Origin of the sequence: Streptomyces sp. NPDC058274 (assembly GCF_042881375.1) — a bacterium.
Classification (GTDB): domain Bacteria; phylum Actinomycetota; class Actinomycetes; order Streptomycetales; family Streptomycetaceae; genus Streptomyces.
This window is the reverse complement of the sequence record NZ_JBHVXW010000007.1, coordinates 174,896-230,023: the sequence shown is the minus strand read 5'-3', so window position 1 is coordinate 230,023 and position 55,128 is coordinate 174,896. Positions and strand designations below refer to the sequence as shown.

General features: G+C 69.5%; 53 protein-coding genes and 5 pseudogenes (2 of these 58 only partly in view). 28 read left to right on the top strand and 30 right to left on the bottom strand.

The annotated features are described in order from the left end of the window. Positions 1-44: pseudogene (locus ACFVYF_RS17130) on the top strand (low temperature requirement protein A); it begins 1,175 nt to the left of the window's first position. A gap of 209 nt (positions 45-253) precedes the next feature. On the opposite strand, the gene ACFVYF_RS17125 reads toward ACFVYF_RS17130, so the two are convergent. The 6 genes from ACFVYF_RS17125 to ACFVYF_RS17100 form a co-directional block, all read right to left on the bottom strand. After that, positions 254-979 (bottom strand): FAD binding domain-containing protein, encoded by a 726-nt coding sequence (locus ACFVYF_RS17125; RefSeq protein WP_389456029.1) that lies wholly within the window; start codon positions 977-979, stop codon positions 254-256. 271 nt (positions 980-1,250) lie between these two features. Beyond that, complete coding sequence (gene meaB / locus ACFVYF_RS17120; protein WP_389456027.1) at positions 1,251-2,237, bottom strand: methylmalonyl Co-A mutase-associated GTPase MeaB; 987 nt, start codon at positions 2,235-2,237, stop codon at positions 1,251-1,253. A 5-nt stretch (positions 2,238-2,242) separates the two neighbouring features. After that, positions 2,243-4,426, bottom strand: a complete 2,184-nt coding sequence (gene scpA, locus ACFVYF_RS17115) for a methylmalonyl-CoA mutase (protein ID WP_389456025.1) — start codon at positions 4,424-4,426, stop codon at positions 2,243-2,245. Next, the gene (locus ACFVYF_RS17110; protein ID WP_389456023.1) at positions 4,426-6,231 is read right to left on the bottom strand and encodes a methylmalonyl-CoA mutase family protein; all 1,806 of its coding nucleotides are present in this window, start codon (positions 6,229-6,231) and stop codon (positions 4,426-4,428) included. Before ACFVYF_RS17110 ends, scpA begins: the two co-directional genes overlap by 1 nt. Positions 6,232-6,382: 151 nt before the next feature. Continuing rightward, on the bottom strand, positions 6,383-6,808 hold the full coding sequence (locus ACFVYF_RS17105) for an SRPBCC family protein (RefSeq protein ID WP_389456021.1): 426 nt from the start codon (positions 6,806-6,808) through the stop codon (positions 6,383-6,385). Positions 6,809-7,093: 285 nt separating this feature from the next. Next, on the bottom strand, positions 7,094-7,588 hold the full coding sequence (locus ACFVYF_RS17100; protein ID WP_389456020.1) for a flavin reductase family protein: 495 nt from the start codon (positions 7,586-7,588) through the stop codon (positions 7,094-7,096). A gap of 366 nt (positions 7,589-7,954) precedes the next feature. On the opposite strand from ACFVYF_RS17100, the gene ACFVYF_RS17095 reads away from it, so the two are divergent. From ACFVYF_RS17095 to ACFVYF_RS17080, 4 genes are all read left to right on the top strand, one after another. Next, on the top strand, positions 7,955-8,971 hold the full coding sequence (locus ACFVYF_RS17095) for a carbon-nitrogen hydrolase family protein (protein ID WP_389456018.1): 1,017 nt from the start codon (positions 7,955-7,957) through the stop codon (positions 8,969-8,971). Positions 8,972-9,261: 290 nt separating this feature from the next. Next, positions 9,262-9,501 carry a hypothetical protein gene (locus tag ACFVYF_RS17090; RefSeq protein ID WP_389456016.1) on the top strand — a complete coding sequence of 80 codons (240 nt, stop codon included), beginning with the start codon at positions 9,262-9,264 and terminating at the stop codon, positions 9,499-9,501. Then, a complete protein-coding gene (locus tag ACFVYF_RS17085; protein ID WP_389456014.1) occupies positions 9,498-10,784 on the top strand; it encodes a zeta toxin family protein in 1,287 nt (428 codons plus the stop codon). Before ACFVYF_RS17090 ends, ACFVYF_RS17085 begins: the two co-directional genes overlap by 4 nt. Before the next feature lie 184 nt (positions 10,785-10,968). Continuing rightward, the gene (locus tag ACFVYF_RS17080; RefSeq protein ID WP_389456012.1) at positions 10,969-11,508 is read left to right on the top strand and encodes an FABP family protein; all 540 of its coding nucleotides are present in this window, start codon (positions 10,969-10,971) and stop codon (positions 11,506-11,508) included. 139 nt (positions 11,509-11,647) lie between these two features. On the opposite strand, the gene ACFVYF_RS17075 is transcribed toward ACFVYF_RS17080, so the two are convergent. The 4 genes from ACFVYF_RS17075 to ACFVYF_RS17060 all read right to left on the bottom strand — a co-directional run bounded on the left by ACFVYF_RS17075 (position 11,648) and on the right by ACFVYF_RS17060 (position 15,190). Next, entirely contained in the window at positions 11,648-12,145 is a 498-nt protein-coding gene (locus ACFVYF_RS17075) for a hypothetical protein (RefSeq protein WP_389456010.1), read from the bottom strand. Between the two features lie 119 nt (positions 12,146-12,264). Then, on the bottom strand, positions 12,265-12,975 hold the full coding sequence (locus ACFVYF_RS17070) for an ArsR/SmtB family transcription factor (RefSeq protein WP_389456009.1): 711 nt from the start codon (positions 12,973-12,975) through the stop codon (positions 12,265-12,267). 134 nt (positions 12,976-13,109) lie between these two features. Continuing rightward, positions 13,110-13,820, bottom strand: a complete 711-nt coding sequence (locus ACFVYF_RS17065) for a hypothetical protein (RefSeq protein ID WP_389456007.1) — start codon at positions 13,818-13,820, stop codon at positions 13,110-13,112. 242 nt (positions 13,821-14,062) lie between these two features. Further along, positions 14,063-15,190: an amidase domain-containing protein gene (locus tag ACFVYF_RS17060; protein WP_389456251.1), complete on the bottom strand. Its 1,128-nt coding sequence runs from the start codon at positions 15,188-15,190 to the stop codon at positions 14,063-14,065. 336 nt (positions 15,191-15,526) lie between these two features. Here ACFVYF_RS17060 and ACFVYF_RS17055 point away from each other — a divergent pair, with 336 nt between their 5' ends. Next, on the top strand, positions 15,527-16,450 hold the full coding sequence (locus ACFVYF_RS17055; protein ID WP_389456006.1) for an LLM class F420-dependent oxidoreductase: 924 nt from the start codon (positions 15,527-15,529) through the stop codon (positions 16,448-16,450). Between the two features lie 306 nt (positions 16,451-16,756). Here the strand turns inward: ACFVYF_RS17055 and ACFVYF_RS17050 are convergent, their stop codons facing one another. After that, positions 16,757-17,581 (bottom strand): SDR family oxidoreductase, encoded by an 825-nt coding sequence (locus ACFVYF_RS17050; protein WP_389456004.1) that lies wholly within the window; start codon positions 17,579-17,581, stop codon positions 16,757-16,759. A 943-nt stretch (positions 17,582-18,524) separates the two neighbouring features. On the opposite strand from ACFVYF_RS17050, the gene ACFVYF_RS17045 reads away from it, so the two are divergent. The 3 genes from ACFVYF_RS17045 (at position 18,525) to ACFVYF_RS17035 (ending at position 20,079) form a co-directional block, all read left to right on the top strand. Further along, entirely contained in the window at positions 18,525-18,776 is a 252-nt protein-coding gene (locus ACFVYF_RS17045; RefSeq protein WP_389456249.1) for a DUF5133 domain-containing protein, read from the top strand. Between the two features lie 77 nt (positions 18,777-18,853). After that, positions 18,854-19,147, top strand: coding sequence for a YciI family protein (locus ACFVYF_RS17040; protein WP_389456002.1), 294 nt, complete (start codon positions 18,854-18,856; stop codon positions 19,145-19,147). Positions 19,148-19,263: 116 nt separating this feature from the next. Then, complete coding sequence (locus ACFVYF_RS17035) at positions 19,264-20,079, top strand: alpha/beta hydrolase family protein (protein ID WP_389456000.1); 816 nt, start codon at positions 19,264-19,266, stop codon at positions 20,077-20,079. Between the two features lie 154 nt (positions 20,080-20,233). On the opposite strand, the gene ACFVYF_RS17030 is transcribed toward ACFVYF_RS17035, so the two are convergent. Further along, positions 20,234-23,650 (bottom strand): CARDB domain-containing protein, encoded by a 3,417-nt coding sequence (locus tag ACFVYF_RS17030; protein ID WP_389455998.1) that lies wholly within the window; start codon positions 23,648-23,650, stop codon positions 20,234-20,236. 1,127 nt (positions 23,651-24,777) lie between these two features. On the opposite strand from ACFVYF_RS17030, the pseudogene ACFVYF_RS17025 reads away from it, so the two are divergent. The 3 genes and pseudogenes from ACFVYF_RS17025 to ACFVYF_RS17015 form a co-directional block, all read left to right on the top strand. After that, positions 24,778-24,882, top strand: a pseudogene (locus ACFVYF_RS17025) (carbonic anhydrase); the annotation flags it as partial. Positions 24,883-24,961: 79 nt separating this feature from the next. Continuing rightward, entirely contained in the window at positions 24,962-25,408 is a 447-nt protein-coding gene (locus ACFVYF_RS17020; RefSeq protein WP_389455996.1) for a MarR family winged helix-turn-helix transcriptional regulator, read from the top strand. Positions 25,409-25,472: 64 nt separating this feature from the next. Beyond that, positions 25,473-26,834, top strand: coding sequence for an MFS transporter (locus ACFVYF_RS17015; RefSeq protein ID WP_389456247.1), 1,362 nt, complete (start codon positions 25,473-25,475; stop codon positions 26,832-26,834). Between the two features lie 70 nt (positions 26,835-26,904). Here ACFVYF_RS17015 and ACFVYF_RS17010 read toward each other — a convergent pair whose 3' ends face one another. After that, positions 26,905-27,258 carry a VOC family protein gene (locus tag ACFVYF_RS17010; protein ID WP_389455995.1) on the bottom strand — a complete coding sequence of 118 codons (354 nt, stop codon included), beginning with the start codon at positions 27,256-27,258 and terminating at the stop codon, positions 26,905-26,907. 271 nt (positions 27,259-27,529) lie between these two features. Then, a complete protein-coding gene (locus ACFVYF_RS17005) occupies positions 27,530-27,991 on the bottom strand; it encodes a MarR family winged helix-turn-helix transcriptional regulator (protein WP_389455993.1) in 462 nt (153 codons plus the stop codon). Between the two features lie 103 nt (positions 27,992-28,094). On the opposite strand from ACFVYF_RS17005, the gene ACFVYF_RS17000 reads away from it, so the two are divergent. Continuing rightward, complete coding sequence (locus ACFVYF_RS17000) at positions 28,095-29,045, top strand: LLM class flavin-dependent oxidoreductase (protein ID WP_389455992.1); 951 nt, start codon at positions 28,095-28,097, stop codon at positions 29,043-29,045. A 26-nt stretch (positions 29,046-29,071) separates the two neighbouring features. Here ACFVYF_RS17000 and ACFVYF_RS16995 read toward each other — a convergent pair whose 3' ends face one another. The 4 genes from ACFVYF_RS16995 to ACFVYF_RS16980 all read right to left on the bottom strand — a co-directional run bounded on the left by ACFVYF_RS16995 (position 29,072) and on the right by ACFVYF_RS16980 (position 31,520). Next, on the bottom strand, positions 29,072-29,554 hold the full coding sequence (locus tag ACFVYF_RS16995; protein WP_389455990.1) for a hypothetical protein: 483 nt from the start codon (positions 29,552-29,554) through the stop codon (positions 29,072-29,074). A gap of 13 nt (positions 29,555-29,567) precedes the next feature. Next, complete coding sequence (locus tag ACFVYF_RS16990; RefSeq protein ID WP_389455988.1) at positions 29,568-29,936, bottom strand: ArsR/SmtB family transcription factor; 369 nt, start codon at positions 29,934-29,936, stop codon at positions 29,568-29,570. Beyond that, positions 29,933-30,379: an SRPBCC domain-containing protein gene (locus tag ACFVYF_RS16985; protein WP_389455987.1), complete on the bottom strand. Its 447-nt coding sequence runs from the start codon at positions 30,377-30,379 to the stop codon at positions 29,933-29,935. The genes ACFVYF_RS16990 and ACFVYF_RS16985 overlap by 4 nt, the downstream gene beginning before the upstream one ends. A gap of 199 nt (positions 30,380-30,578) precedes the next feature. Further along, positions 30,579-31,520, bottom strand: a complete 942-nt coding sequence (locus ACFVYF_RS16980; protein ID WP_389455986.1) for an RNA polymerase sigma-70 factor — start codon at positions 31,518-31,520, stop codon at positions 30,579-30,581. 172 nt (positions 31,521-31,692) lie between these two features. Between ACFVYF_RS16980 and ACFVYF_RS16975 the strand changes: the two genes are divergently transcribed. Both ACFVYF_RS16975 and ACFVYF_RS16970 read left to right on the top strand, forming a co-directional pair. Continuing rightward, on the top strand, positions 31,693-32,178 hold the full coding sequence (locus ACFVYF_RS16975; RefSeq protein WP_389455985.1) for a carboxymuconolactone decarboxylase family protein: 486 nt from the start codon (positions 31,693-31,695) through the stop codon (positions 32,176-32,178). A 281-nt stretch (positions 32,179-32,459) separates the two neighbouring features. Further along, the gene (locus ACFVYF_RS16970) at positions 32,460-32,867 is read left to right on the top strand and encodes a YciI family protein (protein WP_389455984.1); all 408 of its coding nucleotides are present in this window, start codon (positions 32,460-32,462) and stop codon (positions 32,865-32,867) included. Between the two features lie 51 nt (positions 32,868-32,918). Here the strand turns inward: ACFVYF_RS16970 and ACFVYF_RS16965 are convergent, their stop codons facing one another. Then, complete coding sequence (locus ACFVYF_RS16965) at positions 32,919-33,629, bottom strand: TetR/AcrR family transcriptional regulator (protein WP_389455983.1); 711 nt, start codon at positions 33,627-33,629, stop codon at positions 32,919-32,921. Between the two features lie 110 nt (positions 33,630-33,739). Here ACFVYF_RS16965 and ACFVYF_RS16960 point away from each other — a divergent pair, with 110 nt between their 5' ends. Next, positions 33,740-34,441 (top strand): NAD(P)-dependent oxidoreductase, encoded by a 702-nt coding sequence (locus tag ACFVYF_RS16960; RefSeq protein WP_389455982.1) that lies wholly within the window; start codon positions 33,740-33,742, stop codon positions 34,439-34,441. 35 nt (positions 34,442-34,476) lie between these two features. Here ACFVYF_RS16960 and ACFVYF_RS16955 read toward each other — a convergent pair whose 3' ends face one another. From ACFVYF_RS16955 to ACFVYF_RS16945, 3 genes are all read right to left on the bottom strand, one after another. Beyond that, positions 34,477-35,934 (bottom strand): benzaldehyde dehydrogenase, encoded by a 1,458-nt coding sequence (locus ACFVYF_RS16955; protein ID WP_389455981.1) that lies wholly within the window; start codon positions 35,932-35,934, stop codon positions 34,477-34,479. Positions 35,935-36,005: 71 nt separating this feature from the next. Next, a complete protein-coding gene (locus tag ACFVYF_RS16950; RefSeq protein ID WP_389455980.1) occupies positions 36,006-37,619 on the bottom strand; it encodes a thiamine pyrophosphate-dependent enzyme in 1,614 nt (537 codons plus the stop codon). Then, the gene (locus ACFVYF_RS16945) at positions 37,616-38,452 is read right to left on the bottom strand and encodes a FadR/GntR family transcriptional regulator (RefSeq protein ID WP_389455979.1); all 837 of its coding nucleotides are present in this window, start codon (positions 38,450-38,452) and stop codon (positions 37,616-37,618) included. The genes ACFVYF_RS16950 and ACFVYF_RS16945 overlap by 4 nt, the downstream gene beginning before the upstream one ends. 413 nt (positions 38,453-38,865) lie before the next feature. Here ACFVYF_RS16945 and ACFVYF_RS16940 point away from each other — a divergent pair, with 413 nt between their 5' ends. The 8 genes from ACFVYF_RS16940 to ACFVYF_RS16905 all read left to right on the top strand — a co-directional run bounded on the left by ACFVYF_RS16940 (position 38,866) and on the right by ACFVYF_RS16905 (position 46,604). Further along, complete coding sequence (locus ACFVYF_RS16940) at positions 38,866-39,717, top strand: hypothetical protein (protein ID WP_389455978.1); 852 nt, start codon at positions 38,866-38,868, stop codon at positions 39,715-39,717. A gap of 227 nt (positions 39,718-39,944) precedes the next feature. Continuing rightward, positions 39,945-40,892 carry a fumarylacetoacetate hydrolase family protein gene (locus ACFVYF_RS16935; protein ID WP_389455977.1) on the top strand — a complete coding sequence of 316 codons (948 nt, stop codon included), beginning with the start codon at positions 39,945-39,947 and terminating at the stop codon, positions 40,890-40,892. A 17-nt stretch (positions 40,893-40,909) separates the two neighbouring features. Further along, positions 40,910-41,494, top strand: a complete 585-nt coding sequence (locus ACFVYF_RS16930; protein WP_389455976.1) for an NADPH-dependent FMN reductase — start codon at positions 40,910-40,912, stop codon at positions 41,492-41,494. Beyond that, positions 41,491-42,954: a DHA2 family efflux MFS transporter permease subunit gene (locus ACFVYF_RS16925; protein ID WP_389455975.1), complete on the top strand. Its 1,464-nt coding sequence runs from the start codon at positions 41,491-41,493 to the stop codon at positions 42,952-42,954. The genes ACFVYF_RS16930 and ACFVYF_RS16925 overlap by 4 nt, the downstream gene beginning before the upstream one ends. After that, on the top strand, positions 42,951-43,382 hold the full coding sequence (locus ACFVYF_RS16920; RefSeq protein ID WP_389455974.1) for a heme-binding protein: 432 nt from the start codon (positions 42,951-42,953) through the stop codon (positions 43,380-43,382). The genes ACFVYF_RS16925 and ACFVYF_RS16920 overlap by 4 nt, the downstream gene beginning before the upstream one ends. After that, positions 43,297-45,045 (top strand): MFS transporter, encoded by a 1,749-nt coding sequence (locus ACFVYF_RS16915; protein WP_389455973.1) that lies wholly within the window; start codon positions 43,297-43,299, stop codon positions 45,043-45,045. Before ACFVYF_RS16920 ends, ACFVYF_RS16915 begins: the two co-directional genes overlap by 86 nt. A gap of 338 nt (positions 45,046-45,383) precedes the next feature. Beyond that, a complete protein-coding gene (locus tag ACFVYF_RS16910) occupies positions 45,384-45,866 on the top strand; it encodes a GNAT family N-acetyltransferase (RefSeq protein ID WP_389455972.1) in 483 nt (160 codons plus the stop codon). A 279-nt stretch (positions 45,867-46,145) separates the two neighbouring features. Beyond that, the gene (locus tag ACFVYF_RS16905) at positions 46,146-46,604 is read left to right on the top strand and encodes an ASCH domain-containing protein (protein WP_389455971.1); all 459 of its coding nucleotides are present in this window, start codon (positions 46,146-46,148) and stop codon (positions 46,602-46,604) included. Between the two features lie 392 nt (positions 46,605-46,996). Here the strand turns inward: ACFVYF_RS16905 and ACFVYF_RS16900 are convergent, their stop codons facing one another. The 8 genes and pseudogenes from ACFVYF_RS16900 to ACFVYF_RS16865 form a co-directional block, all read right to left on the bottom strand. Further along, positions 46,997-47,491 (bottom strand): peptidylprolyl isomerase, encoded by a 495-nt coding sequence (locus ACFVYF_RS16900; protein ID WP_389455970.1) that lies wholly within the window; start codon positions 47,489-47,491, stop codon positions 46,997-46,999. A 242-nt stretch (positions 47,492-47,733) separates the two neighbouring features. Next, positions 47,734-47,952, bottom strand: coding sequence for a hypothetical protein (locus ACFVYF_RS16895; protein ID WP_389455969.1), 219 nt, complete (start codon positions 47,950-47,952; stop codon positions 47,734-47,736). Between the two features lie 30 nt (positions 47,953-47,982). Continuing rightward, on the bottom strand, positions 47,983-48,366 hold the full coding sequence (locus tag ACFVYF_RS16890) for a hypothetical protein (protein WP_389455968.1): 384 nt from the start codon (positions 48,364-48,366) through the stop codon (positions 47,983-47,985). After that, a complete protein-coding gene (locus ACFVYF_RS16885) occupies positions 48,363-48,569 on the bottom strand; it encodes a hypothetical protein (protein WP_389455967.1) in 207 nt (68 codons plus the stop codon). Before ACFVYF_RS16885 ends, ACFVYF_RS16890 begins: the two co-directional genes overlap by 4 nt. Before the next feature lie 111 nt (positions 48,570-48,680). Continuing rightward, entirely contained in the window at positions 48,681-49,511 is an 831-nt protein-coding gene (locus ACFVYF_RS16880; RefSeq protein WP_389455966.1) for an alpha/beta fold hydrolase, read from the bottom strand. 320 nt (positions 49,512-49,831) lie between these two features. Then, positions 49,832-50,218: a VOC family protein gene (locus ACFVYF_RS16875; RefSeq protein WP_389455965.1), complete on the bottom strand. Its 387-nt coding sequence runs from the start codon at positions 50,216-50,218 to the stop codon at positions 49,832-49,834. Between the two features lie 128 nt (positions 50,219-50,346). Further along, on the bottom strand, positions 50,347-51,156 hold the full coding sequence (locus tag ACFVYF_RS16870) for an alpha/beta fold hydrolase (RefSeq protein WP_389455964.1): 810 nt from the start codon (positions 51,154-51,156) through the stop codon (positions 50,347-50,349). A 125-nt stretch (positions 51,157-51,281) separates the two neighbouring features. After that, a pseudogene (locus ACFVYF_RS16865) lies at positions 51,282-51,485 on the bottom strand (cupin domain-containing protein); the annotation flags it as partial. A 180-nt stretch (positions 51,486-51,665) separates the two neighbouring features. On the opposite strand from ACFVYF_RS16865, the pseudogene ACFVYF_RS16860 reads away from it, so the two are divergent. The 4 genes and pseudogenes from ACFVYF_RS16860 to kdpA all read left to right on the top strand — a co-directional run. Further along, positions 51,666-52,939, top strand: a pseudogene (locus ACFVYF_RS16860) (MFS transporter). Between the two features lie 13 nt (positions 52,940-52,952). Continuing rightward, positions 52,953-53,473, top strand: a pseudogene (locus tag ACFVYF_RS16855) (amino acid permease); the annotation flags it as partial. 252 nt (positions 53,474-53,725) lie between these two features. Continuing rightward, positions 53,726-53,815, top strand: a complete 90-nt coding sequence (gene kdpF / locus ACFVYF_RS16850) for a K(+)-transporting ATPase subunit F (RefSeq protein ID WP_037659531.1) — start codon at positions 53,726-53,728, stop codon at positions 53,813-53,815. Between the two features lie 8 nt (positions 53,816-53,823). Then, positions 53,824-55,128 carry the 5' portion of a potassium-transporting ATPase subunit KdpA gene (gene kdpA / locus ACFVYF_RS16845; protein WP_389455963.1) on the top strand. The gene runs 360 nt beyond the window's last position, so the window shows 1,305 of its 1,665 coding nt (coding positions 1-1,305); the start codon lies at positions 53,824-53,826; its stop codon lies beyond the right edge, outside the window.

The window sequence follows — 55,128 nt, the reverse complement described above, 5'->3', positions numbered from 1 at the left end:
CTGCCCGCTCGCTTCCCGACGGAGGCGGCCGGGCCGAGCCATGACCACGAACCCAGGACCAGCCGGCAGCGGTTCGGTCCGAGTCACCGCCGAGACAGTCCAGCCCGCCGGCCACGCTGACATCCTCCGCGAGACCCTCGACAGGTCAGCGCCCACCGCATGTCGGTGATCGTGGACCCGACCCGACCCGCGCCGCAGGTACACAGGCACAGCACGCGGGCGGCCACTCATCTCCGCCGACGCGATACTCGACTCACGTATCAAAGCCTGCTGCGGGCACGACCTCGGTGACCTGTTGGCGGACCACGCCCCAGGCCGTGGGGTGAAGGGCGCCGATGGCCGTCCGCCGCAGGTCCTCGAGGACCTGTTCGGAGCCGGCGTCGCACCCGGCGCTCTCCGTGAGCACCTCGTAGCCGTCGCGGACGGCGACACGAAGGAGGGTTCCTCCGTCGTCTGCGGCGTGCACCGCGGCGGCGACGACTAGAGGCGGCGGACCACCCGCGTCGCCCGGCAGCTTCCGGTATCCGCTCGCGATCGGGTCGCGCCAGCGGAGGCTGAGCAGCAGGTGGCCCTTGGCCAAGACCTCGGCCAGGTCCGTCTCGTAGACGCTGTCCGGTTCCAGGACCACCGCACGGGCGCCCAGTACGAGCGCCGCGGGCAGCAGGCAGCGCAGTGTGCTGCCGACGATGTTGCCGCCGACGGTGGCTGTGCGGCGCACGGCGCCGGTCCCCACGGTGGCTGCCGCCCGGCGCAGGACCTCCGGCACGCGGTCGTCGATCCGGTGCAGCACCACGGCCGAGCCGAGCGCCTCGCGCTCGACCGCATTGGCTTCCGGCAGATCACGCAGTGACATGGCGTGCTCGGGGAAGCCGTCCCGTTGCCAGGTGGCCCAGATCAGCGTCGCTCCTCCTATCGGCACCGCACCCTCGGCCATGCATTCCTGCGCTTCGGAAACGGACGTGGGCAGACGCAACAGCACAGCAGCCGACCTGCTTTCCGGAAAACTCGCGGCGGGGCATGCGTGCACACCTCTGCCAGATGACCTGGACGTGGCGCATTTTCCTCGGGCACGCGGGGGCGCGTACAGGGCTCACTCCATCACCGAGTGCGCCCCTCGCACCCGGGCCGTGCCTGCACTGGGATCCTTGCCCGCACCAAGTCCCCACGGCACGCGCGGACGGGCGAGTTCCGCCGGCAGCCGCGACAGCGCCGTACCGCAGACCGGACAGGCGACTGCTGACGGGTGCGCTTCAGCGACGCTCGACGCCGAACGCCCCAAGAATCCGCTCCGCCGCGAGCGTGGCGGTCAACTCCCCGTCCCGCACCTGCTGTTCGAGACCAGGCGCGAGGGCGCGTACGGCCGGATCGGCGTGCAGACGGCCGAGGAGTTCGTCCCGGACCATCGTCCACGTCCAGTCCACCTGCTGGTCCCGGCGCTTGGCGGCGAGGCGGCCGGAGGAGTCCAGCAGCGTACGGTGCTGTTCGAGACGCTCCCAGACCGTGTCCAGGCCGGTCGACTCACGGGCGCTGCAACTCAGCACCGGCGGCGTCCAGGCGGCATCCGCGGGATGCATCAGGCGCAGGGCGCCCGCCAGCTCCCGCGCCGCCGCGCGGGCGTCACGCTCGTGCGGTCCGTCCGCCTTGTTGACGGCGATGACGTCGGCGAGTTCGAGGACGCCCTTCTTGATGCCCTGGAGCTGGTCCCCGGTGCGGGCGAGGGTCAGGAGCAGGAAGGAGTCGACCATGTTCGCGACCGCGGTCTCGGACTGGCCGACGCCGACCGTCTCCACGAGGACCACGTCGTAGCCGGCTGCCTCCATCACCACGATCGACTCGCGGGTCGCCTTGGCGACCCCGCCGAGCGTGCCGGCGGTGGGGGAGGGGCGCACGAAGGCCGCCGGGTCGACGGCCAGGCGTTCCATGCGCGTCTTGTCGCCCAGGATCGACCCACCGGTCCGGCTGGAGGACGGGTCGACGGCGAGCACCGCGACCCGGTGCCCGAGCGAGGTGAGCAGCGTCCCGAACGCGTCGATGAACGTCGACTTGCCCACGCCCGGCACCCCGCTGATGCCGATCCGCCGTGCCCGCCCGCTGTGCGGCAGCAGCTCGGTCAGCAACTCCTGTGCCAGAGACCGGTGATCGGGCCGGGTGGACTCGACGAGCGTGATCGCGCGCGCCACCAGCGCGCGCTTGCCGTCGAGTACGCCCTTCACATAGGTGTCGAGGTCGATCGCCATGGGGGTCAGAGATCGTGGCCGAGGTCGGTGGCCAAGCGCTCGACCAGGTCATAGGCCGCGTCCGGGATGACGGTCCCGGGCGGGAAGACGGCCGCCGCGCCCATCTCCAGGAGCGTGGGCACGTCCTGCGGCGGGATCACCCCGCCGACCACGATCATGATGTCCTCGCGGCCCTCCTCGGCGAGCTGCTCACGCAACGCCGGTACGAGGGTCAGGTGGCCGGCGGCCAGTGAGGACACCCCGACGATGTGCACGTCCGCCTCGACGGCCTGGCGGGCGACCTCGCCGGGGGTCTGGAACAGCGGGCCCACGTCGACGTCGAAGCCGAGGTCCGCGAACGCGGTGGCGATCACCTTCTGGCCGCGGTCGTGGCCGTCCTGGCCCATCTTGGCGACCAGGATGCGGGGGCGGCGGCCTTCGGCCTCCTCGAAGGAGGACACCAGCGTGCGGGTGCGTTCGACGGAGGGCGACTCGCCGGCTTCGGTGCGGTACACACCGGAGATCGTACGGATCTGGCTCGCGTGCCGCCCGTAGACCTTCTCCAGGGCGTCGGAGATCTCCCCGACGGTGGCCTTCGCGCGGGCCGCGTTCACGGCGAGCTCCAGCAGGTTGCCCGCACCGCCCGCCGCCCGGGTCAGCGCTTCCAGCGAGTCCTGACAGGCCCGCTCGTCGCGTTCCGCCCGCAGCCGCCGCAGCTTCTCGATCTGCTGGGTGCGGACGGAGGAGTTGTCGACCTTGAGGACGTCGATCTGCTCGTCGGTCTCGACGCGGTACTTGTTCACGCCGATGACCGGCTGGCGTCCGGAGTCGATCCGGGCCTGGGTGCGGGCCGCGGCCTCCTCGATGCGCAGTTTGGGGATGCCCGCGTCGATGGCCTTGGCCATGCCGCCCGCCGCCTCGACCTCCTCGATGTGCTGCCAGGCCCGGCGCGCCAGGTCGTACGTCAGCTTCTCGACGTAGGCGCTGCCGCCCCACGGGTCGATCGCCCGGGTCGTGCCGGACTCCTGCTGGATCAGCAACTGCGTGTTGCGGGCGATCCGCGCGGAGAAGTCGGTGGGCAGGGCGAGGGCTTCGTCGAGGGCGTTGGTGTGCAGCGACTGGGTGTGACCCTGGGTGGCGGCCATCGCCTCCACGCACGTACGCGTCACGTTGTTGAACACGTCCTGCGCCGTCAGCGACCAGCCGGAGGTCTGTGAATGGGTGCGCAGGGAAAGGGACTTGGCGTTCTGCGGGTCGAACTGCTTGACCAGCTTGGCCCACAGCAGGCGCGCGGCCCGCATCTTTGCGATCTCCATGAAGAAGTTCATGCCGATCGCCCAGAAGAAGGACAGCCGGGGCGCGAACGCGTCCACGTCCATCCCCGCCTCCCGCCCCGCCCGGATGTACTCCACCCCGTCCGCGAGGGTGTACGCCAGCTCCAAGTCGGCCGTCGCGCCTGCCTCTTGGATGTGGTAGCCGGAGATGGAGATGGAGTTGTAGCGCGGCATCCGCTGCGAGGTGTACGCGAAGATGTCGGAGATGATCCGCATCGACGGCTTCGGCGGATAGATGTAGGTGTTGCGGACCATGAACTCCTTGAGGATGTCGTTCTGGATGGTCCCGGCCAGCTTCTCGGGCGGTACGCCCTGTTCCTCCGCCGCCACGATGTACAGCGCGAGGACCGGCAGCACGGCGCCGTTCATCGTCATCGACACCGTCATCTTGTCCAGCGGGATGCCGTCGAAGAGCTGCCGCATGTCGTAGATCGAGTCGATCGCCACGCCCGCCATGCCGACGTCACCGGTCACCCGCGGGTGGTCACTGTCGTAACCCCGGTGCGTGGGCAGGTCGAAGGCGACGGACAGGCCCTTCTGGCCGGCCGCGAGGTTGCGCCGGTAGAACGCGTTGGACTCCTCGGCGGTGGAGAAGCCCGCGTACTGGCGGATGGTCCAGGGCTGGTTGACGTACATCGTCGGGTACGGGCCGCGCAGATACGGGGCGATGCCCGGGTAGGTGCCGAGGAAGTCCAGGCCCTCCAGGTCCTGCCCGGTGTAGAGCGGCTTGACCGCGATGCCTTCGGGCGTCTCCCAGAGGAGGTCGTCCCCGCCGGTGGCCTTCTTGACGGCGCCGCGCCACTCGTCCGTGCCGCCGTCGGCTTTCGGGGCGCCCAGTTCGATCTCGGAGAAGTCGGGGATTCCCGTCGTTCCCATCAGGACACTCCCATACGGTCGAGGGTGGCGGAGAGCACGGCGACGGCGTCGCAGCCCGCGAAGACATGGTCGTCGACACCTGGGTACTGGCCGGGGCGGCCCGCGAGGAACACATGGGCGGCGCCTGCGGACTTCAGCGTCGCGGCGACCTCCGCGGCCCGCTCCTCGTACAGCGCGTCACTGGAGCACAGGCAGACCTCAGTGGCACCGCTGTCCTCGAACGAGCCCTCGGTGACGGGCTCGATGCCGCCCGCCCGGAAGAGGTTCGAGGCGAAGGTGAGCCGGGCGGTGTGGGCGGCGGCGGGGCCGAGGGCGGCCAGGAAGATCCGCGGCCGGGAGCCGGTCGCCGCGAGGTGGGCGTCGGAGCGGGCGCGCAGCGCCTCGTACGCCTCGTCGCGCCGCACCCGTGGCAGGCCGCCGGAGGGCTCCGTCGGGGCGGGCGCGCGCTCCGGGAGGCGTTCGGCGAGGTTCGGGAACTCGCTGACCCCGGTGATGGGTTCGCGCCGCCTGGCGAGCTTCGCGCTGCGCGCCGCCCAGGTCGCGGCCAGGTCCTCGCTGAGGCGGCCCGAACGCAACGCAGCTGCCTGACCGCCGTGTTGCTCGATGTGCTGGAAGAACTCCCAGCCCGCGTGGGCGAGTTCGTCGGTGAGCCGCTCCACGTACCAGGAACCGCCCGCCGGGTCGATCACCCGCGACAGATGTGACTCCTCGACCAGGATCGTCGACGTGTTGCGGGCGATCCGGCGCGCGAACGCGTCCGGCAGGCCGAGCCCGTGGTCGAAGGGCAGCACGGTGACGGCGTCGGCGCCGCCCACCCCGGCGGCAAGCGTCGCGACCGTCGTGCGCAGCATGTTCACCCACGGATCGCGGCGGGACATCATCACCGGCGAGGTCACCGCGTGCTGGACCTGTCCGTCCGGGGCCCCGCAGACCTCGGCCACGCGCGCCCAGAGCCTGCGCGCCGCCCGCAACTTGGCGATGGTCAGAAACTGGTCGGCGGTGGCCGAGTACCGGAACGCCAGCTGGGCGGCGGCCTGTTCGACGCTCAGCCCCGCCTCGGTGAGCTCCCGCAGATACGCGACACCGGTCGCCAGCGCACTGCCCAGTTCCTGTGCGGCCGAGCCACCGGCCTCGTGGTACGGAAGCGCGTCCACGGTCAGCGCCCGCAGCCCCGGGTACTCCTCGGCGCACCGCCGCGCGAGCGCGGCGACAGGGGCGAAGTCGAAACCGTCGTCTCCCGTACGGGCCTCATGGCCCAGGGGGTCGGCGCCGAGGTTGCCGCGGGCGGCGTCGCGTGCGACGCCCCGCTCGTCGTACAGCCGCAGCAACTCGTTCGCGGCGGGCTCGACTTCGCGGCCCGCGTCGAGGGCGACGGGCGCCAGGTCCAGATACACGCCGTCGAGTACGCGGCCGAGTTCCGGAACCGGGATCCCGTGCTCGCCCACGACCAGCCACAGCGAGGTGACGCCGTTCTCCAGGTCCGCGAGGACCGCGTCGCCGGCGGCGGCCGTGTGCCGCTGCCGTACGTCCCAGCCGCCGAGGGTGTTGCCCTCGGGCCGACCGCCCCGCACGAAGGGGGCGAAACCGGGGAGGCCGGGATCGGGCGCGGAGTCGTCCGCGGTGTACAGCGGACGGGCGCGCAGCCCGTCCTCCAGGGTGGTGGACAGAGCGTCCTCCGCTGCCGCGCCCGAGACTTCCTTGCCCGACTTTCGCAGGACGCCCTCCACCAGGCGTTGCCACTGCTCATGGGTCGCTTCAGGGAACTCGGCGGCCAACGAGAGATCGTCGTCAGGCAGGACCGTCATGCTCGGATGCTAGGCCAGACCCGCATGTGAGCAGCAGGGGACACGGCTGTGACCTTGCCCTCTCCGGGGTGGCCTTGATCCACGGGCCTGTGCGTACTAGGACGGCACGTGGGCCTCGGGCGTCGCTGCGGCTCGAACCGTCGGCGCCCTGTCAGCCGGCAGTGGTCGTCTCCGCGAGCTTCTGGAACTCGCCGAGGTCGTAGTTCGCAAGTGTGGAGTCCAGATTGGTGAGCGCCCCGATGTGCTCGACGAAGCCCTTCGGGTCGTACTCGATCTGCAGGGTCACGCGGCTCGCGGTGTCACTGAGCCGGTGAAAGGTGACGACGCCCGCGTGGTGCACGCCTTCCGTGGTCTGCCAGGCGATCCGGTTCTCGGGGATCACCTCGGTCAGTTCGGCGACGAAGTTCTTGTCGGCCCCCGGCAGCGAGAGCTGCCAGGCGAAGCGCCGCTCGTCCAGTGGCTCCACCAGGCGTACGTGGCTCAGGAACGACGGCCACCGCGTCACATCGCTCCAGAGCGCCCACGTGACGGCCACGGGGGCTTCGATGTCAACGGTCTCCACCAGTGATGCGGACACACGGCACCTCTTTCACGGTCGGTTCGCCGCCGCTGGGGCTGACGAGTGCGTGGAGCTCGGCTACCCGCGCGCACCGGGCTCACACGAATCCGTCACGGAGAACGTCCCGACCGCGGCTGCCGCCGTCGGCAGCCGTCCGGCCCCCGTGCCCCCGCCCTCCGTCCACGCACCTCGTACGGCGCGGCGCCCGGCCTCAGTCCGGTACGGGGTGCCCAGGATCGGCCTCAGTCCGGTACGGGGTGCCCGGGGTCGGCCTCAGTCCGGTACGGGTGCCCGGGGTCGATCTCAGTCCGGTACCGGGTGCCCGGGGTCGATCGTGAGCGCGTCCGCGAGCCGCAGCAGTGAGCGCCCTTCGGTCTTCTCCTGCCGGCCGGACTCCACCGGTTCGAGGACGAAGCCGACGTGATCGCCCGCGTCGATCCGCTGCTCGACGCTGCCGACGAACCACACCAAAGAGTCCTGCAGTACGGCCGCCCCGCCGTGCCTCTCCACCCAGGGAGTCCGGGCGAACTTGTCCACCTCGTCGCCGGTCTCGCCTCCGAACAGGGCGGCCAGTTCGAACTGTTCCGGCGTCAGCAGATGCACGGCGAGGAAACGAGCACGGCGAGCCACCTCGTAAGTCCGGTTGACCTTCGACAGCCACACCACGAACCGCACCGGCTTCATCGAGCACTGCGAGGCGAAGCCGACCAGACAGCCCGCCCGCTCGTCGTCCGACGCAGCCGTCACCACGCACATGTCGGGGTTCAGCCGGTCGACGAAGGCATCCATGTCCACCATGCTCGAGCTCCTCCCGCTCTTCGGCACCCATCCCTGCACCCGGGGTCACGGACGCGGCGCGGTCACGCCTGACACTCTGCCCCGGCATCCAGCTTTTCGCTCAGGGGCGCCACGAGCTTTCAGTATCCGCGAGGCGCGAGGTGCGGGAGTGGCGTTGGTCAGGGTAGGCAAACTGAAGAAGATTGACGGAGCCCGTGGGCGACGGCATGATGGCCGACTGCGTGGCCTACGCCGAACCTCCTGCGACCGCCCCCAGCGCGGTCTCCCGTCGGAGGCAAAGGGACCAGTGTCTCAGGTCGTATTCGCAGCCCGATCGCCTCGGGCGAGGTTGCTGGGGAGCCGTCGCTCAAGGCGTGGAAGGCCGCGATGACAGCCCGTAGGAACTTCAAGCGCCAGGTGCGTGCCCGCGCCGCCAAGACCGGCGAGTCCTACACGTCCGCCCTCCGGCACTTCCGCCCGACTCCATCAGGAGACGTCATGCCGGAAGCAAGGAACCCCCACAGCGTGCGGCTCGCCGTGGCGCAGACACCCATGCGTAATGACCCACGAGATGCCGGCGCACTGCGCGCAAGCGGCCGTCAGGTCCGTGCACTGATGCGGGAGGCCGGCGCGCAGGGCGTGCGGGTCGTGCACTTCCCGGAAGGCGCGCTCTGCTTTCCCGACAAGCTCCTCATGTCCGTCGACGGCCCGGACGCGGTCGGCCCGGCGGACTGGAACCGGTGCCAGTGGCCGGTGCTGCAAGGGGAGTTGGCCGCGATCGCCGAGTTGGCACATGAGCTGCGCCTGTGGACTGTGATTGCCTCGGTGCACCGTCTGACCGAGCCGAACCGCCCCCACAACAGCCTCTACGTCATCTCCGACCGCGGCGAGGTCGTCACACGGTACGACGAGCGCCTGCTGTCGAAGACGAAGGTCTCGTACATGTACTCGCCGGGCTTCTCACCGGTGACCTTCGACGTCGACGGCACGCGCTTCGGCTGCCTGCTCGGCATCGAGATCCACTACCCGGAGCTGTTCGCCGAGTACGAGAAGCTGGACGTCGACTGCGTCCTGTACTCCACGACCGGCGTCTTCCCGGGCGCCGCCGCCGTCCAGGCCCAGGGCCACGCCGCGGTCAACAGCTACTGGGTCAGCTTCTCGGTGCCGACACAGCACAGCGCCACCGCGCCGTCCGGAGTCATCGCCCCCAACGGCGACTGGCTCGAGCGGTGCCCCGCGGACGGTTCGCCGTCCGTGGCGGTCGTGGACCTCGACGACGGTTCCGAGGCCGCCGCCGCATCCGTGACCTACGCCCGCCCCTGGCGTCGTGAGTCCCGCGCCGGCGTCTACGCCGGGCACCAGGTGACCGACCCGCGCAGCGAAGACCGTACCGCGGCCTTCTGACGTGGAATCCGAGGGGTTCGCGCGTACGGGACGGCACCCGCGCGAACCCCTCGGACCCGGCGCCGCCCTGGCCGGCCGACCCGACGAAGCCCCCGGGCTCCGGATGCCCCACAAGTGAGGCGGACTGGTCCGCCGTACGTCGAACCGATACGGGTGCGATTGGCGTCACCTACTGGTGGCACAGCGATCAGGTTTTGTTCTGGAAAGGGACGTGTGTGATGGATCCTCAGCCCCCTTCGGATTCGGTGACTTCCTCGCTCAGCGGCTTCACTTGGTCGAGTGAGGAGTCGGTGGCCTTCGAGGCCGCGATTGAGGCGATCAACGGCGCGGTGGGCGCGTACAGCGCGCGGATCGCGGCCGAGGAGGCGAAGCCGGCGCCGGATCAGCAGGCCATCGCGGCCTGGCAGGAGCGGCAGTTCGAGTGCGCCCGGGCCCGCGAGGGCCTCGATCCCACGGACCACGCGCAGATCGCGGAAGCCCGTCGGCATTTTGCCGATCTGGCCCGCGCGGTGCGGGAGGGTCAGGCGTGAGCGGCCCGGACGTCGAGCGCCATCTGCTGCCCGAGGCCGAGAACCGCCGGATATTTCTCGACCGGATCGTCCCCCAGCAGTTCGCGGGCCGGGTGCCGCAGGAGACGCCGACCGTGGTGTTCCTGGTCGGCCAGCCAGGTGCGGGCAAGACGCGGGTGGGGCACATGCTGGCCGAGGTGCTGAACAAGCGCGGCGGGTTCATCGACGTCGACAGTGACCTCTACAAGCCCTTCCATCCCGAGTACGACCGGCTGATGCAGCAGGACGACAAGCTGATGGCCGCCTACACCCGCGCCGACGGCCGCAAGTGGATGGCCCAAGCCCACGAATACGTACGCGACACAAAACTCAACGCCGTCATCCAGGAGACCTCGCAGGACGGTGAGGCGGTCGCCGCGACCATGCGCGCCTACCGTGACAGCGGCTTCCGTGTCGAGGTCGTCGCCATGGGCGTCTCCGAAGCCCTGAGCAATCAGGGCATCGTTCACCGCTACCACGAGCAGGTGAAGGAGCGTGGCAGCGGCCGTCTGACGGTGCAGGCCAACGCCGATCAGTCCTACGAGGGGATCGTGGACCTGGCCCGTCGGGTCGACGCACACCGCCTGGCCGACGAAGTCACCGTTTTCCGGCGCGGCGAGGGCGAGCCACGGTATGCCAACCGGCTCGGGGCCGACGGCCAGTGGGAGCAGACACCGGCCCTCGCGCCGGCCATCGAGGCGGAGCGTGGCCGCAGGTGGAGCGCGGGGGAGAGCGGAGACTTCCTGCAGGTGCAGGGCAAGCTGCACACCGAGATGAGCCCCGACTGGGCGGCGCCGCTCGCGCGCATCGACCGCCTCGCCCAGCCCCACCTGGCGCCCCTGACGAAGCTCAGCGACCAGGACCTCCAGCAGCAGGTGCAGCGTGCCGGCGAGGCGCTGCAGCGGGGTTCGGCCGCCGCCGCCCCGCGCAGCGTCGACGGGCTGTCCTCGCGCTCGGCCGAGCGCGGCGCCAAGGGGCCGGAGACCGGGCAGGGAGACCCGGCGCCACAACAGGGCGGGCCGTCCTCCATCAGCCGGGCGGCCGGGGCCCGTTCGCAGTCGGGGCACCCCGGTCCCCAGGCCGCGGAAATCAGGACCGAGCTCCAGCGCCGCAGTGAACTGTCGCCGGCACAGCGCGGGTTCGAGAACGTCGGCCGTCAGCACGCGGCGGCCGCCACGCCGGCGCAGTCGCCACGGCCGGGACCCCCCGCGGCGGCGCCGCACATTCCCCCGCCTCGCCCGCAGAGGCCCTCCCCGGGGCGTTGACCGCGAGCTCGGCTCAGGGGGACTCGTCGACGCGGTTCCGAGCGGGGCATCAGCTGTCGAACTGTCGAACTGTCGGGCCGCGGACCATGGTGACGGGTCAGAGCCGGCTGCCTAGGGCGTCGCCGAGGAGATCGACGCCCTAGGCTTCGACCCGGCACTGGCACCGACCTCAGGAGCGCACGCTGTGTTCGACCCCGCACCGGAGCACCCGTACCCCGACGGTCACCGACCGGACGAGGCACCCGCACCGCATGCCCTGCTGGAGCCGGTGCTCGGCCTTCTGGGTTCCTGGCGCGGCCGGGGGCAGGGCGAGTACCCGACGCTCTCCGCGGACTTCGTGTACGCGCAGGAAGTGACGTTCAGCCACGATGGCCGTCCCTTCCTGCGCTACGAGGCCCGGGCCTGGCTGCTCGACGCCGATGACGCGCCGCTGCGCCCGTCGGCCCGCGAGAGCGGTTGGTGGCGGCTTCAGCCCGACGGCCGGGTGGAGGCCCTGATCACCCAGCCCACGGGCGTCGCGGAGATCATGGTCGGACGCGCGTCCGGCCACACGGTCGACCTCGCCACCCACGAGGTGGCGCTCGCCCCCACCGCGAAAAAGGTCGACGCCACCCGCCGCCGCTACACGCTGGCCGGCGACACGCTCACCTTCGAGCACGATCTCGAGGCGGTCGGTGAGCCGATGCAGCACCATCTGTCGGCACGACTGCGCCGCACGGACTGAGGGCTCTCACCGCAGGCAGGCGCCGGAGCTGGGTGGCCCTCGCGATCCCGGTCCGTCGTGCCGGGCCGGCGGATGTTCACCAGCACGCCGAAGCCGGCCGGGCGGCATGCCCGGCCGGCGTATCCCCGCGGGCGCGCACTCAGCAGTTGCGGATGGAATACACGGGCGACCAGTTGTACGACGAGCTGCTTCCGCCGACAGGAACCGACTTGAGCTCGTTGCCGGTCTTGCCGTAGAAGTGCGCGGTGGCACCGCCGGTCTGGGCGTTGCGGTAGCCGCCGGCGCCCGACCAGTTGGAGAGCGTGTACGTGTCGCAGTAGTAGAAGGAGTAGACGACGTAGTCGCCCTTCGTCGGGTCATAGACGGAAGTGCACAGGTTTCCGCCGGCGCAGCTGAAGCCGCCAGGTGTCGACACGTGCTGGATGTCGGCCGGCTTCGGCCAGGCCGTCGGAGGCTCTGCGGCGGCGGACTTGGCCGGCAGGGCCGATGGCACAGTCGCCGGCATGGTGAGGACCTGGCCGGCCGCGCGCTCGTGCGGGGGAGCGGCGGTCTGTGCCGTCGCGTTGGTGGCGAACATGGCCGACGAGAGACAGGCCAGGGCACCGATGATGCCAAGGGTGGAGCGTTTGTCGCGCATTCTGTGGAACCCCCTGTAAGGATGGCGACGTATGGGGCCGGCGGGTCGAGCGCGGCCCCGTTCTCGTGTCCCACGCTGGTGGCAGTCCCCGTACCTCCGCCACATCCTGAAGCTGTGGCTTAAACGTCGAGCGGCGCGTTCAGCGGGCGGCCGAGGAGGGCGAGCCCGGCCGGGGTGATGGTGTGCAGCACGTGTCTGCTGTGGCGCACGCTCAGCAGCAGACCGGCCCGGCGCAGCACGGCGGTGTGCTGGCTCACGGCCGCCCCGGAGATGCCGAACCGGCGCGCGAGCTCACCGGTCGTACGGCCCGTCAGGACGTCCTCCAGGATGGCCGCCCGGGTACGCCCGAGCAGGTCCCCCAGCCCCGAGCCCCGTTCCGTGGCGCTTCGCGGTCTGGCCCAGCCGAGGGTGTGCTGGATCGGATAGACCAGGACCGGGGTCAGATCGGGGGACGGGGAGGCGAGCATGACGGGGCTTCGGGAGGCGAAGAAGGAGGGCTGCAGCAGTAACCCCCGTCCACCGAGCCGCAGTTCGCGTTCGACCGGGTAGTGGGCCTCCAGTACGGGCGGCTCCCAGCGCAGCACCGGCCGGAAGCCGGCGAGGAGTCCATCGGTGCCGCCTTCAAGGGCGGCTCGGGCCCGCGCGGCACGGTCGGCGTCCACTTGTGCCCGGATGTGCGGGGCGAACGGGGCGAGCGCGCGCCGGTGGTAGGAGTACAGGGAGGCGCCCAGCCGGCGCAGGGTCTCCGGCTGCCCCTCGGCCAGGGCGCGGAGGTCGGCCGGCAGTGGCCGCCGCGAGCGCGCTGCGCGGCGACCATGCCAGGACCGCAAACGGCTCCTGTACGGCCATCAGCCACGTGTTCCCGTACCGCCTGCGCGGCGAAGCCCAACTCCTGATCTGGCGCGCGTGCATGTGGGTCAGGCGCCCTCTCCGAGGGGGAGGGGAGCGCCGCGAAGGGGAGGAATCAGTTCTGGTTCACCGGCCAGACGGCCGCCGGGTCGCAGTGGGACGGGCACGCGAGCAGGTAGTTCTCGTTGCCGAGAAACAGTCCGTCGGACTCCCTGCCGAAGTTGTCCGGCTGCCCCGGCCGGTTGGAGCGGACGGCGACCTCCATGCCCTCCGGTACCTGGCACACGTACACCAGGTCCGTGCCGCACGAGCAGGTGTAGTACTCGGCTTCCTGGGCCCAGGACGGCGCACCGCCCACTTTGAAGGTCGCGGCTCCGAGCCCCAGTTCGTCGGGGGCGTCCACGAAGGGCCGCAGTGTGAGAGGCAGCGCACGCAGGGACGGTTCGGCTTCCACGGCCGGCCGTGTCGCGTCGGGCAGGAGCAGCACACGCCAGAACGGACTGGGGTAGTGCGGCTGCGGCGCGTCCCAGTACCGGGGAACGAGCCGGCCGTCGGCCAACTCGGGGCTGGTCGCGTCGTTGTGCGTACGGCAGTGAAAGACCAGCAGATGGTCTCCCCCGAAGAACTCCACGTCTCCGGGGATGTCGAGCTGGAAGAACAGAGCCATCCGGCTGCCGCAGAAACACTCGGGCCATTTCTGGGAGTCGTCGAGGAAGGGCCAGCCGCCCATCGAGTTCCGGGCCGGGCGGTCGAGCGGCTCGGCCCCGACCTCGATCTCGTAGGCAGCCGGCGCCCCCTGCACCGCCGTCACGTCGCTCTCGCTCATCCGGTCACCCTAAGGGCTTTCCCTGGCGGCTCGTCGCGGGCGAGTTGACGCCGATCGCCGACGGCACTCGCCCTGGCACCCGGACTCGGCCGGCACGCTCAGGCCGTATTTCCTGCTCAGCCACTGGGTGCTGCGAGGGGTGCAGGGGCAGCACCCCGAGCCAGACATGCCCGACAGCCGACCGCCCGGCGGCCGGCACATCACGTGTGCGGCCGCCGGGCGGGGCGTCGTCGTCCCTCGCGTCAGGTGCGGTACGCGTAGTAGGCCGAGTTCGGGTAAGAGGCGATGATGCTCGCCACCGACCTGCGGTAGGTGTTGGTGGAGTGGTACGTCAGGTACGGCACGCCCTGCGAGCTGCGGTACGAGACGATCATGGTGTGGTCCTTGGACCCGTCCTTGTCGAAGTCCATCTGGAGCACGTCACCGACGTCCATCTGGTAGACGTTGGCGAGGCTGGTGACGCGCTTGGAGGACAGCGCGAACCAGGAGAACTCGTTGACGCCGACCCAGGAGTCCGACTGACTCGTGGAGTTGGTGAACCACTTGTGGAAGTCGGAGGACGATCCCGCGACGTCCTTCCACCCGCCGGCCTTGAGGGACTGGCTGACGAAGTTGGTGCAGTCACCGCCGCCCGAATTGTAATTGGGGTAGGCCGTGTTGTAGCGGCTCCAGTACTTCTCCGCGTAGGCCGCCATCGCCTTGTAGTCGTACGTCGTGGACGACAGGTTCTTCGGCTTCGACGGCGCGGGCAGGGAGGTGGCCGACCGAGCGGCTTCAGGAGTGTCGTCGTCGGCGACGGTCGCCGCGGCGAGCGGCGCGGCGGGCTGGTTCACCGCGAGGTAGCCCTCGTCGGTGTCGCGGATACCGGTCAGCTGCCAGTCGCCCTGCCGGTCGGCGGTGAAGGTGAGTTCGTGGTGCGCCTGGAAGCCGGTCGTCTTCGGCTCGTCGCCCTGAACCTTCTCGTACGACAGCGTGGTGGTCTCGGTGACCTGGACCGTCGCGTGGCGGCCCTGCACCCGCGTCTTGTCCATCGACACGCTGGTCTTGGCCGCGCTGTAGCGCTCGCCCAGATCAGCGAGGCGGGTCTTGCGGCTCCGCAGCGACGCCAGCGCGGAGTCCTCCTTGTCCTCGAGCGACGAGGACAGCTGTACGTCGCCGGAGAAGCGGGACGTCAGCGGCGTGCGCCCCGCATTCTGCTTGCGGTCCACGAGGGCGTCCGTACGGTCCGTGAAGACCGCGTCCGCCAGCCGCTGGAAGGTGGCCTTCGTGGCCGCGTCCACGGTGGTATCGCCGGCGTCGACGCTCGAGGCGCCGGCGCTCCAGTTGGGCAGCATGGCTGCACCGGCGACGACCGAGCCGGCCGCCGCCATGAGTATGGTCGCGCGACGCCGCTTGCGGCTCAATTTCCTTGACTTCACTGAGCTTCCCCTCTAACCCGGACGCCTGCCGGGGGCAGGGCATCTTCGCACGCCCTCTGGTGCACTTGGGAAGCCCTGATGCACAAGCGATATCTGGGACACCGCACGAGGCTGCCCCGGCCCCTCGTCCTCAGCCGGAGACTCGGCCGCCCCGAGCGCGGCAGGCCGGCGCGGGAGACAGGGTCGAAAGCGGCGTCGACGGTGAAAGCGGTCACGTACACACCACTGACAAGGAGTTGTCACAAGAGAGCCGGAATGCGTGGCCGCTCACCCCTGGTTGGCGTTGGCATGGTTCTAGGAGTAGCGCTCAACGCGACCGACGCAGACAACCAGATCGACGCCTCCGTGCGGCTGGCACAGGAAGCCGCGGTTGCCGGGCTGCGGTCGGCCTGGTTCGGGCAGACCTTCGGTGCGGACTCACCCCAGCTCGCGGCGATCGTGGGGCGAGAGGTGCCGGCCCTGCACGTGGGCACATCGGCGATTCCCGTCTTCGGCCGTCACCCGGTCACGGTCTCCAGCCAGGCCCTGACGGCCCAAGCCGCCACGCACGGCCGCTACCACCTCGGACTGGCGCTCGGCACCAAACTGCTGACCGAGACGGGCTTCGGCCTCCCCTTCGAACGCCCCATTGCCCGCCTGCGTGAATTCCTCACCGCTGTACGGCAGTTGACCGAGACCGGTACCGCCGACTTCCACGGCGAGCTGCTCACCGCGACGACACCGATCCCCGCGGTTGTGCCGGGCGCCGAGAACGGCGTGCCGCTGCTCGTCGCCGCGATGGGCCCCCAGGCACTGCGTGTCAGTGGCGAGCTGGCGGACGGGATCCTGCCCTATCTGGCAGGGCCGCGCGCCCTGGCGGAGCACATCGTCCCGGCCGTCACCGCGGCGGCGGAGGCCGCCGGCCGGCCCGCGCCGCGGATCGTCGCGCTGGTGCACGGAGTGGTCACGGACGACGCCGAGTCCGTACGGGAGAAGGCCACCGAACAGCTCGCGTTTTACGAGCAGATCCCGTCCTACGCGCGGGCCATCGAACTCTCCGGCGCGCGGCGGGCCGGCGAGGTCGCCGTGATCGGGGACGAGCCGACGGTCGCCGCCGAGGTGCGGCGCTACCGGGACGCCGGGGCGACGGAGGTGGTGTTCTCGGGAACGGAAATCGCCGGAGACGCCGACCGGCGCCGTACCTGGGCACTCCTCGGGGAACTGGCCGGCTGAGTCGGAGTGGCTTCCTGGGGGAGAACGGGGTCTGGCAAGGGCACCCGTGACCCGCTCGGCATCAGCCGGTACCCGCCCCGGCCGCGTGGCGTCATGGGCGACGTCGAGAGTCCGGCGTACGTACCCGGGCACGGGCTTGCGCGTCTGAAGCCCTTCGGCCACGTCCGTTGGCTGCCCACAGGACAACAAGGTCTTTGAACGCCGAGAGCCCGTCCACCAGGGGACGGGCTCTCGGTATTCACGGGGCCAGGTCAGCCGGCACACCGCCGGCGGAGCTCACGAGGTCCGCCGGCGGAGACGGTGCACTCAGCCCTGCGCCAGCTCGGCCACCGGCTGCCACTTCTCCCACGTCGCCAGACGCTGCTCGTAGTCGGCCTTGGCGATATCCAGCGGCGCCGTGCCGAAGAAGCAGCGCAGCGGCGGCTCATCGGCATCCACGATCTCCATCACGGCTGCGGCGGACGCGGTCGGGTCACCCGGGGTGCCGACGCGCTTGCGGCGCTGCTCCTGTACCTGCTCGTGGTACTCGGCATACGCCGGCAACTGCTCGGACCTGCTCGACGAAGAGCCCGCCCAGTCGGTGGCGAAGCCGCCGGGCTCGATCAGCGTGACCTTGATACCGAACGGCGCGACCTCCTGGGACAGCGCCTGGCTGATCCCTTCGAGCGCCCACTTCGACGCGTGATAGATACCGACCAGCGGGAACGCGCTGATCCCGCCGATCGAGGAGACCTGCAGAATGTGACCGCTGCCCTGCTCGCGCAGGAACGGCAACGCGGCCTGGGTGACCCACAGGGCCCCGAACAGGTTGGTCTCCAGCTGTGCGCGGGCCTCCGCCTCGGTAAGCTCCTCGACCATCCCGAAGTGGCCGTAGCCGGCGTTGTTGACCACCACGTCGAGGCGCCCGAACCGCTCGTGCGCCTGCCGAACTGCGGCGAAATCGGCCTCGCGGTCCGTCACGTCGAGTTGCAGGGGCAGGAGCCGCTCGCCGTAGGTCGCGGCGAGATCCGACAACGTGGACAGATCGCGCGCCGTCGCCGCCACCGAGTCTCCGCGCTCCAGCGCCGCGACCGCCCACTCCCGCCCGAAGCCCCGCGAGGCACCGGTGATGAACCAGATCTTCCCTGTCATGGCGTGCTCCTCATGAAATTCAGGCTGCGACGTGGTCTCGCCGCGTGTCAGGGCCTCGCCCCGGCGACGGGAGGCTTCTGTGCCGTCGAGCGGAGGCCGGGCGGCCTCATCGCGCGCACGAGCGACCGGCGCACTCGATGAGCTCGAACGCGAGCAGGTCGACCATCGTGCTCCTCCTTCGACCAGGGCCTGCCACCAGCCAACACCCTGGAGTGCACTCGAAGGCAACTCCAGCGCACCAGGGCGCCCGCCCTCGACCCCCATCCACGGCAGGCACCAGCACGACGCGCCTGGGCCTCCGCGCCGCTGCGTCAGCATGGAGGGCTGCTTGCCGCCGTCGCACTTGCAGGAGCAGAATTGCAGAGGCCAACTGGTGCGCTCCGGAGCCGGCCGGCGGCCCACGGCAGGTGGCAGGCGCCGGCACACTCTCCCCCCGCTCGCGCCGGACTCGGTGGCGAGAGTTCGTCGACGTTGTCGTGGATGGCGCCGATCAGGGTACTCGGACCCGCATGGCGACGAAGAGTGATCACCCCACGTCCTTGCGGGCCGTACGACAGCTGAGGCGGATCCGTTCCTTCTACGCGGGAGGCGCTGTGCTGTGGGCCGTGTCGGCCGGCTGGGTGGGATGGGAGCACCCCGGGAGCCGTCAGATGTGGGCGTGCGTGCTCTTCCTGGCGGTCTTTACGGGACTGTTGTCCATGGCATCTGTCTGGCTGCGGCGTCTTGAGGCGGCCGGCGCAGGCAAGGTCGCGCACCATGCCGCATCGCGGGGGCCCGCAGCTCCCCGTCACGCGAACGCCTGAACTGCCTGCCTTGGGCCCGGCCGGTGGGAGGCGGTCTTCGCGCCCGGAAAATCGGGTGGATCGGGGGAGGCATGGCATCGACCGGCGGGGGCAGACGGACAGCAACTCAGGCAGATCACCGAAGGGTTGTCACCGTGTTGATGCCGGATCCGCGCCGTGTGAGAACGCTCCTCGCCCGGTACGCAAGCGCACGCATCGCTCTTGAGGAGAAGAGCACGCCGGCATGGCAACAGGAACTGGAAGACGTGACCTACACGCTGTGTGTGCTGACCGGGGCCCGTTCGATCGCCGACGCGATCGCTGCCGCGGATGAGATTCTGGAGCGGCACGCGCAGGGGCAGCGTGAGGTGACCACCGCGACAGCGGGCGAGGACACGGCGCTGGCTGCCTAAGTGCCGGCTGCTCTCCGGCAGCGACGAGTTCGTGGATCTTGGTCGATCCCCGCCGGACAGCTCGTAGGCTTGCGATCATGTTCATCATTGATCTCACCTACACGGCCTCTGTCGAGCAGGTCGACGCCATCCTGGACGCTCACGTCGAGTGGCTGGACAGGCAGTACGAGGCCGGAGTCTTCCTCGCCTCAGGGCGCAAGGTACCGCGCGACGGCGGAGTCATCGTCGCCGTCGGTGAGGACCGCGCTGCCGTCGAGGCCCTCGTGGCGACCGACCCGTTCGCCGTCGCGAAGGTGGCCGACTACCGGATCACCGAGTTCCTCGCCACCAGGACCGCCCCGCCGCTGGCCTCGTACCAGCAGCATCTGTAGCAGCCAACTGATGTGCGGGTGGCGGCTGTTCGGTAGGGCGCGGTGGCCGGTCGGGACTGGTTCGCCGGTGGCGATATCCGGCTCACGGAATGCGGTGAGGGACCTACCGTGGCCGTATGCACTCACCGATCACGGGTACGGCCGCAGGTGTGCCGTTCACCGCGCTGCCGCCGGCCGACGACGGCGCCGCACAGCTGATCGTCACCTGGCACATGCTGGACGCGCCGCGGTCGGACGCCGCGTTCGCCGCTGCGTTGCCGATGCATGACCTGCCCGCCTGGCGGGTGCACCTCGGCATGCCGATGTGCGGGGCGCGGATGGTCGACGGCAGCATGGATGCCGGCCTGGAACTGATGCGCAAGGACCCCTTGATGTCCTATCTGCACGCGTTCGTCCGGCAGGCGTTCGAGGAGTTCCCGGCCGCGCTGGAGTCGGTCCGCGCGCAACTGCCGGTCGATGACGGCCCGATCGGCGTGCTGGGCGGGTCGCTGGGCGGGGCCGTCGCGCTGCGGGTCCTCGCCGACACCGAGATTCCGGTCTTCGCCGGCGCCGTGGTGAACGCCGCCGTCCGGATGCGGTCCGTCGTCGACCTCTTCCCGGGCGACTACCCGTACGACGCCGAGTCCGAGAAGGCGGTCGACGGCCTGGACTTCGTCGCCAAGGCGGACCGCATCGCCGCTCACGCGCCACTGCTCGTCGTCAGTGGCGAGTTGGACCACCCGGGGCTGCGGACCGACGCGTCGGACCTCGTCGACGCAGTGGGGGAGCGGGCCGAACTGCTGTCGATCCCCGGTCTGGCGCACCCGCTCGCCGAAGAGCCGGGCATCGAGCCCGCGCCGCAGCTGCCACCGGCCCGCGAGGTGGACGCCGGCCTCACCAGCTGGTTCCGACGCCACCTCGCAGATGCGGGCCCGGTTCCGTCTTCGGCATGATCTCGGCTGGTGGACGATGGACATCGCCATGAAGAGCCACCAGGCCGCACGCTCGCAGCGACGGCAGTCACGTTCTTTGCTCCCCGCGAGTGAAGGGCCCGCTCCCCATCAGGAGAGCGGGCCCTTCACCTGTGCTTCGTCGACGCGGGGTGCCTTACGGCTGTGGCCCCTGCCGACCGCTCATGACGCTCTGGTTGATCACGAACTGTGAGCCGGGCTCGATGAGGATGTTGCCCTCGGCCGAGTTGGTGATGGTGACGTTGCTCAGGGTGGCGTTGCCGCGGGCGCCGCTCATGGCGAGGATGCCGGAGCCGTTGTTGGACTTGTCGATGGTGACGTCGGTGATCTGGACGTTCGGTAGGGAGCCGCCACCGGTCTTGAACTGGATGCCGTCGTACGTGGAGTCACGGATGTCGGTGGCGCGGATGACGACGCCGGGGATGTTCTGCCCCTGGGCGAACAGTGTGATCGCGCCGAACTCCTGGTCCTCGTTCCAGAACGCACCGCCGGTGCGGTACAGCCCGTTGTTCGAGATGAGTGTCTGCCCGGAGAAGGGCAGCGGGTCGTGGTCGGTGGCGAGCATGATGCCGGGGTAATTCATGGTGTCGTAGATCAGGTTGTTCTCGATGGTGTTGTCGTAGCCGCCGTAGACCGCGATGCCGTTGGCCCGCCAGGGCAGTTGGACCGTGTTGTTGCGGAAGTGGTTGTCGTGGCCGATGTCGACCGACTGGTCCTTGACGTACTTGTTCGCCCATACGGCGAGGGCGTCGTCGCCGGTGGTGCGGAACGACGAGTTCTCCACCGTCGAATTGCGGGTTCCATTGGTGAAGTTGATGCCGTCGGCGTAGGTGTCGCGGACGCGCATGCCGCTGAAGGCGAGGCGGTCACCGGGACCCCACAGTTCGGGGATGTTGCTGTAGTCGCGGCCCACCCACACGCCGACGTTGGCGTGCTCGATCCACACGTTGCTGATCTTCGTGTCCTGGCCGAACCGGCCGTTGAGACCGACCCCGCCCTCGGCGTTGCCGTCGCCGCCCCGGATGGTGCCCGAGCCGAAGATGGCGATGTCCGAGATCTTGGTGTTGCCGTCGATGTCGAACCCGAAGTTGCCCTCGTGCGGATGGTTGATGCCGCCCGCCTCCTGGGGCGGGGTGAGCGTGTAGAGCTGCGAATGCCACATGCCGGCGCCGCGAATGGTGACGTCGTGAATGCCGACCTGGTTGTACTGGCCGCGGTTGAGCGGGTCGTCGGTGAGGATCTTCTGCTCCTGGCGCCACTGCCCGGACGGGATCCACACGCAGTCGATCTGACCGTTCTGGTCGGCGGTCACGGCCCGCTGGATGGCGTCCGTGTCGTCGAGGCCGTCGTTGGGCACGGCCCCGTACTGCGTGATGGAGACGCAGCCGGCCGGCTGGGACGCGGGCGGCGCGACCTGCTCCAGGTCGACCAGGTCGACGATGTAGAACGACGCGGTGTCGCCGGCGTCGCGCTGCAGCCGGAAGGTGGTGCCCGCCGGATAGGTCTGCGTGAGCAGCGCGTGCGCCTCGTCGAACAGCCGGCGTGCGTCGGTCCCCGGCTTGTTGGTGAGCCCCTCGGGGTCGTCGGTGGTGCCGTACAGCCAGCTGTACTTGGAGGTCAGGTTGAGCTTCTGTACGAAGGTGCCGTTCGCGTACAGACTCAGTGTGGCGTCGGCGCCCCCGCCGCTCGCCGCGTCCGGGATCGAGTTGCGTACGACGATCGAGTTGGTGGAGTTGGTGGAGGTGAACTGGACGTACTGTCCAGTGGAGTTGAGGCGCACCGACTTGCGCCCGGAGGACTCGGTGGCGAAGTTGGTGTGACCGAAGGTCCGCTTCTGATCGGTCGTCAGAAGTGTTCCCTGGTACGTCCCGTCCTCCGCCTCGTACTCGGTGTACGGCACCGCGGCGCCGCGGCCGACCACGATCGAGCGGGAGAGGACGTTGTTGGTCTCGTTCGTCTCGGTGACGGTGTTCGTGGCGTCCGCGGTCGCGGTGAGCACGCTCGCACCGCTCGTGGCGGTCCACGTCCCGCTGATGGCGACGTTGGCGGTCGCCCCGGCGGCGATGCTGCCGGCCGTGCCGTTGAGCGTGGTGCCGCCCACCTGGACGCGCGCCACGGAACCCGCGGGCGCGGCCGAGATGCCGCGGTTGTGCACCGCGACGGTGAAGGACACCGAGGCGCCGGCGGCGGGGCTGGCCGGGTTGGTCGTGATGCCGCTGACCTCCAGGTCAGGGCCGGGGCTCTGAGTGACCGTCAACTTGTCCGCTGCGGTACGGCTGTTGTTGCTGTTGTCCAGCTCGGGCACGGTGTCCGTCGGATCCACCACGGCGGAGACGGTGTAGCTGCCGGTGGCCCGCTTGCCGACGCCCACGGAGACCGTCGCGGAGGCGCCCGCTGCGAGCGCGCCGACCGGGGCGCTGCCGGCGACGGTGCCGTCCAGGCTGACGTTCACCGTGGAGGCGGGGGCGGCGGCCGTGCCGGCATTGCGCACGGTCGCCTTCACCGTGACGGTGTCCGACTCGGTGGGTGATGCCGGCGTCCAGGTCAGGTCGTTGACGACGAAGTCGGGGTTCGGAGCCGCGGCGCCGATGACCTGGAACTCCGCGACCTGAGCGCCGTAACCGCTCGAATTGCTCGAGAACTTCAGCTGCACGTCGGCATAGCGACCGGTCACGGCGATGTTGACCGTGTTGGCGTTCGAGGCGGGGTTGAAGGTGTAGTCGGCGCGGGCCTTGATCGAGGTGAATCCACTCGCGCCCTGCTCACGTCCGAAGACCTCGATGCTCTGCGTCCTGGTCGCCCAGCCCGCGTCGGGGTTGAGCTTCAGGGTGATTCCGCTGAGGTCCGCGTTGGCACCCAGTTTGACCGTGAGCGTCGCGGGGTGGCCGTTGGACTCCCAGTAGGTGCCCACCTGCCCGTCGTTGGCGTTGGTCGCCGTGAACGACTGGACCGACGAAGAGGCTTCGATCGGCTTGTTCAGTGCGAGGTTGGTCCCGTTGACGGGCGGCTCCTCGGGTTCGCCGCCACCACCGGTTCCGTAGACCTCGACCTCGGACAACTGGGCCGCGTTCCAGCCGGTGTTGGCGCTCACCTGCACACGGATGTATCGCACGCTGCGGCCGGTGAAGTCCACGGTGACCGTGTTGGCGCCGGCCGGGTCGAAGCGCCGGGCGGCCGAACCGGACAGGGAGGTGAAGCTGGTGCCGTCGGTGCTGCCCTCGACGGAAAGGGTCTCGCTCCTGGCCTCCCAGGCGGTGGGCAGCTTCAGAACGACCTGGTCGGCCTCGACAGTGCCGCCGAGATCGACGCGTATCCACTGCGGGAACGACCCGGCCGAGCCTTCCCAGTAGCTCTGCTGGCTGCCGTCGGTGACGTTCGTGGCGGGATAGCCGCTGTGGGATCCGCCTGCTGTGGCGGTCTTGCCGAGTGCCAGGTTGGGGCCGCGGACGGCAGCTGGAGCCGCGGTGGCGGCGCTGGGTTGGAGACCGACGGTGACCAGGCCGGCTAGGAGCAGGCCGACGAACGTCCGTAGGCCGAATCGCTTCCGTCTCATGGCGTCCTCGTTCCATGGCAGGGGACGACGGGGTGAGCGGTGGTGCGAGAGATGGGCAGGAGCAGGCAGGGGACCGCGAGGCCAGGGATGGAGCGCGAACGTACGCGAGGTCGCTGGGGCGGTCCGCCGTCCGGCTGCTGGAGATTGCCGCTCGGTAGTCGCTAATTTGCGTGATTCGATCAGAAGTTTGCTCTCCACGCACAGGTTTCTGGCTTCCCAGCCGTTTGTCAATGGCATGCACACGACGCGTTACGGGCTCGTGTCGGGCCGCGGGCTGCCGCCTCTTCGGAGGCGTCGGCCTTCGCGCAGGCGGCGTCGGGGAGGGGGCTCCCCTCGGGGTGCGACCGGAAGGGATCCCCGGCGTTGCTGGATCCGGCACGGGCACCCATGGCGGTGACCGGCCCTTCGGTCATCTGCATGTGACGGCTCGTCATGCGCGTGACGGAGTGGGCCCGTTACTAGGGAGGCCCCGCGCACGGTGCTTGACGCTTGACTGGTAAGATCATCGGCAGTAGTGAGGCCTCCCCGACCCGGGCAAGTATCCGGTGGGGAGGCTTTTTCATGCCCGGGAGCGCCGCGTCGACGAACCGATTCCCGTGGTGGCGCCCGCAGTTGATCCCGCTGAACCGCCTGTGCGAAGGAGTCCCGGGCTGCGGGCCGTTCAAGAGGTTCTGGCCAAGCATCCCGGCCGATGGGAAATTCCCTTCCAGGACGGCAACTTGACCGCGGTTCGTTTCTGGCGTCGCGTAGCCACGGAAGTCGCCGGTGACGCATGGACCGAAGAACGCCGGCCGGTGCCGCACCGACCGGAAGCGCCGCCGGATGTGTGGATCTCGTTCAGCGGTCCCGCGAAGGGTTAGCCGCTGTGCTTGTTCAGCAAGTGATCCTCGCGCGCTGATCGAAATGCGGTAGCCGAGGGGCCCGTGCTGCCACCTTTCAGCGCCCTGGCAGCGGGTGCCCTGGCAGCGCGGGAGCCGGCCATGTGCGCGATGCGCATAGCCGAACTCGCCCGTACCACTTGAGCGTTGGGGTGTGCGGCAGGGTGGCCGTTTCCTCAGACGACTTCGTTGAGCTTGCCGGTGGCGACGTCGAAGACGAAGCCGCGGATGCGGTCCTTGTGGACGACCCTCGGCCTCAACGAAGGCGAGGCACACGTCATCCGCAACGCCGGTGGCGTGGTGACTCAGGACGAGATCCGCTCCCTCGCCATCAGTCAACGGCTCCTCGGCACCGAGGTGGACGTGGACCTACTCCTCCCATGTATACAGGTAAGGCTGTACAGGTTGGGTTGCGTGTCCTAGCGTGGAACGTATGAGTGAGAGCCCGCGCCTGTCGCCCTCCGCGGTACAGGCTTCGCGAGAGGTCCGTGCGGTCATCAGCCGCTTGCGGCGCCGCATTCTGAACGCGGCCGAAGCCGAGGACATCACTCTTGGGCAGGCGTCCGTCCTGGCCCGCCTGGCCGGCAGGCAAGGCGTCACGGCCAGTGAGCTCGCCTCCGCCGAAGGGGTGCGCCACCAGTCGATGACGGCGACGGTCGCGTCGCTGGCCGCCTTGGGGCTGGTGGCACGACGGCCCGACCCCGACGACGGGCGCCGTCTGCTGATCGCGCTGACCCCGGAGGGGCACCGGCGAGTGGAGGAGGGGCGGCAGGCCCGGCAGGAATGGCTCGCCGGCGAACTGCAGGAGAGGTGCACGGAAGAAGAACGACGGGCGGTGATCGCCGCCATGGCGGTACTGGAGCGCCTCACCCATGGCTGAGCAGAAAACAGAGGGGCGCGGCAGGGCGGCGACGGCGGGCTTCGACCGGCGGCTGCTGCCGCCGATGCTGCTGGGCTCGGTCCTGAACCCGGTCAACTCGACGATCATCGCCGTCACGCTCGTACCCATCGGGGACGCGTTGGGCGCCCCGCCCTCGCAGACCGCGTGGCTGGTCTCGGCCCTCTATCTGGCCACCGCTCTCGGGCAGCCCGTCGTGGGCCGACTCATCGACATCTTCGGTCCGCGCAGACTCTTCCTCGTCAGTACGAGCCTCGTCGGGGTTGCCGGTGTCGTCGGCACCCTGGCGCCGAACCTGGGGGTGCTCATCGCCTCGCGGGTCCTCCTCGGGTTCGGAACCTGCGCCGGGTATCCCGCCGCGATGGCGCTCGTGCGCAGCGAGGCCAAGCGCACCGGGCAGGACAGTCCCGGCGGGGTGCTGACCGCCCTGGCCGTGGCCAACCAGACCATCGCCGTGATCGGCCCACTGCTGGGCGGCCTGCTGATCGCGCTGGGCGGCTGGCGCGCCACCTTCGCGCTGAATGTGCCGCTGGCCGTCGTGGCCGTGCTGCTGGGGCTGCTCCGGCTGCCCAAGGAGGCGGCCGGCCCAGGGGAGTCACTGCGGCGCGGGCACCTCACCGGTCAACTCGACGTGCTCGGTATGGCACTGTTCGCCGCCATGCTCGTCTCGCTGCTGTTGTTCCTGATGAACCTGCATCTGCGCGACTGGTACCTGCTGGTGATCGCCGCCGTCGCGAGCGCCGCGTTCGCGGTGCGGGAGCTACGGGCTCCTACCCCGTTCATCGACCTGCGGGTGCTGGGCGGCAACACGCCACTGCTGGTCACCTACGGCCGCGCGCTGGTCGCGTACGTCGTCGCCTACTCCTTCCTCTACGGGTTCACCCAGTGGACGGAGGAGGGGGTCGGGCTCTCGCCGTTCCACGCCGGGCTGGTGCAGATACCCATGTTCCTGGTGGCCATCGGTGTCTCGCTGGTCTCCGGGCGGCGCAAGGGTGTGCGTGGCAAGCTACTCGTCGGCGCGCTCGGGCAGATCGCCGCCTGCCTGCTGATGCTGACGCTCACCGGGGACAGCCCCGGGTGGACGCTGATTCTCGTCGCTCTGATCTTCGGCGTCCCGCAGGGACTGAACAACCTGGCTCTGCAGAACTCCGTCTACTTCCAGGCCGATCCCGAGCGCACCGCCTCCTCGGCCGGCCTGCTGCGCACCTTCGCGTACGTCGGCTCGATGGTCGCCTCCGCCACGGCGGCCGTCTCCTTCGGGCAGCACGCGGACACCGGCGGCATGCACCAGCTCGCCTGGATCATGCTCGGCGCGGGCGTGCTCTATCTCCTCCTGACCGTCTTCGACCGCACTCTCGGCCGCGCGACGGAAGAGGACAGTCCGACTCAGACGCCCCGAGCGGCGTAGACCGGCTAGCGGCTGGATGAGGGCGGTAGGCGGCCTTCGGCAAGTCACCGCCCGCGTGATGACGACCCGGTCAAGCCGGCTGCCACAGCTCGATCCGGTGACCCGCAGGATCGGTGACCCAGCCGAATCGGCCGACGCCCTCCATGTCCTGCGTCTCTTCGGCCACGTCCGCTCCCTTGGCGCGCAGTTGCGCGAGCATCGCATCGAGGTCGCGGACCCGGAAGTTGAGCATGGTCTGCTGGGCGCGGGATCCGAAGTAGTCGGTCTCGGACTCGAACGCCGCGAACACCGTCAGCCCGGTTTCCTGACGCCACAGGCCGTTCTCGTCGGCGTCCAGGCCCAGGCAATCGCGATACCACGCGTTCAGGGCCACCGGGTCGGCCGCCCGCATGAAGTATCCGCCGATTCCAAGCACACGTTCCATGTCGCTATCGTGCCAGGACGCCGATCGGGCGGGGTGGCAGCACACCATCGCCCGCCTGGTATCCCCCTCTCCAGCGCGCGGGAACTCGTCTTTGATGCGACGTGTGCGTTGCCTCCTGCGCTCCTGTACGCATATCAACACCCGTCACACAAAAGACCCGCTCGTTGCTGTTCTTCCGCGGGGCCATCGCGCCGCGCTCCATAGCCAGGGGGCAGCTCGCTGCAGGCGTCGCGGAGTTGGCCGGAAGACGGGAGGCTCGCCTCTGCGTGAGTCAGCCCGGAGGCTGGTCGGCACGCCGCGGTTCGAGCGCGAGTGCTTGCAGGGCACGGAACAACGCGGCGCTGTCTGCGGGGGAGAGCGGTGCCAGGAGCCGGCTTTCCGCTTCCTGGCGGGCACGCTCGGCGGCGGGCAGGCGCTCCCGTCCGGTCGGGGTCAGTTCCACGACGTTCTTGCGCCGGTCGTGAGGGCTGCGGCGACGGACGACAAGGTCTTTGCTCTCGAGGGTGTCGACGAGGGCCACCATGGTGGTGCGGTCGACGCCCAGCCTGCCTGCCGCCTCCAGTTGGGACAGCGGATCGTGCGCGGCGAGCACAGCGAGGACCGCCAGTTCGCGGCCGTCGAGCCCGAACGGCGCCAACGCCTGAACGTACGTCTCCGTCAGCCGCAGAGAGGCGTGCTTGAGCAGATAGCCGAGGCGAGAAGCGAGGACCTCGGAGGTGGCGTCACCCGTCATGGTCTCAGCATATCCACAGGCTGATAGTCAGCGATACTGACGATCCGCTATGGTGATGGAAATGCGCCGTCGAAGGGCGACGCGTCACGTCGAGGGGGCACCCATGTCCGACCAGCAGCACTCACCCGTGACGTTCGGAATGAAGACCACTCCGATGCGAGTCCCTTACGGAGAGATCGTCCGGGTCTGGAAGGAAGCCGATGAGCTGCCCGAGATCGCGGACGCCTGGCTGTGGGACCACTTGATGCCGGTCGTCGGCCCGAAGGACGGGCACATCCTCGAAGGGTGGACGTTGTTGAGTGCTCTGGCCGCTCAGACGCGGCGGCTCCGCCTGGGTCTTCTCGTCACGAGCAACCGGATCCGGCCGCCCGCCGTCCTCGGCAAGATCGCCACAACAGTCGACGTGATCTCCGGGGGACGCCTCATCATGGGCCTCGGCGTGGGCGGAACCCTGCAACGCCCCGACTCGGGTGGCATCGCCGGCGAGAACCCCGCCGTCGCGGAGTACGCGGCGTACGGCCTCACGCTCGTCCCGCCCGCCGAAGGGATTGCCCGTCTGGAAGAGACCATCGCGATCCTCAGGAGCATGTGGACGCAGGACGTCTTCGACTTCGACGGGCGCTACAACACCCTGACGGGCAACCGCAACGAACCGAAACCGGTCCAGCGGGGCGGTCCGCCCCTGCTGATCGGCGCCTGGGGAACCAAGGCCCTTCGCCTGGTCGCCGAGCAGGCGGACATCTGGAACATCCCCGGGCCGCCGCACAACGCGCCGGACCACATCGCCCGACGCGGCCGCGTTCTGGACGACCATTGCGTGGCCATCGGCCGCGACCCGCGCACGATCACCCGCTCGGTGCAGTACATCGTGTCGTACGACGACCCGGCCGCCGACCGTGCAGCCATCGCGGAGCTCATCGCCGCGGGAATGACGCACATCGTGCTGAGCTTGCGCAGCCCCTACCCGCCGCAGGTCGCACGCCGGCTCGTCGACGAGATCATCACGCCCGTGCGCGAGGCAACTGGGCGGTGGGGAAACGGCGTTGGGGCATAACGGGGGCGGGTTTGGGCCGCTGCTTCTCAGCCGCGTGCTGGGGCAGCGGTACGAAGATCGAGGAGCTGCTGCGTGTGCCCGGGGATGTGGTCGCCGGCGAGGCCTTCGATGATGCCTGCCAGCGGAACCGGCTGGTCCAGTACGACCCTCTCGTTGGACAGGAGGAGCGCCGGCACCAGAACCGAGGCGGCCGCTTCGTTGAGCTGATCGGCGATGTGGCACAGGACGGTGGCCTGGCTCCGTACGTGAGCGGTCAGGTCCGCCCGGTCTGTGTGGTCGGCGATGATCCGGTCAAGGTTCCAGGTGTCGAGGGCGATTCGGTTGTCGAAGGTGGGGCGCGAACCCGAGACGACGCCGAGAGCGACTGCCGCTGCCGTCGCGTCGACGCTCAGGAGATGGGCCAATACCTGGTCGGCGTTCCAACCCCCGTCGCCGGCGTCGCCGAGTCCGGGGATGGAGGCGACTTCGAACAACCTGTCATAGGCGCTGCGAAGCGCGGTCGTATCCATGGCGGGGTTCCTTTCATTCGGGTGGGGTCGAGCGTGCATCCCGCTCCGCTGCCTCGGCGACACGTTTGATGTTCGCCAGCCGCCGGTCCCAGTCGGCCGCGAGCGCGGACATCCACCGTGCGGTCGCGTCGAGCGCCGCGGGCCGCACCGCGTACCGCACCTCGCGTCCGACCCGGCTGCCGGAGACCAGACCGGCGGCATCCAGGACAGCGAGATGCTTGACGACCGCCTGCCGCGACACGGGAAGCCGTTCGGCGAGCGTCGTCGCGCTGGCCTCACCACGCGCGGCGAGCAGGTCGAGCAGCTGACGCCGCGTCGGGTCGGCCAGCGCGCCGAGGACGCTGTCGACGACCTCGGTGGCGCCGGGGTGTTCCTCCGTCACGTGGCGGGCTGTTCGGCGCGCGACTTGAGCGCGGCGAGTTCCAGGGGCCAGCCTTGGCTGTGGTCCTTGTGGTTCTGACTGCGCAGTTCCTCGGACCCGGCCAGGGCCGTGAACCCGCTCTCGACGACGCGCAGCCGGGTCTGCTCGCCTTCGGAGGTCAAGGTGAACTCCACGAGGGTGCTGTTGTCCTCGCGAAGCTCTTCGCCGGGGAACGCGCTGGTCCACCGGTAGGACAGATATGTCGGCGGCTCGACCTTCTCCACGCGGACCGGGAAGTCGCCGTGCTCCGCGTTCTTCGCCACCATCGACTCACCCTCTTTCGCCACGGTGCCCGGCAGGCTCGTCTTGTCGGCCACCCAGAATCCGGGCTGGGCCACCAGCGACCAGACCCGCTCCAGTGGTGCCGCGATCAGGGTCTCGCGCTCGATCCGGTCCTCGCTCATGAGGTGCTCCGTTCATCGTCGGCCTTTACTTGCAACCCTAGAGTTGCACATCGTTTTTGGAGGTGCAACCCAAAGGTTGCACTAGAGTGCGTGGCATTCCCCCGGGGTGGCCTGGCGCAGGTCTCCTGTGCCTGACCAGGAACATCCAGCGGTGCGGCGAGTACAGCCGGGACGTGTTCGATCGCGAGGGACCGCGGCCTCAGCGGCGGAGCGCGGTCTCCCGTTCCATGTGCGACAGCTTCTCGGGATTGCGCACGGCGTAGAGCCCGGTGATCAGGCCGTCGTCGATGCGCACCGCCAGAACGGTGTCGAGCACGCCGTCGAGCCGGAGAATCAGCGCCGGGTGGCCATTGACCTGTGCCGGCCGCAGCGAGGCGGCGCCGGTGACCCTGCCGAGCCCGGCGGTCAGCAGACGGGCCACGTTGTCGGACCCCACGATCGGCCGCAGTACGGCCTTCTTGACTCCGCCACCGTCACCCACGAGGACGACATCCGGCGCCAGGATGTGCAGCAGACCCTGCAGATCGCCCGTCTCGGTCGCCCGCTGGAACGCGTCGAGCGCGTCGCGGGTCTCGGCCAGGGAGACGACCCCGCGCGGCCGGCGCGCCGCGACGTGTGCCCGTGCCCGGTGCGCGATCTGCCGGACCGCGGCCGGGCTCTTGTCGACGGCTTCGGCGATCTCGTCGTACCCGAGGTCGAACACCTCGCGCAGCACGAACACCGCCCGCTCGGTCGGCGCGAGCGTCTCCATCACCAGCAGCATCGCCATCGAGACGCTGTCGGCCAGCTCGACGTCCTCGGCCACGTCGGGCGAGGTGAGCAGCGGCTCGGGCAGCCAGGAACCGACGTAGGACTCCCTGCGCCGGCCGAGCGTACGCAGTCGGGTCAGCGCCTGGCGCGTGGTGATCCGGACCAGGTACGCACGCTGATCCCGCACCGTGCCGAGATCGACCCCCGTCCACCGCAGCCAGGTCTCCTGCAGGACGTCCTCCGCGTCGGCGGCGGAGCCGAGCATCTCGTAGGCGACGGTGAACAGCAGATTGCGGTGGGCGACGAACGTCTCGGTGGCGGGATCCGTGCGTCCGCCGTCGGAGAGTTGCCCGGCCGTGTCCCCTGCGCACTCGTCGTGCTCGCTGTTCACCCGCTGCTCCTGCCTGTTCGCTCTCCACGCTGCCACGCGCACAAGACGCCGGTCACCGCGGCTTTGTGACACTCGTGATCGGTGGCGTACGTCACACGACCGGGCCGTCACAAGGAGCTCGTCGCCGGCATCTCGTGTTCGTTCAGGCAACAACACGAGTGAGGACGAAGTCATGGACGCCCGATTCAACCTGTTCGACAACGAGTTCGCCGCCAGGTTCACCAAGCGGTTCGCCGGCGCCGGCCTGGTGCTCAGCCAGTCCTCTCTGCCCAAGGCGACGCAGGAGCTGGTGTCGCTGCGCGCCAGCCAGATCAACGGCTGCGGCTGGTGCATCGACGCCCACACCAAGGAGGCCGCGGCCGCCGGTGAAACCGCGGTCCGCCTCCACCTGGTCGCCGCCTGGCGCGAGTCCACCGTGTTCACCGAGGCCGAGCAGGCCGCGCTGGCGCTCGCCGAAGAGGGCACGCGGCTCGCCGACGCCCACCAGGGCGTGTCCGACGAGACCTGGGCCCAGGTGCGCAAGCACTACGACGACGACCAGGTCGCCGCGCTGGTCTGCCTGGTCGCCCTGATCAACGCGGCCAACCGGCTCGCCGTGATCGTGCACCAGCGGGGAGGTTCGTACGAGGCCGGCATGTTCGCCGCCGCGGTCCACTGAACGGCGGCCGACTCCGGCCCGGCCCGGGTCATTCGATCCGGGCCGGGCCCGCGTCCGTCCGGGTCGGCCGGCGCCACAGATCTTGGAGGCGTCGCTCCCTGTCGCCCTTGCGCCACGCCGGGGGACCCGGACACCGCGAGACGGCTCACCCGGGCTCGTCCAAGGGATCAAGAAAATAGAGTCACGGGGTTCGGGCGGTGATGTCGAGAACCCGTGGCGGGCTCCGTCCCCGTGATGAAGGCGATCAGAATGGGTCGCACCAAGTACGGAGGAGAACGACCATGGCCAAGTACCTGTTGCTCAAGCACTACCGTGGCGCTCCGGCTTCGGTCAACGACGTGCCGATGGAGCAGTGGACGCCGGAGGAGATCTCGGCCCACCTGCAGTACATGCGCGACTTCGCGGACCGGCTGGAGGGGACAGGTGAGTTCGTCGACAGCCAGGCGCTCGCCCCCGAGGGGACGTTCGTGCGCTACGACGGCGAGGGGCGCCCGCCGCTCACCGACGGACCGTTCGCCGAGACCAAGGACCTCATCGCCGGCTGGATGGTGATCGACGTCGACAGCTACGAGCGCGCCGTCGAACTGGCCGGGGAACTGTCGGCCGCCCCCGGCAAGGGCGGGGAGCCGATCCACGAGTGGCTCGAACTGCGCCCCTTCTACGGCGTGCAGCCCACCGTCACGGAATGACCCCCGAAGTGAACGAAGCCCTCCCTCGCAGGGTCTCCTACGCAGGGTCTCCTACCGCTGCGGCGTGATGCCCAAGGTCCTGATCAGCTGGGCCAGTTCCTCGACGAAGAGTTTGTCCGGGTTGAGTGTCTGGGTCTGCAGGTGCCCGTAGATCTCGAGTGAGACCAGGCCGTGCAGATGGCTCCAGATGCGCAGGGCGAGGGCGACGGCGGCCGGGGGCAGGTCGGGGAAGGCGGGGCGGACCTTGTCGAGGAGGCCGGGGTCGAAGTCGGACCAGGTGAAGTCACTGTCGGCGTAATGGCGTTCGGCGTGTGGCCAGGCCGCGGCCGCCAGTGCGGTGATGCCGGTGCATACGCGGTGGGCGGCGTCCGGCGCTGCGCCACCGTCGGGCGGCCGGTAGCCGGGTACGGGGTCGCCGTAGACGAGGCGGAAGCCCTCGGGGTTGGCCAGGGCCCACCCGCGGAACGCGCGAGCCCACGCCTCGATCCGGGCGGCGGGGTCGTGGACGGGCGCGGCCTCCCAGGCGGAGTCCACGGTGTCCGCCAGCGCGGTGTAGACGTCGTTGATCAGCCTGGTGACCAGGTCGTCGCGCGTGGCGAAGTATCCGTAGATGGCGTTGGCGGTCATGCCCATCTCGCGGGCGATGGCCCGCAGTGTGATCGCGTCGGGGCCGCCCGAAGCCATCAACTCGAGTGCGACCTTCTTGATTTCGGCGGTCGTCTCGGCCCGTAGCCGCTCGCGGCGTCCTCTGATCGTTCCCACGACACAGACTCTACAGCGTCACCATGCTGCGTGCTGTACATTTACTGCACGGCGTATAGTTTCTGGGTGCCGTGAAGAAGTCGCGGACGTCGCAGCTTAAGGGGAGAGCCATGCGCATCGGAGTCATCGGAGCAACGGGCGGTATCGGCAGCCGTGTTGTCACCGAAGCCCTCGACCGGGGGCACCACGTCACGGCCTTCAGCCGCGATGCCTCGAAGATCGAGGAGAGCCGGCAGAACGTGACCTGGAAGAGCGTCGACGTCCTGGACGCGGGCAGCGTCGCCGCCGCGCTCCCCGGCCTTGACGTCTTGATCAGTGGGTTCCAGCCCGGCAACGCCGCCAAGGACATCGCCGACACGGTGGCCCGCTCGATCGCCGACCCCACCGTGTACGCCACCGCCGCGCGAACGCTGCTCAAGGCGTTGGAGAGCCACCCCCGGACCCGGTTGATCGTCATAGGCGGCGCCGGCAGCCTGGAGGTCGAGCCGGGAATCGTACGGGCGGACAGTGACGACCTCCTGCACGAGACCCTCGATGCGATCGGCCTGCCGAGGGAGTACGCGGCCGCAGTGCGCGGTCACCGTGACGCCCTGGACGTCCTGCGCACGTCCAACCGGCTGTGGACCTACCTCAGTCCCGCGGAGGACATCGCCCCGGGCGAGCGTACGGCCCGGTTCCGGATCGGCACCGATCAGCCCGTCCTCGACGGGGACGGGCGCAGCCGCATCTCCATGGAAGACGCGGCCGTCGCGCTCGTCGACGAGGCGGAGCTGCCCCGCTTCGTGCAACGCCGCTTCACCATCGGCTACTGACCCCGTGCGCCGCCTGATGATCCGAACGACTCGGCCTAGAAGGGGTAGTGGGCCTGCGTTCCGCGGGCCGTGATCCAGCGGGTCTCCGTGAACGCCTCGATGTTGGCGGCGCCGCCGAACCGTGCGCCGGTGCCGGAGCCGGCGACGCCGCCGAAGGGCGCGACCGCTTCGTCGTTGACGGTCTGGTCGTTGATGTGGACCAGTCCGGTGGGAATGCGCTCGGCGAGTTCGAGGCCGCGCATGACGTCGGAGGTGAGGATGCCGAGCGAGAGTCCGTACGGCGTCGCGGTGGCGAGGGCGACCGCCTCGTCCAGGTCGGAGTACACGCGGACGGGGGCGACCGGCCCGAAGACCTCTTCCGTGTACGCGGGGGAGCGGTCGTCGACGTGGGTGAGCACGGTGGGCCGGTAGAAGAGGTCCTGGTAGGTGCCTCCAGCGGCGAGACGGGCGCCGCGTTCGACGCTGGTCCGCACCAGCGCGTGGATCTTGTCGCGCTGGCCCGCGTCGATGACGGGACCCAACGCCACCTGTTCCTTCGCGGGGTTGCCGACCGGGAGGTGGTCCGCCTTGTCCGCGAGGCGCTCGATGTATTCGTCGGCGACGGAGGCGTGCACCAGGTGCCGCCCGGTCGTCATGCAGACCTGGCCCTGGTGGAAGAAGGAGCCCCAGGCGGCGGTGGAGGCCGCGCGCTCCAGGTCGGCGTCGGGCAGCACGATCAGTGCGGAGTTGCCGCCGAGTTCGAGGTGGGCGCGCTTGAGGTGCTCGGCGGCGGCCGCGCCGACCTTGCGCCCGGCGGCGGTTGAGCCGGTGAAGGAGATCACGCGGACCTGGGGGGCGACGACGAGGGCGGCTCCAGTGTCCGCCCCGCCGGGCAGCAGCTGCAGCACGTCCGCGGGCAGCCCGGCTTCCTCGAACACCCGCATGATCGCCACTCCGCCGGACACGGCGGTGCGCAGATCGGGCTTGAGCAGGACGGTGTTCCCCAGAGCCAGCGCCGGGGCGACCGAGCGGATGGCGAGGATCAGCGGGACGTTGAAGGGCGCGATCACGCCGACCACACCGGCCGGGATTCGGCGGGCCATGCTGAGCCGGGGTTCCGCGGAGGGCAGCAACTCGCCGAGGGGGCGCGACGCCAGGGCGGCGGCCTCGTAACACTCCTGGGCCGCGGTGACGGTCTCGAAGGCGGCCTTGCCGGGGATGCTGCCCGCCTCGCGGATCAGCCACTGCTGTATCTCTTCGGCGTGCGTGGTGAACAGGTCGCCGGCCCGGCGCAGTACGGCCGCACGCTCGGTGTACGGGGTGCGGGCCCAGGCGGTCTGTGCGGCGGCGGCGCGCTCGGCGGCGGTGGCGACGTCCTCGGAGGAGGCGGCGCCGACATGGTCCAGTACGTCGCCGGTGGCGGGTTCGACCACGGGCGAGGTGCCGCCCGTGGTGGCGGTCCAGCCGCCGATACCGGCCTTTCCGGACCACAGGGCGGGGTCGAGGAGGGGCATGACGGGCTCCAGGCGAAAGGGTGAGGGATGAGGGACGCAGACGGGGGAGGAGATGGGAGCAGGGAGAGGGATCAGGGCCGGAACTCGTCGCCGACGCCCACGGCCACCTCGAGAACCAGGGGTTGGGTGCGTTCGGCCAGGAGGGGGCAGATCTCGGCGAGGGCGGCGCACAGGCCGGTGAAATCGTCGATCCGGCGGACCGGGCAGCCGAGCGCTTCGGCGAGTCCGGCCACGTCGACTTCCTCGAACGCGGGCCACGGGGGCTTTCCGCCGTGCTGTTCCGCGAGCTTGTCCATGATCGCGTAGCGCCCGTTGGCGAGGACGACGAAGACCGTGCCCACGCCGTAGTGCACGGCTGTCCAGAGGGACTGGATCTGGTAGAGCGAGGAGCCGTCGCCGACCACGGCGACCACCGGGCGGTGCGGCTGGGCCATGCGGACCCCGACGGCGGCCGGCATGGCGAAACCGAGGCCGCCCATGGCCGCGCTGAGGAATCCCAGCGGAGTGCGGGCGGGGACCAGGGCGTGCAGGTCCGGGCGGGAGGACGGAGTCTCCTCGACGATCACCGTGTCGACGGGCAGGCGCTCGCCGAGTGCCGCCAGGACATGGCGGGGTGTCAACTGCTCCCCGGAAGCAGGGGGAGCGGGGGCTGTCGCACGCGCAGCCGCAGGGCGGGTCGACGGCCGCGGCGGGGTGCGCCGGGCGAGCCGGTCGCAGAAGTCCGGCAGGTCGGTGACGACAGCGAGAGCTGCGGGAGCCCGGTGCGCCTCGGCGGGGTCGTCGGTGACCACGACCACCTGAGCGTCGGTCAACACGCCCTGTGCATAGGGGTATTGGCGCAGAAAGGGAGCCCCGACGCACAGCACCACGTCGTGCCCGGCCAGTGCCTGGCGCACCCGGTGGCGGTCGGCTGGCAGGTGCCCGGCGAACAGCCGGTGGTCCTGGGGGAATCCGGCACGCGCCCCGAAGGGCTCCTGCCACACGGGACAGTCCAGCCGCTCGGCCAGCACGGTCAGCGCCCGCCAGCTCTCCGCGCTGTCGGCGCCGGAGCCCGAGACGAGGACGGGATGTGCCGCCTCGGACAACAGCTCGGCGACCTCGGTCACGGACGCCGGATCCGCTGACGCGGCCGCCCGTACCACCTCGGCTGCCGGCACCGGCAGAGCGTCGGCGGGCTGCGCCCAGTCGTCCATCGGGACCAGTACGAGCGCCGGACCACGGCCCGCGCGAGCGGCGTGTACGGCTCGTCCGATCGCGCCGGGCACGTCCTGTGGCCGTACCGGGAATTCCACCCGGACCGGGTAGTCCCCTGCGAGTCCTTCGAGACGGCCGGCCAGGAACGGTTCCTGGGCGAGGTGGCGGCGGTCCTGCTGGCCCACCAGCACCACCAGGGGTGCTCGGTTGACCCGGGCCGTGGCCAGCGCGCCCACCGCGTTGCCGAGCCCGGCGGTGGTGTGCAGCAGGACGAGGGCGGGTTCCTCGCGAGCCAGTGCCCAGCCGGTCGCGGCGCCGACGACCGAGCCCTCGTGCAGGGCGAGGACGAACCGCAGGTCCTCGGGGAGGTCGGTGAGGAGGGACACCTCCGTCGAGCCGGGGTTGGCGAAGACGGTGGTCAGCCCGTGCAGGCGCAGCACGTCGAAGGCAGCGTCACGAACCGTGCGGGCGTTCGAGGCGGCGGCTGTCACGACAGGGTGCTCCGGGGGTTCGCCAGCTGACCGCCGAGGCCGACGTTGGCCTTCAGCCAGGCGGCGAGCACGTCGGTGAGGTCGGTGTCGGAGCGTTGTCCCTTCTTGCCCTTGGCGCTGCGCGTCGCCGTGATCCGCTCCAGCGCTTCCCGGTGGTACTCGCGGACCACTGAGGCCGCCTGGTGGGGGTCGCGGGTGGCGACGGCGTCCACGATGCGCAGCCGGCCCGGCTGCAGTGAGTCGGAGACCGTCCCCCAGGTCCCGTTCTCGCCCCCGGAGAGCTTCACGGCGAGGCCGATCTGCATGTCGCTGATGAACCGGCACAGTGCTGAGAGCAGGGGGTTGTGGGAGATCTCGGACAGCGTGGCGAAGAAATGGTGCAGTGCCGCGGCGGACCGTTCCACGCCTTCGGCGGCTGGGATCGCTTCGGCGGCCTGGCGCAGGAGGACGATCTCCGCATCGTCGGCGTGCTCGGCGGCGAGTTCGGCGGCGTACGCGTTGAGTGCGCCGAGCAGCCCCAGAACCTCGCGGGCGCCGACCTTCTCGACCTGGACGACCGAGGCGATGGACATCGCCAGCAGCGTGTCTCCCTGGGCGTGGACGGTGGCCCGGCTGCCGTTGCGGGTGTTGACCAGGCCCATCGCGGTCAGCACCCGGATGGCCTCGCGGATGGTGGGTCCTGAGACGTCGTAGCGAGCGGCCAGCTCGCGTTCGGCCGGCAGTCGCGAACCGTCGGGCAGGGCACCGCTGAGGATCTGCTCACGGAGGTCTTCGACGATCTGGTCGGCCACTCTGCCGCGGTAGATCTTCGCGGGGGTGTGAGGCACGGACATGTCGCTCCCAAGGGTCGATGGACCGTGCAGGTCCGTTGTCTATGAATCTAACCTACTTGGTAGGTTGGCTTCAAGGGTGCCTGGGTGATCGGTTTTGGCGTCGGGACGTGCCGATCGGCGCGCTCCGGCGGGCGCACGGCAAGGGCCGCCGGGCCCGGTTCTGCCGCTCTCCCGGTCGCTTCTCACAGGTAGGGCAACGAAAAAGGTCACCACCTACCTTGACATCAACCTACTAAGAAGGTTTCTTGGTTAGGGAAGCCGCGACGGAGGGCCACTGAGGCCCGACGCACCGCGGCACACACCGCCGCCGGATCCGTCGTCCGCGGCCAGTACGTCAATCCGTCCCGTACCGCGCAGACCGCTCGAGCCCAGTGGAGCCGCGACACGGACACCACAGCCAATGGAGGACAGCGATGAAGATCGCGCCGTTCGACGAGAACGCGTTCAAGATGGACCACCCCCGAGGCACGGTCTCGTTCAACTACCTGCTCATGGGGGACCGGGACAAGCCGCTGGAGAACTACCGCTACATCCTGGGCCGCCAGGAGGCGGACTTCCTGATGCCCCGGCACTGCCACACCTTCGAGCAGATCCGCCTGCCGCTGGTGGGCGACATGAACCTGGGGGAGCAGGGCATCCTGCGCGAGGGCGAGGTCGGCTACTTCCCCGAGGGCCAGACCTACGGCCCGCAGGACGACCCGCTGACCGACCCGAAGCAGCTCCAGCTGGTGCTCCAGTTCGGCGGTGCCTCCGCGCTCGGCATGTCGGCGGGCCGGGGCCGCGGTCCGGCCAACAAGGAGGCCCAGGCCGAGCGCCGCCCGATCCGCGAGCAGCGCTTCCCCAAGCCCCGCTACAACGGGGTCGTCATCAGCAACCCGGACCACTTCAACTGGCAGACCGTAGCGGGCTGGCCCGGTGTGGCCCGCAAGCCCATCGGCACCTACACCGAGCGGCAGTTCTGGATCGAGTTCGTGAGGATCCGGACCGGCGCCGAGTGGATCAGCGAGAGCGACAACGCCAAGCGGCTGACCGTGGTCCTGTCCGGATCGGGAACCGTGGAGGGCACCGACATCGCCAAGCTCGGCGCTGTCGAGGCCGATCCCGGTGAGAAGGCCCGCTACACCGCGACCGACGAGCTGGTCCTGTTCACCGTCGGTCTGCCGCCGATCGAGCGCCCTTTCGAGCCGGACGACGACAAGTTCATCACCGTGGAAACCGACGGCGGCATCCGCTTCGAGAACCCCAAGGAAGCCGACAAGGGCTGACCCCGGCGCTGCCGACGGCATCCGTGCCGGCCCCGGTCGCCTCGCCGCCCGCACGGCCGGCAGCACCGGTCAGCCCCTCACCACGGGATGCCGTTCGCAGCGAGGCCGGGCCGGCGGCGGACACCCCATGGGCCCGCCGCCCGTACCCGGCATGTGTCCGCCGCCCCTCCCCGGCGTGCTCCGCCCTCGCGCGAGCTGCGCCCCACCCACGGAAAGCGCTGATCCACGTGAAAATCGCCTCCCGCCGGACCCCCTTCGGTGATCGACTCTGTTTCGCCGGCGTCGTCCCGCACCAACTCGTCGACATCCAGGCCGCCTTCGTCCGCCGCCTCGAGACCGACGGCGTCCACCGCGACGACGCCCTGACCCGCTCCCGCGCAGTGACCGGGGGTGACCTGCCGTCGCTGCTGCGGCAGGACCCCCGCCTCAGCGACATACGGCGGCTGCACGACTGGGCCTCGCAGCAGGCCCACAGCGGCATCATCGACGAGGACTGTCTGTGGTCCGACGACCCGGCCCGGCTCGGCCCGCCCGTCGGCCGTCCCCGCACCGTCTGGTGCATGCTCGCGAACTACCCGCGCCACCCGGTCGCCGGCCAGGAAGCGCCACCACGCCGCGGCATGCAGGGCTGTCTGAAGGCCCCGAACGCGCTGGCCGGCCCCGCCGACGACCTGCTTCACCCGACGATCAGCGAGAAGGTCGACCCGGAAATGGAGCTCGCCGTCGTCATCGGCCCCCGCTCCCGGCATCTCACCCCCGACAACGCGATGCGTGCCGTGGCCGGCTACGTCGCCTTCTGCGACACCGGCTCCCGGGACGTCTCCGACCGCGACAACAACCGCATGGACCGCGCCAAGGGCTTCGACACCTACGGCACCACCGGTCCCTGGTTCGTCACCGCCGACGAGATCCCGGACCCGCACGCCCTGCGCATCCGCTCCTGGGTCAACGGCGAGCTGCGCCAGGACGGCAGCACCGCCGAGATGATCAACTCCGTCCCCGAGCAACTGGCGTGGCTCACCGAGGCGCTCACCCTCGCGCCCGGTGACCTGCTGTCCACCGGGACCCCGCCCGGCCACGGCGCCGTGCGCCCCGGGGACGTGGTCCGCGGCGAGATCGACGGTCTCGGAGTCATCGAGAACAAGGTCGTCCTCGACGACCCGGCCCACGACTGAGCGACCGGAGGTCCTCCATGTCCGCACCCCGACTCCAGATCATCGTCGGAAGCACCCGCCCCGGACGGCGCGGGCCCCTGATTGCCTCCTGGCTGCACGAACTGGCCGTCAAGCACGCCGGTTTCGACACGGAGACCATCGACCTCGCCGAGGTCGGGCTGCCGCTGCTGGACGAACCGCGCCCCCCTCAGCGCGGACAGTACGAGCACGCACACACCCGCCGCTGGAGTGAGATCGTCCGCGCCGGCGACGCCTACGTGTTCGTGGTCCCCGAGTACAACCACAGCTACAACGCGGCCACCAAGAACGCCCTGGACTTCCTGGCCCGCGAATGGGTGGCCAAACCCGTCGCGTTCGTCGGCTACGGCGGGGTCGCCGCCGGCGCCCGCGCCGTACAGGCCCTGATCCCGGTGGTGACCGCGCTCGGCATGGTGCCGCTCGCCGGACACGTCCACATTCCGTTCGTACGGCAGTCGATCACCGCGCAGGGCCGGTTCGAACCCGCCCCCGGACTCGCCGAGAGTGCCGCCGGCGTCCTGGACGAGCTGCTGCGCACGACCCGTGGTCTCGCCCCGAGCCGGCCGGCTGCCCCAGTCGGATGAGTACAGCCCGAGCGACCGCGACCGAGCGGCACGGCATCAGTCAGAAGACCGCCGTGTGCGTCGTCTACGTGGCCGGGCTGTTCCTGAGCACCCTCGACATGACGATCGTCAACGTCGCCCTGCCCACCATCGGCCGTGACTTCGACGTCCCCTCCACGTCCGTGGACACCGTCTCGATCTCCTACCTCGTCAGCCTCGCCGTCTTCGTGCCCGCCTCCGGCTGGCTCGGTGACCGCTTCGGCGGCAAACGCACCCTGCTGACCGCGATCGCCGTCTTCACCGTGGGCTCCGCGCTCTGCGGAACGGCGAGCAGCCTCGGCCAACTCGTCGCCTTCCGGGTCCTGCAGGGTGCCGGCGGCGGAATGCTCGCCTCCGTCGGCATGGCGATGCTGCTGCGGACCTTCGCCCCGGCCGAGCGGGTGCGTGCCTCGGCCGTCCTCAGCATCGCCAACGGCCTGGCCCCCACCCTGGGCCCGGTCCTCGGCGGGCTGCTGGTCAGCCAGGTCTCCTGGCGGGCCATCTTCTACGTCAACGTGCCGGTCGGCCTCTTCGCCACCGCCTTCGGCCTGATGTACCTGCACGGCCAACCGACCTCTCCCGCCGAGAAGTTCGACCTGACCGGCTTCGTCCTCGCCGCCCTGGGCTTCGGGTTGCTCATGTACGGCGTCTCCGTGGGCCCCGCTCAGGGCTGGACCACACCGACGGTCGCCGCCTGCCTGACCGCCGGGACAGCACTCACCGCCACGATGGCCGCCGTCGAACTGCGCAAGAAGTCACCGATGATGGACGTACGGCTGCTGCGTATCCGCCTGTTCGCCTCGGGCACCACCGTCATGGCCGTGCAGTCGGCGACCTTCCTCGGCACCCTGTTCACGATCACGCTCTACTTCCAGGACCAACGCGGTATGTCCCCGATGGCTGCCGGACTGAGCACCTTCCCCGAAGCGATGGGCGTCGTCCTCGGGTCCCAGCTCGCCAGCCGCGTGCTCTACCGCCGGCTACGCCCCCGCCGTCACCTCATGCTCGGCGCGGCCGCCACCAGCGTCGCCGTCGCGCTGCTGGGGCTGCTGCACCGGAACACCGCACTGTGGCTGGTCGTACTCCTGCTCGTCGCCCTCGGACTCTCCATCGGCCAGGTGTTCGTGGGCACCCAGTCCGCGTCCTTCGCCACGGTCTCCGAAGATTCCTCCGGGCGCGCCTCAACCCTCTTCAACGTCGGCCGCAGGCTCGGCGGAGCCGTCGGTGTCGCCGTCGCCACCACGGTGCTCGTCGCCGTCGGCACCTCTCACCCCGGCGCCGAGCCTGCCATCGCCGGCTATCAGGTCACTTTCCTCACCCTCGCCGCCTTCAACGTGCTCGGCCTGTACGCGGCAAGCCGCGTCAGCGACACAGAAGCGGCGGTCACCATCCCCCCTCCCGTCCACCCCGCCCCACACAAGGAAAAGGAGCCACAACCATGAGTCAGCTGACCTTGGCGCAAGCATCAGAGATCGTCGACGGAGCACTCGCCCACGCACGCGAAGAGGGGCTGCGTCCCCTGGCGGTCACCGTCCTGGACCCCGGCGGCAATCCCCTGGTCGTCAAGCGCGAGGAGACCGCCGGCATCCTGCGCCCGCAGATCGCCCATGCCAAGGCCTGGGGTTGCCTCGGTATGGGCCAGGGCGGGGCCGCCGGAGCCCGGCATGCCACCCGCGACCCCGCGTTCTTCGCGGCCCTCGCCACCATCTCCGAAGGCCGCATCGCCTCCTCGGCCGGTGGCGCCCTGATCCGCGACGCCGACGGCGCACTGCTCGGCGCCATCGGTGTCAGCGGCGAACGCCCCGACAACGACCAGGCCATCGCCGTCTTCGGCGTGGAGAAGGCCGGCCTGGTCGCCGACGTGGGCTGACACGGCACGCCCACCCGACGGCCGGGACGGGGACGGTCCCGGCCGCAACGGAAACGGATGTAGCTCCACCAGCCGAGCCGCATTCCCCGGCGGGGCGCACACAGCGCGTGACTGCGCCCCCCACGGCATCGAACTCCCCGTACAGATAGCCGATGGGAAACAGAGGTACAGCATGGCAACGACGCCGGAAGACCTCACCACAACACCCGTGTACCGCGAACTGACCGGCCGACGACGAACCCAGGCCTTCGCGGTCTGCGTCGCCGCCGCCTTCCTCACCCTGCTCGACGTGAGCATCGTGACGGTGGCACTCCCCTCCATGGAGCACAGCCTCCATCTGTCCACCAGCACCCAGACCTGGTCCATCGCCGGGTACACCCTGACCTTCGGCCTGGCCCTCGTGCCGAGCGGCCGCCTCGGCGACGAGTTCGGCCGCAGGAAGGTCTTCCTCATCGGGATGGTGCTGTTCACCCTCACCGGTGTGCTGTGCGCAGCCGCCCCCGACGCGACCTGGCTCGTGGCCGGCCGGCTTGCCCGCGGAGTCTCCGCCGGCCTGGTCGCTCCCCAAGTCGTCGGCCTCCTGCACCAGATGTACCCGCCGCGTGAACGCGGCCGCGCCTTCGGCTACTACGGCGCGAGCGTCAGCCTGTCCACGGCGATCGGCCCGCTCCTCGGTGGCGCGATCCTCCAGGGCTTCGGCACCGCCGACGGCTGGCGCTGGATCTTCGCCCTCTTCCTCCCGCTCGATCTGGCCGCTCTGCTGCTGGCCGCCCGCCTGCTTCCGGAAACCCGGCGTACGGAACGACGCAGCCTCGACCTGGTCGGCACCCTTCTCCTCGGCCTCGGCGTCACCGCCGTGATGCTCCCGCTGCTGCAGAGCGGAGCCTGGTCCGACCGACCCTGGTGGCTCGCCGGCACCGGACTCGTCCTGCTGGCCGTCTTCACCGCGTGGGAACGGAACATCACCCGACGAGCCCGCCAGCCCCTGGTCGACCTGAACCTGTTCCGCGAGCGGACCTACTGGGTCGGCATCATTGTCGCCGCCGCCCTGTACGGCGGATTCACCGGCATCTTCATCGTCCTCTCCCAGTTCCTCCAACGAGGTATGCACTACAGCCCGTTCCAAGCCTCCCTGTGCACCGTCCTGTTCACCGCGGGCTCGGCCGTGTGCGGGATCATCAGCGGACGCCTCGCGCACCGTATCGGCCGGCCCCTGGTGATCACGGGCACCGCCCTCACCGCGATCGGACTGGCCGTCACCGCCCTTGTGGTGGGCGGCTCCAGCATGGGCGACAACATGTTCCTGCTGATGGCCCTGCCCCTCCTGGTCGCCGGATGCGGCGCGGGCTTCGTCATCGCGTCCAACCAGACACTCGCCCTCCAGCTGGTGCCACGCCGAGAAGGAAGCACCGCGGCAGGCGTCTACCAGACCGGCATGAAGATCGGCACCTCCCTCGGAACAGCGCTGGCCAGCTCCCTCTACTTCAGTGCCCTCCTCACCACGCCCAACGACTTCCCCGCCGCCGCCCGCACGGGCCTCCTCGGCGCGGCCGCCCTCGCAGCCGTCGCCTTCCTCGTCGCCCTCCCCGGCCTGACCCACCGCGGCCGACGCACCCCTGAGCCGGCATTCGCCACACTGGAGGAGGCCGAACCGGCCAGATGAGCCGGTCTGCACATGGGGGCGCCTCCGGCACACCGGGGGCGCCCCCTCGGCTGCGGGGGGCGGCTCCCTGGCCGGACCGGAGCCGGATGGTCTGACCGCCTCTTAGCTTGAGATGTAACCCGAGGTCGACCTGGGTCGCCACCGGCCCGTCGGAGCGCAGGGTCGAGTAGAGGACGCTCCCGTATGTCCGCTGAACTGCGAAGACACGGCTCAACTCTGAGGGCCGTTCGACACCGGCACGATGAACGAGAGGGCAAGTGCCCGTTCCACTCTTCTCGGTGTTCCGCCGGTCTCAGAGCACTCGTGGCTGTCAGTGCGTTGAGCTAGCGTCGCGCGGTATGAGTGATCAACAGCATGAGGTCGTCGTCCGCCGTGCCCAGCCTGCCGACGTGGAGGGGCTGGTTGCGTGCAGTAGTGCGCTGTTTGCAGAAGATGCCGGGACGAGGGATCCGAGCGTCAACGTGGGTTGGCCTCGTGAGTTCGGACCTGAACGCTTCGCCGCCGGCATGGACGACCCGTCCAGGCTCCTTCTTGTCGCAGACTGCGACGGGCGGATCGTCGGACACCTCACTGGGTCCGTGGCTGAGGGAACTGCGATGAGGCCGGCCAAGGTCTCGACGCTCGTGAGCATGTATGTGCAGCCGGACCACCGCCGTGGTGGGCTCGGAGCACGTTTGGTTGCGCAGTTCGCGGCCTGGGCGAAGGAATTGGGGTCCGAACTGGCAGAGGTGACCGCGTACTCCAGCAACGCCGATGCGGTCCGCTTTTACGAACAGAACGGTTTCGCGAGTCAGTCAGTGACGTTGCGGGCTGCTTTGTGAGATGAGGCGGCAGCGGGCATCGTGGCCGTGGCGATCGGCGCTTGCGCTGGTCGCCGTCCCGGTTTGGGGGTGAGGCGGCGGGTCTCAGCGTGATGGATGCCCAGGTGTTGAGGGTCTTGTTCAGCATCTACCCCGGCACTGGCCCTGAGATGACTTGTCGAGTTAGTCCGCAGGATGCCCTCCGGTGTTGAACGCTCCGGTCATGCATGCGGCCGGGCCGGAACGCTCAGGTCCACAGTGTGCTTCGGAGTGCACGGAACGAATCATTACTGTGAACGCATGACGTCTGAATCCGCCTCACCACCCGCGAACCTGACCTCGGTGCCCAGGGCGGAGTTCGGCTTCCCTGGCCCGCTGCGCGACCAACTTGTCGCAGCGATCCTCGACGGCTCCAAGACCTCGACGACCGCGCTTGTCGTCGACTACGAGCAGGAGGGGGAGCCCCTGCCGGAGGTCGGGAGCCGTGCGGTGGTCATCGACTCGGACGACCGTGCGGTCGCGGTCATCGAGGTGACTGACGTACGCGTCGTCCCGCTGGCTCAGGTGGACCTCGCCCACGTGGTGGATGAGGGGGAGGGGGACACCAGCGTGGCCGAATGGCGGGCGGGGCACGAGCGGTTCTGGCACGGCGAAGAGATGCGTGCGGCGTTGGACGATCCCGAGTTCACCGTGGACGACACAACGCCCGCGGTTCTGTGGCGCTTCCGTCTCGTCACCGACCTTCGCCTCGCTGATTGACGGTTCGCCCGTCGCCTACCGAGCAGATACGTCTTCAAGGCCGGTGTTCCGACCGTGCGGGAGGCGGGACGCACCGTACGGCCGACGGGGCGCGCCGAGGCTGCGGGATCTCCGCTGGAGGGGGCGGTCAGCCGGCGCTTGGCCGCTTCCCGGGATCGCGCTGCGACGACAAATCGATAGTTCGACCGCTCCGTAGCCTGCTCGACCGCCCGCTCGTGCGTGAGCCGGGGGAGCGGGCCGCCGACAACACGGGGCTGATCGCCGCCGGTCGGATCCGGCCGCCCGAGGAAGCCCGCGGGCCGCTGTCCGAGCCGTGGGTGCCGTACGCGCGGCTGCGGCCAGTCCCCCGCACGGGGACTGGCCGCAGCTCAAGGATGACCGCCCGCGGTGGCTCAGAGCGTTCCGCTGTTGGCGATCTTGATCTCCGCCTTGGGCGTGCCCTGCCGCGTGCCGTAGCTCTCGATCTTCTTCACGAGGTCGAGCCCCTCGATCACTTCGCCGAACACGACGTGCTTGCCGTCCAGCCAAGGGGTCGTCACGGTGGTGATGAAGAACTGCGAGCCGTTGCTGTTCGGGCCCGCGTTGGCCATGCTCAGCAGGCCTTCCTTGGTGTGCTTGTGCGTGAAGTTCTCGTCGGCGAACTTCTCGCCGTAGATGCTCTTGCCGCCCGTGCCGTCACCCCTGGTGAAGTCGCCTCCCTGGAGCATGAAGTCGGGAATGATGCGGTGGAAGCCCGAGCCCGCGTAGCCGAAGCCGCTCTTGCCGGTGGCCAGCTCCCGGAAGTTGCGAGCCGTCTTGGGTACGTCCTCGTCGTACAGCTTGAACACGATGCGTCCGGCGTCCGCACCATTGATGGTGATGTCGAAGTACACATTGTCAGTGGTCATGCCTCCATGATCCCTCAGGACGCCGGTGAGCTCGACCATCTTGAGGCTTTGGCGCTCAGGCGGTGCTTTTCCGTGGCCAAACAGGGCGAACGGCCGCGGGGGTTCCGCCGGGTACCGGGCAAAGGGGGGCGGAGGGTCGGCCTCTCGGGGTGGGGCTGCCTGTGCCCGGCCAGTGACGCAGCGTGCCTGAAAAGTCGCCAGGCGTCGCGGGGCTGCTGCGGGCGGTCAGTCCTGTGCTCCGCCTATGCCGATACCGGCGAACGTACGGCCGCTCCGCGGATCCTCGGCGCGCTCAAGTCTCGCCGCCGCGTCTCGCGACGCTGCGGCATGCGCATCGTCTCGGCCCGGACCTGGACGATCAGCGAGGTGGTCTCCCCGACGTTGAGCATCGTGATCATCTCGCGGTGGATCAGGTCCATGATCTCAGGCACGTTCGCGGCGCGGATGGCTCGCGACGACACCGCGGGAGTGCCCCGCACTGGCCAGGCCAGTCAGGCGGCTCGCCAGGATTCGAGGTGGTGGGCGATGGTGCGCAGATCGGCTTCCTGGGCGCGCACGGCGCGGACCAGCTCGTAGAGCTCCTCGTCCTTCGCCTGGACCGGCTGCCCGGAGACGCTCATGTACTGGTGCGTGCAGCCCCAGCCGATGACGAGGTTGTAGTCGGTGAAGGGGCGCAGGAGCAGTGCCGTGTGCAGGAACGTGGCGGCCCGGGCGGAGATCTCCTCGTAATAGAGGGTCCCGCGCTCGCGCTCGAACTTGTGCCGGTCGGCCATGACGCCGAGCGCGCCCCAGTCCGAGATGGGCACGTTGAGCGGCGAGATCGCGGACTGGACCTGCAGGACCCAGCCGACGTCGACGCGGATGACCGGGCTCACCGCTGCCCTGCGGGGAAGTGCTCCGTGACGGCGGGCAGGATGCGCTCGGCCTCGGCGGTGGCGCCCTCGACGAACTTGATCCGGTCGGCCTCGTCCACGGTCACGTCGTGGACGTGCTCCTTGAGGCTCTTTCCGGCGAGAGCGGCCCGCTCTCGCAACCGCGCCATTTCATCTGCGCTGAATTCGATGTTGAGTGCTGGCATGGATAAACGGTACCTGACTAGGTACCGGTCTGGGTACCGAACGTCTCCGGCGCACCATTCGACGAGCAAAACCTGGGCGATCGGCTCCCTGTTCCAGTCGCCGCTCTCGCTCTACGACTGCAAGAACTCGAGGATGTCGGGGTTGAGGATCTCGGGGTGGGTCGACAGCATTCCGTGGGGGAGCCCTTCGTAGCTCTTGAGGGTTCCCTTCTTGAGGATCTTGGCCGACAGTGGTCCCGCGTCGTCGTAGGGGACGATCTGGTCGTCGGTGCCGTGTGCGACGAGAACGGGGACGTCGATCTGCTGGAGGTCCTCGTTGAAGTCGGTCTCGGAGAACGCCTTGATGCATTCGTAGTGGGCGTTCGCGGCCCCCGCCATTCCCTGACGCCACCAGTTGTCGATCAGCCCCTGCGACACGTTGGCGCCGGGCCGGTTGAAGCCGTAGAACGGGCCCGAGGGTACGTCGATGAAGAACTGCGCACGATGGGCGGCGAGGGCCGCGCGCATCTCGTCGAAGTTCTCGATCGGCAGGCCGCCGGGGTTGGAGTCCGACTTGACCATGATCGGTGGCACCGCGCTCACCAGCACGGCCTTCGCGACGCGGCCCCGCTTGGCGCGTGCGACGTAACGTGCGACCTCGCCGCCGCCGGTCGAGTGCCCGACATGGAAGGCGCCTTGCAGATCCAGTGCGTCGGCCAGGGCGGCCACGTCGGAGGCGTAGGTGTCCATGTCGTGGCCGGTGGCCGTCTGGGTGGACCGGCCGTGCCCGCGGCGATCGTGTGCGATGACGCGGTAACCATGTGCCAGGAAGAACAGCATCTGGCTGTCCCAGTCGTCGGCACTCAGTGGCCAACCGTGGTGGAAGACGATGGGCTGGCCGTCGCGCGGCCCCCAGTCCTTGTAGAAGATGACCGTGCCGTCGTCGGTGGTGATGGTGCCCATGGCTGAAACCTCCGCTTGATCAGCCGAAGTTCGCGGGAGATTACGCACCGCGATAAGGAAAGTCAGACGTGATGCACATGGGATGCGGCAGGTCGAAGCGGGCCGTTCCGCTGTACTGAACGGCAGGCCGCTGCACCCCTGGCAACGCTACGCCCATCCTCGCCACGGCACATTTCGAACTGGACTGGCTCCCTCCGGATCGGCTGATCCGTTTGTTGGTGGTTGCCGGGGCCATTGCCTGATCTCCGCTGTGAGGATCGCCACCGCGACGCCTACCTCGGCACCGTCAGTGCCGCTGCGCGGCCGGCGCCCCCTGCCACCTACTTGCTGTGAACGATCTGGATCAGGTTGCCGCACGTATCGTCCAACACCGCAGTGGTGACCGGGCCCATCTCCAGCGGCTCCTGGGCGAAGCGCACCCCCAGCTCCCGCAGCCGGTTGAACTCCGTGCGTACGTCGTCCACGGCGAAGGAGGCGGCGGGGATACCGTCCGCGACCAGCGCCGTCTTGTACGGCTTCACCGCGGGATGGCCATCGGGCTCCAGCAGCAGTTCGGTCCCGTCGGGATCCTCCGGCGAGACCACGGTCAGCCACCGGTCCGCGCCGAGCGGGACCTCGGTCTTCTTCACGAAGCCCAACACCTCTGTATAGAAGCGCAGTGCCTTGTCCTGGTCATCGACGAAGACGCTGGACAGGTGGATCCTCATGGGGTTCTCTCCGGTGCATCGGGCCTGAGCCGTCGGGTGGCCCCACGGCTCAAGGGGTTCGGTGTTCAGATCGTGAAACTCGTGCAGGTGGTCGCGGAAATGGGCTCGGCGGGCAGAGACAGTGACACTCAGGCCGGGTTTCCGCCTGGGGCTGTGGCCGGGGCGGCGCGCCGTACGGGGAGCATCGTCGGGATCGGGTCGTTCGTGAGGAAGTCCAGGATGAGCGCGTTGACTTGCTCGGGCTTTTCCATCAGTAGCGCGTGGGAGGTCCCGGGGACAATGGCCAGCTCGGAGTGGGGAATCGCACGGTACAGAGCGATCGTGTGCTCGAACGCGATCAGGTCGTCGTCTCCCACGAGTACGAGCGTGGGTGCGTTGATGCGCGCCAAGTCGTCCGTATCGATGGTCGGTTGAGTAGCGAACATGTCCGTCACCTTGCCCACGACCACTGGCCAGTGGGCCGCGCCATCCGGTGACAAGGCCTCGTACATCTCACGAAACACCGCCAGCCCCGGCTCGTCGGGAGTCATGTGATCGAACATCGTCGGTTCCGCCATGCACTCCGGGCTCGGGCGGAAGTTGGCCCCCATGGCGACAACCTTGCGGACCAGGTCAGGGCGGGTGATGGCCACGAGCAAGGCGACGATGCCGCCGTCGCTCCATCCGACGAGATGCGCTGGACCACCGACGACCGACTCGATGAAGTCGACGGTGTCGTCGGCCATGTCCTGATAGGTGAGCGGCCCGGCGACGTCGGGGGTGTGCCCATGCCCGCGTCGCTCAGGGAGGAAGAGCTGATGGTTCGCCGCGAAGGCGGCTCGCTGCGCGCCCCATGTCTCGTTCGTGCAGAAGGCGCCGTGGAGGAGGAGCAGGGGGTCACCGGTGCCGTCGACCTCGTACCACGTCTTGACGCCGGGAAGCTCCACATAGTCGCCCATGGTTCCGAGCCCTTCTGGAGTACCGCCGTTCACCCTCAGTCTCTGCCTGTGACGGCACGGCCTGCAATTCCGCTGTCCCCTGCCGGCGATTCGTGAGTGGTCGCCGGTATCGGCCGACGGTCTGCTCAGGATGCGGCGAGCGCGTTCCACCAGACCGGGCTGTCGACGTAGTGGTTGTCGTAGCGCTCCGAAGACTCCGCGATCTTCTTCGGGCCGGTCTCACCGCGCGTCACGCTGCCGAGGAGGCGGAGACAGTCGAAGCGGGCCATGCCGGGCGTGAAGACGAACAGGACGTCGGCCTCGCAGCCCGGGGCCGCGGCGAAGGCGTGATCGCCACTGTATGAGCTTGAAAGACCTGCCTCGGAGTGCAATTCCGGGGGCGCCGAAGCGCACCGCCGGCCTCCGCCGACATCGGCTGCGTCGCTGACTCACATCCATGTGACCTCTCTCGCTTGCCCATGGCCGTTGGCTGATTGAGGGCGTGAGGTCTGTGCGATTCCCTAGAGTGCGTGTTCGTGACGATCATTTCGGGAAGGTCAGCTCTCTGGCGTGACCGGCGGTTTCTTCAGCTCGCTTCCGCCCGGACCATTTCGGTTCTGGGCAATGGCTTCGCTCGGGTGGCCCTGGCCTTCGCCGTACTGGCTCTTCCCGGCGCCAGCGCGGGGAAGCTGTCGTTGGTGCTGGCCTGCCAAGCGCTTCCCCAGCTGATGTTCATCCTGGTCGGTGGTGTGATCGCTGACCGGATGTCACGGTCTCGGCTCATGGTCATCGCCGATGGCGTGGGAGCCTCGGCCTACGCGGGACTGGCCGCCATGACGTTGTCCGGCCATGCACCCCTGGCGCTGATGTGTCTGCTGGCGGTGACCGCGGGACTGGCGACCGCCATCTTCGCGCCGGCGATGGACGGAGTCGTGCCGCTCGTAGTTCCCGCTGACAGGTTGCAGCAGGCCAACGGGCTGCTGCGGATGAGCACGAACACCTGCCTCTTTCTCGGGCTTGCGCTGTCGGGCCTGGTCGTGGCCTGGATCGGCGCAGGCTGGCCCTGGCCCTGAACGCCCTGTCGTTCGTCGTCAGCGCGGCGCTGACGGCCCGTCTGAGGTTGCCCGCACGGCAGGTCAAGAGGTCGTCGGGGTGGGCAGACCTGCGGGAGGGCTGGCAGGAGTTCGCCTCTCGGCAGTGGCTGTGGGTGGTGGTCGTCCAGTGCATGGCCGTGGTCGCCGTCTTCAACGCGACCGTTGGAGTCCTGGGCCCACTGGCCGCACAGCAGCACCTGGGCGGGGCCCGATCCTGGTCGGTCATCGTGGCCGCCCAGGCGCTGGGAGCCATCGCAGGGGCCGGGCTGGCCGCGCGGGTCCGTGTCAGCCGACCCGTCCTGGTCGCCGTCGTCGCCACCTTTCCGGCAGCTCTGCCCATGGTGTGCCTGAGCATCTCGGCACCGGTGTGGCTCATCTCCGCCGCCATGTTCTGCGCAGGCGTGTCCAGCGACGTCTTCAACGTCCTGTGGGCCAGCACTCTGCAACGCGAGATTCCCGAACAGGTTCTCTCCCGCGTCAGTTCCTACGACTTGTTCGGTTCTCTTGCCTTTGCGCCACTCGGCCTGCTCGCGGCCGGCCCCCTCGCACAAGGTGTCGGTTCGGGTGCCGCTCTGGCCGGCTGTGCGGCTGTCGTAGTCCTCGCCACGGTTGCCGCCCTGGCGTCTCCGCAAGTCCGCGCGGTCCGCCGCTCCGTATCTCCGGAGGCGGCATCATCGGCCGACGTGAAGCTGACGCCAGGTGCGGTCTGATCTGGCCACGAAGATGATCGCCGCCAAGGCTTCGCGGTCGTTTGCCCGCCGAAGTCCCCCGCCACGCCGTCGCATCATCTCGGTGCCGCCGTCGGGTGGGTCACACGACCGCCAAGATCGCGTCACCGGCCTGGCCGTCCTCTCGCTCGACGCGATGCCCTCGGTGGCGTACGGCCCCGAGACGAGCGCCCTCGTACCAGCAGCCGCCGGTGCCCACGACCTCGGGTTCACCCTGCCCGTCACCGCTCGCCATCGCCGGGCTGCTCGCGGTGCTCGTCGCCTCGTACCGGCAGGTGATCGCCGCGTTCCCGGACGGCGGCGGGTCGTACGCCGTGGCCAAGACGCATCTGGGGGCGCGTACGAGTCCGGTGGCGGCCGCTTCGCTGGTCCTGGCTACGTACTTAATGCGGTCGTGGCCCTCACCGCCGTGTCGTGGCACTGACCTCGGCGCTTCCTTCCCTCTACGGCGGACGGCTGGGGCTGTGCCTGGCCGTGCCGGTGCCGGTCACGGCGGTGAACGTGCGGGGGGTCGTGAGTCCAGGCAGTCGAGGGGAGTGGTTCCCGCAGATGGATGAGCCGGCCGTATGAGTTCCGTCAAAGGCGAGGGAGCCTGCGTATGGGAGGCGTCAACGGCGGCGGAATCCGGCCGGAGGGGCGGTTTCCTCTAACCGTCCGTTCCGTTTCGAACCTCTTCTAGGAGCTCACGATGGCCGATCTGGCCTTCGTCGTCACCACGATCGCGGTGTTCGCGCTGGTAGCCCTCGTCGCCAAGGGGGTGACCAGGCTGTGACCGCCGAGAACATCGTCGGCCTGATCGTGGCCGTCGCCCTGCTGGGCTATCTCGTCCTCGCCCTGATCTTCCCGGAGAGGTTCTGAGAAGCGATATGAGTCCCGTCCTTGCCGGTGCGCTCCAGATGGTCGCTTTGATCGTGGCCCTGGGGCTGGCCTGTCGCCCCCTCGGCGACTACATGGCCAAGGTCTACTCGTCCGACAAGCACCTGCGCGTCGAGAAGTGGATCTACAAGGGCATCGGCGCCAACCCGGACACCCAGATGCGCCGGCCCGCGTATCTGCGCAGTGTCCTCGGCTTCTCCGCGGTCAGCGTTCTCTTCCTCTACCTCCTGCAGCGGCTCCAGGGCCACCTGCCCGGCTCGCTCGGCTTCAAGTCCATTGACCCGGACCAGGCGTTCAACACCGCGGCCTCCTTCGTGTCGAACACCAACTGGCAGTCGTACTACGGCGAGCAGGCCATGGGACATGTCGTGCAGACCGGCGGCCTGGCGGTGCAGAACTTCGTCTCCGCCTCGGTGGGCATCGCGGTGGCCGTCGCGCTGGTCCGGGGCTTCGCCCGCTCCCGTACGGGCGAGCTCGGCAACTTCTGGTCGGACATGGTGCGCGGCACAGTCCGCATCCTGATCCCGATCGCGGTGATCGGCGCGATCGTGCTCGTCGCGTGCGGCGCGCTCCAGAACTTCTCCGGGATCCACGAGGTCGGCCGGTTCATGGGCGGCTCGCAGCAGTGGAACGGCGGCGCCGTCGCCTCGCAGGAGGCGATCAAGGAGCTGGGCACCAACGGCGGCGGCTACTTCAACGCCAACTCCGCCCACCCTTTTGAGAACCCCACCCCGTTCTCCAACCTCTTCGAGATCTTCCTGATACTGCTGATCCCGTTCGCGCTGACGCGGACCTTCGGCCGGATGGTCGGCTCGCTCAGGCAGGGGTACGCGATCCTCGCCGCGATGGTGACGATCTGGGTCGGCTTCACGGCGCTGATGATGTGGACCGAATTCGCCCACCACGCCCCGGCGTTCCAGATCGCGGGCGGCGCGATGGAGGGCAAGGAGACTCGCTTCGGCATCGGCGGTTCGTCGATCTTCGCGGTGGCGACCACGCTGACGTCGACCGGCGCGGTGGACTCCTTCCACTCCTCGTTCACCGGCCTCGGCGGCGGTATCACCCTGCTGAGCATGCAGCTGGGCGAGATCGCACCGGGTGGTACCGGTTCAGGTCTCTACGGAATGCTGATCATGGCGATCATCGCGGTGTTCATCGCCGGTCTGATGGTCGGCCGTACGCCTGAGTACCTGGGCAAGAAGATCGGCACCCGCGAGATCAAGTTCGCCGCGTGTTACCTCCTCATCACCCCGGCGCTGGCGCTCGTGTTCACCGCCGCCGCGATGGCACTGCCG

Bases quoted from the DNA above. Each gene is read 5' to 3' on its own strand.
- ACFVYF_RS16945 (WP_389455979.1), bottom strand. From the start codon at position 38,452: ATGTCCGTGCCTCACACCCCCGCGAAGATCTACCGCGGCAGAGTGGCC.
- ACFVYF_RS16885 (WP_389455967.1), bottom strand. From the start codon at position 48,569: ATGCCAGCACTCAACATCGAATTCAGCGCAGATGAAATGGCGCGGTTG.
- ACFVYF_RS16930 (WP_389455976.1), top strand. From the start codon at position 40,910: ATGTCCGCACCCCGACTCCAGATCATCGTCGGAAGCACCCGCCCCGGA.
- ACFVYF_RS16875 (WP_389455965.1), bottom strand. From the start codon at position 50,218: ATGAGGATCCACCTGTCCAGCGTCTTCGTCGATGACCAGGACAAGGCA.
- ACFVYF_RS17060 (WP_389456251.1), bottom strand. From the start codon at position 15,190: ATGGCGGCGGCCGGCTCGGTCGTCGCCGGTGCAGCCATGCTGCCCAAC.
- ACFVYF_RS16955 (WP_389455981.1), bottom strand. From the start codon at position 35,934: ATGCCCCTCCTCGACCCCGCCCTGTGGTCCGGAAAGGCCGGTATCGGC.
- ACFVYF_RS17010 (WP_389455995.1), bottom strand. From the start codon at position 27,258: ATGGAACGTGTGCTTGGAATCGGCGGATACTTCATGCGGGCGGCCGAC.
- ACFVYF_RS17015 (WP_389456247.1), top strand. From the start codon at position 25,473: ATGCTGCTGGGCTCGGTCCTGAACCCGGTCAACTCGACGATCATCGCC.
- ACFVYF_RS16910 (WP_389455972.1), top strand. From the start codon at position 45,384: ATGAGTGATCAACAGCATGAGGTCGTCGTCCGCCGTGCCCAGCCTGCC.
- ACFVYF_RS17020 (WP_389455996.1), top strand. From the start codon at position 24,962: ATGAGTGAGAGCCCGCGCCTGTCGCCCTCCGCGGTACAGGCTTCGCGA.
- ACFVYF_RS17050 (WP_389456004.1), bottom strand. From the start codon at position 17,581: ATGACAGGGAAGATCTGGTTCATCACCGGTGCCTCGCGGGGCTTCGGG.
- ACFVYF_RS16870 (WP_389455964.1), bottom strand. From the start codon at position 51,156: ATGGGCGACTATGTGGAGCTTCCCGGCGTCAAGACGTGGTACGAGGTC.
- ACFVYF_RS17095 (WP_389456018.1), top strand. From the start codon at position 7,955: ATGACAGCCCGTAGGAACTTCAAGCGCCAGGTGCGTGCCCGCGCCGCC.
- ACFVYF_RS17035 (WP_389456000.1), top strand. From the start codon at position 19,264: ATGCACTCACCGATCACGGGTACGGCCGCAGGTGTGCCGTTCACCGCG.
- ACFVYF_RS17000 (WP_389455992.1), top strand. From the start codon at position 28,095: ATGTCCGACCAGCAGCACTCACCCGTGACGTTCGGAATGAAGACCACT.
- ACFVYF_RS16920 (WP_389455974.1), top strand. From the start codon at position 42,951: ATGAGTCAGCTGACCTTGGCGCAAGCATCAGAGATCGTCGACGGAGCA.
- ACFVYF_RS16940 (WP_389455978.1), top strand. From the start codon at position 38,866: ATGAAGATCGCGCCGTTCGACGAGAACGCGTTCAAGATGGACCACCCC.
- ACFVYF_RS17100 (WP_389456020.1), bottom strand. From the start codon at position 7,588: ATGGTGGACATGGATGCCTTCGTCGACCGGCTGAACCCCGACATGTGC.
- ACFVYF_RS17045 (WP_389456249.1), top strand. From the start codon at position 18,525: ATGCCGGATCCGCGCCGTGTGAGAACGCTCCTCGCCCGGTACGCAAGC.
- ACFVYF_RS17055 (WP_389456006.1), top strand. From the start codon at position 15,527: ATGGTTCTAGGAGTAGCGCTCAACGCGACCGACGCAGACAACCAGATC.
- ACFVYF_RS17005 (WP_389455993.1), bottom strand. From the start codon at position 27,991: ATGACGGGTGACGCCACCTCCGAGGTCCTCGCTTCTCGCCTCGGCTAT.
- meaB (WP_389456027.1), bottom strand. From the start codon at position 2,237: ATGGCGATCGACCTCGACACCTATGTGAAGGGCGTACTCGACGGCAAG.
- ACFVYF_RS16970 (WP_389455984.1), top strand. From the start codon at position 32,460: ATGGCCAAGTACCTGTTGCTCAAGCACTACCGTGGCGCTCCGGCTTCG.
- ACFVYF_RS17110 (WP_389456023.1), bottom strand. From the start codon at position 6,231: ATGACGGTCCTGCCTGACGACGATCTCTCGTTGGCCGCCGAGTTCCCT.
- ACFVYF_RS16900 (WP_389455970.1), bottom strand. From the start codon at position 47,491: ATGACCACTGACAATGTGTACTTCGACATCACCATCAATGGTGCGGAC.
- ACFVYF_RS16985 (WP_389455987.1), bottom strand. From the start codon at position 30,379: ATGAGCGAGGACCGGATCGAGCGCGAGACCCTGATCGCGGCACCACTG.
- ACFVYF_RS16880 (WP_389455966.1), bottom strand. From the start codon at position 49,511: ATGGGCACCATCACCACCGACGACGGCACGGTCATCTTCTACAAGGAC.
- ACFVYF_RS17040 (WP_389456002.1), top strand. From the start codon at position 18,854: ATGTTCATCATTGATCTCACCTACACGGCCTCTGTCGAGCAGGTCGAC.
- ACFVYF_RS17065 (WP_389456007.1), bottom strand. From the start codon at position 13,820: ATGAGCGAGAGCGACGTGACGGCGGTGCAGGGGGCGCCGGCTGCCTAC.
- ACFVYF_RS16905 (WP_389455971.1), top strand. From the start codon at position 46,146: ATGACGTCTGAATCCGCCTCACCACCCGCGAACCTGACCTCGGTGCCC.
- ACFVYF_RS16975 (WP_389455985.1), top strand. From the start codon at position 31,693: ATGGACGCCCGATTCAACCTGTTCGACAACGAGTTCGCCGCCAGGTTC.
- ACFVYF_RS17030 (WP_389455998.1), bottom strand. From the start codon at position 23,650: ATGAGACGGAAGCGATTCGGCCTACGGACGTTCGTCGGCCTGCTCCTA.
- scpA (WP_389456025.1), bottom strand. From the start codon at position 4,426: ATGGGAACGACGGGAATCCCCGACTTCTCCGAGATCGAACTGGGCGCC.
- ACFVYF_RS16925 (WP_389455975.1), top strand. From the start codon at position 41,491: ATGAGTACAGCCCGAGCGACCGCGACCGAGCGGCACGGCATCAGTCAG.
- ACFVYF_RS16960 (WP_389455982.1), top strand. From the start codon at position 33,740: ATGCGCATCGGAGTCATCGGAGCAACGGGCGGTATCGGCAGCCGTGTT.
- ACFVYF_RS17075 (WP_389456010.1), bottom strand. From the start codon at position 12,145: ATGCGCGACAAACGCTCCACCCTTGGCATCATCGGTGCCCTGGCCTGT.
- ACFVYF_RS16995 (WP_389455990.1), bottom strand. From the start codon at position 29,554: ATGGATACGACCGCGCTTCGCAGCGCCTATGACAGGTTGTTCGAAGTC.